58 protein-coding genes and 1 tRNA gene (1 of these 59 running past the window's edge) are annotated in these 56,158 nt (G+C 65.8%); 42 read left to right on the top strand and 17 right to left on the bottom strand.

Annotated elements, in window-relative coordinates; translation table 11 throughout:
• Window positions 1–807: 807 nt before the first annotated feature.
• From NV382_RS04755 to NV382_RS04730, 6 genes are all read right to left on the bottom strand, one after another.
• Window positions 808–2,652 carry a DUF885 domain-containing protein gene (locus NV382_RS04755; RefSeq protein WP_260599378.1) on the bottom strand — a complete coding sequence of 615 codons (1,845 nt, stop codon included), beginning with the start codon at window positions 2,650–2,652 and terminating at the stop codon, window positions 808–810.
• 40 nt (window positions 2,653–2,692) lie between these two features.
• Complete coding sequence (locus tag NV382_RS04750) at window positions 2,693–3,571, bottom strand: acyl-CoA thioesterase (RefSeq protein ID WP_260599377.1); 879 nt, start codon at window positions 3,569–3,571, stop codon at window positions 2,693–2,695.
• A 4-nt stretch (window positions 3,572–3,575) separates the two neighbouring features.
• Window positions 3,576–4,703, bottom strand: a complete 1,128-nt coding sequence (locus NV382_RS04745) for an acyl-CoA dehydrogenase family protein (protein WP_260599376.1) — start codon at window positions 4,701–4,703, stop codon at window positions 3,576–3,578.
• Window positions 4,704–4,846: 143 nt separating this feature from the next.
• Window positions 4,847–6,031: an acyl-CoA dehydrogenase family protein gene (locus NV382_RS04740; RefSeq protein ID WP_260599375.1), complete on the bottom strand. Its 1,185-nt coding sequence runs from the start codon at window positions 6,029–6,031 to the stop codon at window positions 4,847–4,849.
• 127 nt (window positions 6,032–6,158) lie between these two features.
• Window positions 6,159–8,192: a 3-hydroxyacyl-CoA dehydrogenase NAD-binding domain-containing protein gene (locus tag NV382_RS04735; RefSeq protein WP_260599374.1), complete on the bottom strand. Its 2,034-nt coding sequence runs from the start codon at window positions 8,190–8,192 to the stop codon at window positions 6,159–6,161.
• A 129-nt stretch (window positions 8,193–8,321) separates the two neighbouring features.
• Entirely contained in the window at window positions 8,322–9,545 is a 1,224-nt protein-coding gene (locus NV382_RS04730; protein WP_260599373.1) for a serine hydrolase domain-containing protein, read from the bottom strand.
• Between the two features lie 129 nt (window positions 9,546–9,674).
• On the opposite strand from NV382_RS04730, the gene NV382_RS04725 reads away from it, so the two are divergent.
• Window positions 9,675–11,426: a class I adenylate-forming enzyme family protein gene (locus tag NV382_RS04725; RefSeq protein WP_260599372.1), complete on the top strand. Its 1,752-nt coding sequence runs from the start codon at window positions 9,675–9,677 to the stop codon at window positions 11,424–11,426.
• A gap of 2 nt (window positions 11,427–11,428) precedes the next feature.
• Here the strand turns inward: NV382_RS04725 and NV382_RS04720 are convergent, their stop codons facing one another.
• Entirely contained in the window at window positions 11,429–12,145 is a 717-nt protein-coding gene (locus NV382_RS04720; protein WP_260599371.1) for an SIMPL domain-containing protein, read from the bottom strand.
• A 133-nt stretch (window positions 12,146–12,278) separates the two neighbouring features.
• Between NV382_RS04720 and NV382_RS04715 the strand changes: the two genes are divergently transcribed.
• Window positions 12,279–12,860 carry a hypothetical protein gene (locus NV382_RS04715; RefSeq protein WP_260599370.1) on the top strand — a complete coding sequence of 194 codons (582 nt, stop codon included), beginning with the start codon at window positions 12,279–12,281 and terminating at the stop codon, window positions 12,858–12,860.
• A gap of 476 nt (window positions 12,861–13,336) precedes the next feature.
• On the opposite strand, the gene NV382_RS04710 is transcribed toward NV382_RS04715, so the two are convergent.
• Entirely contained in the window at window positions 13,337–14,824 is a 1,488-nt protein-coding gene (locus NV382_RS04710) for an FGGY family carbohydrate kinase (protein ID WP_260599369.1), read from the bottom strand.
• Window positions 14,825–14,903: 79 nt separating this feature from the next.
• Here NV382_RS04710 and NV382_RS04705 point away from each other — a divergent pair, with 79 nt between their 5' ends.
• Together NV382_RS04705 and NV382_RS04700 are read left to right on the top strand one after the other, a co-directional pair.
• Entirely contained in the window at window positions 14,904–16,175 is a 1,272-nt protein-coding gene (locus NV382_RS04705) for an AI-2E family transporter (RefSeq protein ID WP_260599368.1), read from the top strand.
• A 66-nt stretch (window positions 16,176–16,241) separates the two neighbouring features.
• Window positions 16,242–16,318, top strand: a tRNA-Asp gene (locus tag NV382_RS04700).
• A gap of 352 nt (window positions 16,319–16,670) precedes the next feature.
• On the opposite strand, the gene NV382_RS04695 is transcribed toward NV382_RS04700, so the two are convergent.
• The 4 genes from NV382_RS04695 to NV382_RS04680 form a co-directional block, all read right to left on the bottom strand.
• Window positions 16,671–16,895, bottom strand: coding sequence for a DUF2842 domain-containing protein (locus NV382_RS04695; RefSeq protein ID WP_260599367.1), 225 nt, complete (start codon window positions 16,893–16,895; stop codon window positions 16,671–16,673).
• Window positions 16,892–17,434, bottom strand: coding sequence for a 5-formyltetrahydrofolate cyclo-ligase (locus NV382_RS04690; RefSeq protein ID WP_260599366.1), 543 nt, complete (start codon window positions 17,432–17,434; stop codon window positions 16,892–16,894). The genes NV382_RS04695 and NV382_RS04690 overlap by 4 nt, the downstream gene beginning before the upstream one ends.
• A 198-nt stretch (window positions 17,435–17,632) precedes the next feature.
• A complete protein-coding gene (locus NV382_RS04685; protein ID WP_260599365.1) occupies window positions 17,633–17,932 on the bottom strand; it encodes a cell division protein ZapA in 300 nt (99 codons plus the stop codon).
• Window positions 17,933–17,944: 12 nt separating this feature from the next.
• Complete coding sequence (locus tag NV382_RS04680) at window positions 17,945–18,124, bottom strand: hypothetical protein (RefSeq protein WP_260599364.1); 180 nt, start codon at window positions 18,122–18,124, stop codon at window positions 17,945–17,947.
• A 166-nt stretch (window positions 18,125–18,290) separates the two neighbouring features.
• Here NV382_RS04680 and gap point away from each other — a divergent pair, with 166 nt between their 5' ends.
• Genes gap through NV382_RS04630 form a run of 10 tightly spaced genes read left to right on the top strand, consistent with a single transcriptional unit; the run spans window position 18,291 to window position 24,202 of the window.
• Complete coding sequence (gene gap / locus NV382_RS04675) at window positions 18,291–19,301, top strand: type I glyceraldehyde-3-phosphate dehydrogenase (RefSeq protein WP_260599363.1); 1,011 nt, start codon at window positions 18,291–18,293, stop codon at window positions 19,299–19,301.
• A gap of 17 nt (window positions 19,302–19,318) precedes the next feature.
• A complete protein-coding gene (locus tag NV382_RS04670; RefSeq protein ID WP_260599362.1) occupies window positions 19,319–19,804 on the top strand; it encodes an MOSC domain-containing protein in 486 nt (161 codons plus the stop codon).
• Entirely contained in the window at window positions 19,801–20,997 is a 1,197-nt protein-coding gene (locus NV382_RS04665) for a phosphoglycerate kinase (protein WP_260599361.1), read from the top strand. The genes NV382_RS04670 and NV382_RS04665 overlap by 4 nt, the downstream gene beginning before the upstream one ends.
• Before the next feature lie 44 nt (window positions 20,998–21,041).
• Window positions 21,042–21,308 (top strand): type II toxin-antitoxin system RelB family antitoxin, encoded by a 267-nt coding sequence (gene relB, locus NV382_RS04660; RefSeq protein ID WP_260599360.1) that lies wholly within the window; start codon window positions 21,042–21,044, stop codon window positions 21,306–21,308.
• Window positions 21,305–21,631, top strand: coding sequence for a type II toxin-antitoxin system PemK/MazF family toxin (locus NV382_RS04655; protein ID WP_260599359.1), 327 nt, complete (start codon window positions 21,305–21,307; stop codon window positions 21,629–21,631). Before relB (NV382_RS04660) ends, NV382_RS04655 begins: the two co-directional genes overlap by 4 nt.
• 22 nt (window positions 21,632–21,653) lie before the next feature.
• Entirely contained in the window at window positions 21,654–22,562 is a 909-nt protein-coding gene (locus tag NV382_RS04650) for a class I fructose-bisphosphate aldolase (protein WP_260599358.1), read from the top strand.
• A 9-nt stretch (window positions 22,563–22,571) separates the two neighbouring features.
• On the top strand, window positions 22,572–23,054 hold the full coding sequence (locus tag NV382_RS04645) for a hypothetical protein (RefSeq protein ID WP_260599357.1): 483 nt from the start codon (window positions 22,572–22,574) through the stop codon (window positions 23,052–23,054).
• Window positions 23,044–23,724 carry a thiamine phosphate synthase gene (thiE, locus tag NV382_RS04640; RefSeq protein ID WP_260599356.1) on the top strand — a complete coding sequence of 227 codons (681 nt, stop codon included), beginning with the start codon at window positions 23,044–23,046 and terminating at the stop codon, window positions 23,722–23,724. Before NV382_RS04645 ends, thiE begins: the two co-directional genes overlap by 11 nt.
• A 33-nt stretch (window positions 23,725–23,757) precedes the next feature.
• A complete protein-coding gene (gene relB / locus NV382_RS04635; RefSeq protein ID WP_260599355.1) occupies window positions 23,758–23,952 on the top strand; it encodes a type II toxin-antitoxin system RelB family antitoxin in 195 nt (64 codons plus the stop codon).
• Window positions 23,930–24,202, top strand: coding sequence for a type II toxin-antitoxin system RelE/ParE family toxin (locus NV382_RS04630; protein ID WP_260599354.1), 273 nt, complete (start codon window positions 23,930–23,932; stop codon window positions 24,200–24,202). Before relB (NV382_RS04635) ends, NV382_RS04630 begins: the two co-directional genes overlap by 23 nt.
• A 4-nt stretch (window positions 24,203–24,206) precedes the next feature.
• On the opposite strand, the gene NV382_RS04625 is transcribed toward NV382_RS04630, so the two are convergent.
• Window positions 24,207–24,800, bottom strand: coding sequence for a peptidoglycan L,D-endopeptidase MepK (locus NV382_RS04625; RefSeq protein WP_260599353.1), 594 nt, complete (start codon window positions 24,798–24,800; stop codon window positions 24,207–24,209).
• Between the two features lie 79 nt (window positions 24,801–24,879).
• Here NV382_RS04625 and NV382_RS04620 point away from each other — a divergent pair, with 79 nt between their 5' ends.
• From NV382_RS04620 to NV382_RS04505, 24 genes are all read left to right on the top strand, one after another.
• Window positions 24,880–25,836 carry a L,D-transpeptidase family protein gene (locus tag NV382_RS04620; RefSeq protein WP_418066787.1) on the top strand — a complete coding sequence of 319 codons (957 nt, stop codon included), beginning with the start codon at window positions 24,880–24,882 and terminating at the stop codon, window positions 25,834–25,836.
• 4 nt (window positions 25,837–25,840) lie between these two features.
• Window positions 25,841–26,434: a M23 family metallopeptidase gene (locus NV382_RS04615; RefSeq protein ID WP_260599352.1), complete on the top strand. Its 594-nt coding sequence runs from the start codon at window positions 25,841–25,843 to the stop codon at window positions 26,432–26,434.
• A 36-nt stretch (window positions 26,435–26,470) separates the two neighbouring features.
• Window positions 26,471–27,034: an elongation factor P gene (gene efp, locus NV382_RS04610; RefSeq protein WP_260599351.1), complete on the top strand. Its 564-nt coding sequence runs from the start codon at window positions 26,471–26,473 to the stop codon at window positions 27,032–27,034.
• Window positions 27,035–27,163: 129 nt separating this feature from the next.
• Window positions 27,164–27,976, top strand: a complete 813-nt coding sequence (locus NV382_RS04605; RefSeq protein ID WP_260599350.1) for an inositol monophosphatase family protein — start codon at window positions 27,164–27,166, stop codon at window positions 27,974–27,976.
• Between the two features lie 199 nt (window positions 27,977–28,175).
• Window positions 28,176–28,550: an NADH-quinone oxidoreductase subunit A gene (gene ndhC / locus NV382_RS04600; protein WP_260599349.1), complete on the top strand. Its 375-nt coding sequence runs from the start codon at window positions 28,176–28,178 to the stop codon at window positions 28,548–28,550.
• Between the two features lie 5 nt (window positions 28,551–28,555).
• Window positions 28,556–29,131 (top strand): NuoB/complex I 20 kDa subunit family protein, encoded by a 576-nt coding sequence (locus NV382_RS04595; RefSeq protein WP_260599348.1) that lies wholly within the window; start codon window positions 28,556–28,558, stop codon window positions 29,129–29,131.
• A complete protein-coding gene (locus tag NV382_RS04590) occupies window positions 29,128–29,973 on the top strand; it encodes an NADH-quinone oxidoreductase subunit C (RefSeq protein WP_260599347.1) in 846 nt (281 codons plus the stop codon). The genes NV382_RS04595 and NV382_RS04590 overlap by 4 nt, the downstream gene beginning before the upstream one ends.
• A gap of 29 nt (window positions 29,974–30,002) precedes the next feature.
• Window positions 30,003–31,205 (top strand): NADH-quinone oxidoreductase subunit D, encoded by a 1,203-nt coding sequence (locus NV382_RS04585; RefSeq protein ID WP_260600308.1) that lies wholly within the window; start codon window positions 30,003–30,005, stop codon window positions 31,203–31,205.
• The gene (locus NV382_RS04580) at window positions 31,205–31,873 is read left to right on the top strand and encodes a complex I 24 kDa subunit family protein (protein WP_260599346.1); all 669 of its coding nucleotides are present in this window, start codon (window positions 31,205–31,207) and stop codon (window positions 31,871–31,873) included. The genes NV382_RS04585 and NV382_RS04580 overlap by 1 nt, the downstream gene beginning before the upstream one ends.
• A complete protein-coding gene (locus tag NV382_RS04575; RefSeq protein WP_260599345.1) occupies window positions 31,870–32,019 on the top strand; it encodes a hypothetical protein in 150 nt (49 codons plus the stop codon). Before NV382_RS04580 ends, NV382_RS04575 begins: the two co-directional genes overlap by 4 nt.
• On the top strand, window positions 32,020–33,324 hold the full coding sequence (gene nuoF, locus NV382_RS04570) for an NADH-quinone oxidoreductase subunit NuoF (protein WP_260599344.1): 1,305 nt from the start codon (window positions 32,020–32,022) through the stop codon (window positions 33,322–33,324).
• A complete protein-coding gene (locus tag NV382_RS04565) occupies window positions 33,321–33,551 on the top strand; it encodes a pre-mRNA-splicing factor SPF27 family protein (protein ID WP_260599343.1) in 231 nt (76 codons plus the stop codon). Before nuoF ends, NV382_RS04565 begins: the two co-directional genes overlap by 4 nt.
• Window position 33,552: 1 nt before the next feature.
• Window positions 33,553–35,556: an NADH-quinone oxidoreductase subunit NuoG gene (gene nuoG, locus NV382_RS04560; protein ID WP_260599342.1), complete on the top strand. Its 2,004-nt coding sequence runs from the start codon at window positions 33,553–33,555 to the stop codon at window positions 35,554–35,556.
• Window positions 35,553–36,734: an NADH-quinone oxidoreductase subunit NuoH gene (nuoH, locus tag NV382_RS04555; RefSeq protein ID WP_260599341.1), complete on the top strand. Its 1,182-nt coding sequence runs from the start codon at window positions 35,553–35,555 to the stop codon at window positions 36,732–36,734. Before nuoG ends, nuoH begins: the two co-directional genes overlap by 4 nt.
• The gene (nuoI, locus tag NV382_RS04550) at window positions 36,731–37,216 is read left to right on the top strand and encodes an NADH-quinone oxidoreductase subunit NuoI (protein ID WP_260599340.1); all 486 of its coding nucleotides are present in this window, start codon (window positions 36,731–36,733) and stop codon (window positions 37,214–37,216) included. Before nuoH ends, nuoI begins: the two co-directional genes overlap by 4 nt.
• Window positions 37,217–37,249: 33 nt before the next feature.
• Entirely contained in the window at window positions 37,250–37,861 is a 612-nt protein-coding gene (locus NV382_RS04545) for an NADH-quinone oxidoreductase subunit J (RefSeq protein WP_260599339.1), read from the top strand.
• Window positions 37,858–38,163: an NADH-quinone oxidoreductase subunit NuoK gene (gene nuoK / locus NV382_RS04540; RefSeq protein ID WP_260599338.1), complete on the top strand. Its 306-nt coding sequence runs from the start codon at window positions 37,858–37,860 to the stop codon at window positions 38,161–38,163. The genes NV382_RS04545 and nuoK overlap by 4 nt, the downstream gene beginning before the upstream one ends.
• 4 nt (window positions 38,164–38,167) lie before the next feature.
• Window positions 38,168–40,282 carry an NADH-quinone oxidoreductase subunit L gene (gene nuoL, locus NV382_RS04535; RefSeq protein ID WP_260599337.1) on the top strand — a complete coding sequence of 705 codons (2,115 nt, stop codon included), beginning with the start codon at window positions 38,168–38,170 and terminating at the stop codon, window positions 40,280–40,282.
• An 11-nt stretch (window positions 40,283–40,293) separates the two neighbouring features.
• Complete coding sequence (locus NV382_RS04530) at window positions 40,294–41,820, top strand: NADH-quinone oxidoreductase subunit M (protein WP_260600307.1); 1,527 nt, start codon at window positions 40,294–40,296, stop codon at window positions 41,818–41,820.
• Window positions 41,817–43,262, top strand: coding sequence for an NADH-quinone oxidoreductase subunit NuoN (gene nuoN / locus NV382_RS04525; protein WP_260599336.1), 1,446 nt, complete (start codon window positions 41,817–41,819; stop codon window positions 43,260–43,262). The genes NV382_RS04530 and nuoN overlap by 4 nt, the downstream gene beginning before the upstream one ends.
• Before the next feature lie 47 nt (window positions 43,263–43,309).
• Entirely contained in the window at window positions 43,310–44,071 is a 762-nt protein-coding gene (locus NV382_RS04520) for a biotin--[acetyl-CoA-carboxylase] ligase (RefSeq protein WP_260599335.1), read from the top strand.
• A gap of 153 nt (window positions 44,072–44,224) precedes the next feature.
• On the top strand, window positions 44,225–45,013 hold the full coding sequence (locus NV382_RS04515; protein WP_260599334.1) for a type III pantothenate kinase: 789 nt from the start codon (window positions 44,225–44,227) through the stop codon (window positions 45,011–45,013).
• Between the two features lie 203 nt (window positions 45,014–45,216).
• The gene (locus NV382_RS04510) at window positions 45,217–46,797 is read left to right on the top strand and encodes a ribonuclease J (protein ID WP_260600306.1); all 1,581 of its coding nucleotides are present in this window, start codon (window positions 45,217–45,219) and stop codon (window positions 46,795–46,797) included.
• Window positions 46,798–46,806: 9 nt separating this feature from the next.
• Entirely contained in the window at window positions 46,807–47,076 is a 270-nt protein-coding gene (locus tag NV382_RS04505) for a DUF1467 family protein (protein ID WP_260600305.1), read from the top strand.
• A 156-nt stretch (window positions 47,077–47,232) separates the two neighbouring features.
• On the opposite strand, the gene NV382_RS04500 is transcribed toward NV382_RS04505, so the two are convergent.
• Window positions 47,233–49,461 carry a hypothetical protein gene (locus NV382_RS04500; protein ID WP_260599333.1) on the bottom strand — a complete coding sequence of 743 codons (2,229 nt, stop codon included), beginning with the start codon at window positions 49,459–49,461 and terminating at the stop codon, window positions 47,233–47,235.
• 402 nt (window positions 49,462–49,863) lie between these two features.
• Here NV382_RS04500 and NV382_RS04495 point away from each other — a divergent pair, with 402 nt between their 5' ends.
• The 4 genes from NV382_RS04495 to NV382_RS04480 all read left to right on the top strand — a co-directional run bounded on the left by NV382_RS04495 (window position 49,864) and on the right by NV382_RS04480 (window position 53,926).
• Window positions 49,864–50,157 carry an Hpt domain-containing protein gene (locus NV382_RS04495; RefSeq protein WP_260599332.1) on the top strand — a complete coding sequence of 98 codons (294 nt, stop codon included), beginning with the start codon at window positions 49,864–49,866 and terminating at the stop codon, window positions 50,155–50,157.
• A 66-nt stretch (window positions 50,158–50,223) separates the two neighbouring features.
• Complete coding sequence (locus NV382_RS04490; protein WP_260599331.1) at window positions 50,224–51,417, top strand: hypothetical protein; 1,194 nt, start codon at window positions 50,224–50,226, stop codon at window positions 51,415–51,417.
• Between the two features lie 35 nt (window positions 51,418–51,452).
• A complete protein-coding gene (locus NV382_RS04485) occupies window positions 51,453–52,562 on the top strand; it encodes a DUF2336 domain-containing protein (RefSeq protein ID WP_260599330.1) in 1,110 nt (369 codons plus the stop codon).
• On the top strand, window positions 52,559–53,926 hold the full coding sequence (locus NV382_RS04480; protein ID WP_260599329.1) for a PAS domain-containing sensor histidine kinase: 1,368 nt from the start codon (window positions 52,559–52,561) through the stop codon (window positions 53,924–53,926). Before NV382_RS04485 ends, NV382_RS04480 begins: the two co-directional genes overlap by 4 nt.
• 151 nt (window positions 53,927–54,077) lie before the next feature.
• On the opposite strand, the gene NV382_RS04475 is transcribed toward NV382_RS04480, so the two are convergent.
• From NV382_RS04475 to NV382_RS04465, 3 genes are all read right to left on the bottom strand, one after another.
• A complete protein-coding gene (locus tag NV382_RS04475) occupies window positions 54,078–55,565 on the bottom strand; it encodes a glycoside hydrolase 5 family protein (protein WP_260599328.1) in 1,488 nt (495 codons plus the stop codon).
• Window positions 55,566–55,642: 77 nt separating this feature from the next.
• Window positions 55,643–55,840 (bottom strand): hypothetical protein, encoded by a 198-nt coding sequence (locus tag NV382_RS04470; RefSeq protein ID WP_260599327.1) that lies wholly within the window; start codon window positions 55,838–55,840, stop codon window positions 55,643–55,645.
• A protein-coding gene (locus NV382_RS04465; protein WP_260599326.1) for a citrate synthase crosses the window boundary here: on the bottom strand, window positions 55,840–56,158 show its 3' end. 965 nt of this gene lie beyond the right edge of the window; the window shows 319 of its 1,284 coding nt (coding positions 966–1,284); its start codon lies off the right edge, out of view — the gene reads right to left on this strand; its stop codon occupies window positions 55,840–55,842. The genes NV382_RS04470 and NV382_RS04465 overlap by 1 nt, the downstream gene beginning before the upstream one ends.

Below are 56,158 nucleotides of genomic sequence, written 5' to 3'. Positions count from 1 at the left end.
AGCGGAGGGCCATGAGCGCCGCGAGGCCGGGCATCTCTAAGAGAACAAGCGTGAAAAGTTGTCGCCAGCGTGACGAGGCGCGGCTAGCCGACTCCCACCGATACAGCCTGTCTAGTATGTTTGGCCTCAGCGACACGCTCCGAATGTCTGCTATTTGGGAACGATTGTCAAAAGCCGCCGGGCCGCTAACCACCACTTTCGGCCGTTCAGGCCGGGGAGCCGTCCAACGTCCGCAAACGCCCGATCATGGCCATTCGAGGCAAGTCGCATGCTTCCTGATTGCGGACGTTCACGGAGCAGCGCATTCTGAAGGGATGGAACATGCATTGCTTGCGGGGTCCGCGACCCGCTTCTGCGCCATCTTGGCCGTCGCCTTGTCCCTGATGACGGGCGGGCTTGGGGGTTGTTCGGCCGGTTCGTCTAATGAGGCGTTGCAGCAGCGCTCCTGCGCAGCCCGCTTTTGCGCAGAAGTTCGATTTGACGCCGGGGGAGGTGCAGCTACCTCAACGTACTCCAGCGTCTACGTTTCGACCAAGGACGGGGCTGATCGCCGCGTCATCTTATCGGGCGATAATATGGATCATCTGGCGCTTCGCTGGTACGGCGAACGCACCCTCCAAATCCGATACTCCGGAGGCACTATCGGCTCGTTCACAAACACGTGGAGCGCCTCGCGGACTTCGGGAAACGTTGGGGGTGACGTAGAAGCAGTGCTGTTAAAAGTGAAGGGCAGCTAGTCGCTATTAGCTGCCCGAAAGCGTACGGTCCGCTGACCACCACTTCTAGCCGGCCCCGGGCCGCGTGGCGCTAGTACGGCTTCCACCGCCCGATCCACGCATCGACGATCCGCGCCAGCACGCTGAGCGGCACGCCGCCTGTGCCGACGACGAGATCGTTGAACGCCTTCACATCGAAGCGGGGGCCGAGCTCGGCGCGGGCCTTGGCGCGGAGGCGGTTGATTTCGTTGTGGCCGGTCTTGTAGCCGAGCGCCTGGCCCGGCCAGGCGCAATAGCGGTTGAGTTCGCTCTGGCATTGCGAGAGCGTGTAGCCGGTCGCTTCGCCGAACCAGCGCGTCGCCTGTGCCATGGTCCAGCGCTTGTGATGGAGTCCGGTGTCGGCGACGAGGCGACTGGCGCGGAAGTTCATCGATTGCAGGTAACCGATGCGGCCGATCGGATCGCGCTCGTAGAAGCCGACCTCGTCACCAATCTGTTCGGCGTACAGGCCCCAGCCTTCGCTATATGCGTTGAACGCGAGCAGGGTGCGGATCAGAGGAAGATCATAGGTATATTCACCCTGCCAAACATGGCCGGGAATGCCTTCGTGGAAGGTCAGCGTGGGTAGGGCGAAACGCGGCCAGATGCCGGTGTCCTTAAGGTTGATGTAATAGGCGCCGGGCGTCTTGCCGTCGATCGATCCGGCCGAGGCATAGCCGTTGGGCATGCCGTTCTCGATCGAGGGCGGCACGCGCTTGACGTCCAGGCGACCGGGCACGAGCTTGTTGAACGCGCGGGGCATGCGCGGGCGGATGTCGGCGACGACCTTGTTGAGGTAGGCGAGCAGTTCGGCCCGACCCTGGTCGGTGTTGGCGTAGAGCATGTCTGGGCGCTTGCCGAGTTCGATTAGGCGCTGGCCCACCGTGCCCTTGGTCAGGCCCTGAGCCTTTAGCAATACGTCCATCTCGGCGGTGAGCGCGGCGACCTGTTCGAGGCCGGATTGGTGGATCTCCTCGGGCGTGCGCTTGGTGGTGGTGCCGGCCTCGACCAGCCAAGCATAGGCTCGTTCGGCGCCGGGGAGCTTCCACATGCCGGGCGTATCGCCGGCTTTTGGCTTGAGCGCCTCGAAAGTTGCGGCCTGGCGGGCGAGCGCCGGGGCGATCTTTTGGCTGGCGATCTGGGCGGCTTGATCGGACCAGGCGCCCGCGACCCCTGCCTTCTTCGTCTTGGCGGTGAACGTGGTGACGAGGTTCCACTCGGGGACCGGTTGCGCGGCGGCGGCGGCGAGTTGCGCGGCGGTGATGTCGATCAGGAAGCGCGGCAGGATGAATCCGGCGGCGGCGTCGGCCTGAATGCGAGCGGTCTCGGCGTCGAGCTGCACGGGGTAGGACTCGAGGCGGGCAAGATAGGCGTCGGCGTCGGCGCGGTTGGCTACGCTGTGCTTGCTCTCGAGCATGTCGGGGATTTCGGCGAACGCGCCGGTGCCCTGGCTGACGATGTACGGCGTGCTGCGGTACGAGGCGTTCTGGTTGAGGATCGCGACATCGCCGTGCGGGAGCGCGGCGAAGCCATCATGCGCGAGATCGTAGGCGGCTTGCGTGACATCGACGTCGATGGCGATCTGCGGGGATAGAGCCGAGCGATCGATGTTGCGGAGCTGGGTGCGGCGCACTTCGATGCGGGCGAGGCGAGTCCGATCGGCGGTGAGACTGTGATCGGTGAGCGTTGCCTTGAGTGCGGCCCGTGCGTTCGTGTCCAGGCCGAGCTGTGTGGCGCCTTCGGGGAAATCGACGAGCAGTTCCTCGGCGATGCCGGATAGCGTGTCGCTGGCAGCCGCGTCTCCGGGGGCGGACCTGGACTTCTGCGCGATGGCGGGGAGGGTGGTGGCAAGACCGGCGATACCGGCCTGGGCGAGGAGCGTGCGGCGATTCAGCATAAGCGCCAAGGTGGCACAAAATGCGCGCGGCGGAACAGGATTATTCGCGCAATCGCATCAGCCCTTCCTGAGCGACGCTGGCGACCAGACGGCCGTCTTGGGCGAAGATCTGGCCGCGGTTGAAGCTGCGCGCGTGGCCGGCCCAGGGGCTGTCGCAGGCATAGAGCAGCCATTGATCGGCGCGGAACGGTTCGTGCAGCCACAGCGCGTGATCGAGGCTGGCGGTCTGAAGGTTGGGGGTCAGCCAGTTGATGCCGTGTGGCAGCGTGCCGGTGCCGAGCAGCGACATGTCGGAGGCATAAGCCAGGATCGCGCGGTGGAGGGCGGGATCGTCGCCGATGGCCGAGCAGATGCGGAACCAGCTTTGCTGGCGGGGGGCGCTCTTGACCGGATCCAGCCAGGAGCGGGGGGAGACGGGGCGGATCTCGATCGGGCGGGGCTTGAGAAAGGAGCGGCGGAAGCGTTCGGGGACGCGATTGGCCATCTCGGCGCGCAGTTCTGTGTCGGACTGTAGGCTCTCGGGACCGGGCACATCCGGCATCGTGTCCTGATGGTGCAGACCGTCTTCCGGCGTCTGCAGCGAGCAGGTCAGGGTGAGGATCGGCTGGCCCTTTTGCATCGCGATGACGCGGCGGGTGGCGAAGCTCTTGCCCTCGAAATCGCGCACCACGCGGTAGAGGATGGTGAAATCCTCGTTGCCCGGGCGCATGAAATTGGCGTGGAGCGAGTGGGCGATCTTGTGCGCGTCGGTGGAGCGCTGCGCGGCCTGCAGCGCCTGGGCGATGACCTGGCCGCCGAACACGCGGCCGAAGCCATCGCGGCCGCGCTTGCCGCGATAGAGATCGGTGTCGAGTTCCTCGATGTCGAGGAGGTCGCAGAGATCGGCCGCGAGGGATGCGGGGCTTGGCAGTTCGGTCATCGCCTTAATAGCCGGCGGCGCGGGCGAGCTTGTCGGCATGGAAATTGGCGTCGCCGAACATCTCGGCGAGGACGCGGGCGCGCTTCATGTAGAAGCCGATATCGTATTCGTCGGTCATGCCGATGCCGCCGTGCATCTGGATGCCTTCCTGGACGGCGAGCGTGGTGGCGAGGGTGGTCATCGCCTTGGCGACGGAGACGGCGTCGTCGGCTTTTTCGGATCCCGAATCGAGGAGTTGTGCGGCCTTGATGACGGCGGCGCGGGCGACTTCCATTTCGCTGTAGAGGTGGGCGGCGCGGTGTTGCAGCGCCTGGAAGCTGCCGATGGTCTGGCCGAACTGTTTGCGTTCCTTGAGATAGCCGATCGTCATGTCCATCGCGCCGGCGCCGACGCCGAGCGACTCTGCGGCGGCGCCGGTGCGGGCGGCGCGGAGCAGGCGGTTCAAGGGGTCGTGGCCGGCGTCGATCTCGCCGATGACGGCGTCGGCATCGAGGTGTAAGTTCTCGAAGGTCGCGCTTGTGGCTATGCTGGAATCGGCGAGGCGTTGGCTATCCTGTTGTATTCCGGGCATTGTTGGATCGACCGCGAAAAGGGTGATACCGTCCTGTTCGTGCGCGGCGCCGGCGGTGCGCGCGGCGACGATGATCAGGTCGGCGATGTGGCCGTGCTGCACGAACCGTTTCCTGCCGTTGAGCTTGAAGCCGTTGCCCGAGCGTTCGGCCTTGAGCGCGACATGCTCGCGGTGCTTGGGGCCTTCGTCGATGGCGAGCGCGGCGATGGTGGTGCCGGAGAGGATGCCCGGGAAATGGCGGGCGGCGTGGGGGCTGCCCTTCAAGGCCTCGACCGCGGCGACGGCGGTGGTGAGGAAGGGCGAGGGGGAGAGGTTGCGGCCGATTTCCTCGAGCACGATGCCGGCCTCGACATGGCCGAGGCCCAGGCCGCCGTCCTGTTCGCTCATCAGGATGCCGGTGAAGCCCATGTCGGCGAAGCTCTTCCAGAGATCGCGGGAGAGGCCGTCGGGGTTGTCGTCGTCGCGGAGCTTGCGGAGGTGGGCGACGGGGGCGTGTTCGGCGATGAAGTCGCGCGCGGTGTCGCGGAGCATTTGCTGTTCGTCGTTGAGGTAGAGGGGCATTTCTTTTCCTTTCTCCCTCTCCCCGCTTGCGGGGAGAGGGTAGGGGAGAGGGGCAGTCACGGGCGGCGTCGCTGCCGCACTGCCCCTCTCCCGACTTCGGCTTCGCCTCGTCTGCCCTCTCCCCGCAAGCGGGGAGAGGGCGTTTAGGCGCTCGGCAGTTCCAGAATCCGCTTGGCGATGATGTTGAGCTGCACTTCGCTCGTGCCGCCTTCGATCGAGTTGGCCTTGGTGCGCAACCAGGCGCGGGGGGTGGCGCCGCCGGAGGAGGCGTCGCTTTCCCATTCGAGCGCGTCGCTGCCGCCGGCGGCCATCATCAGTTCGTAGCGGCTCTTGTTGAGCTCGGTGCCGTAATATTTCATCATGCTCGGCTGGGCGGGGTGGGCGCGGCCGGCTTTCAGTTCGTCGATGAAGCGCTCGCTCATCATGCCGAATGCCTTGCTGCGGACTTCGAACATGGCGATGCTTGCACGGAGCAGCGGATCGGCCAGGCGGCCGTCATGATCGAGGCCGATTGTGGCGATCGCGCCGTCGATCAGCGGGTTGCCGCCGGTCGAGGCGAGACCCATGCCGGAGATCATCTCGCGTTCGTGGCCGAGCAGGTATTTGGCCACGTCCCAACCCTTATTCTCTTCGTGGACAAGGTTTTCCTTGGGCACCTTCACATTGTCCATGAAGGTTTCGCAGAAGGGGGAATAGCCGCTGATCAGCAGGATTGGCTTGGTCGAGACGCCTTCGCTAGCCATGTCGAACAGGACGAAGCTGATCCCGCCCTGCTTGCTGGTCTTGTCGGTGCGGACGAGGCAGAAGATCCAGTCGGCTTTGTCGGCATAGCTGGTCCACACCTTCTGGCCGTTGACGAGATAATGGTCGCCTTTGTCTTCCGCCGAAGTGGCGAGTGCGGCAAGATCGGAGCCGGCGTTGGGCTCGCTATAGCCCTGGCACCAGCGGTTTTCGCCCTTCGCGATCTTCGTCAGGTGGTCGAGTTTCTGCTCCTCGGTGCCGTATTTAAGCAAGGCTGGGCCGAGCATCGAGATGCCGAAGGAGTTCAGCGGATTACGGGCGCGGATCGCGGCCATTTCCTCGCGCAGGATCTTGGTTTCGGCGGGGGAGAGGCCGCCGCCGCCATAGGCCTTCGGCCAGTCGGGGACGGTCCAGCCTTTGGCGGCCATCGCGTCCATCCAGGACTTTTGCGCGGGCGTGAGGTTGGACTGGTCGCGGCCGCCCCAAACGGCGTCCTTTTCGGAGCGGATGGGTTCGCGCATCTCGAGCGGGCAGTTGGCGGCGAGCCAGGCGCGGGTTTCGGTACGGAATTGGTCTAGGTCTGTCATGCTAGTCTCTCCACCGTTCGCCCTGAGCTTGTCGAAGGGCGTGTTTCGGGCGTCTGCGCTTGGGGCATGTGCTTCGACAGGCTCAGCACGAACGGGGGGAGGGTGGCCACCACTCCCCCATTCTGTGTCACCGGTTAAACCTGCCGCCGCTCTCGGCCTTGCTCTTGAGCAACTCGGCGACCTTGAAGCCGTGTTTCTCCAGCCCGCTGACGATCTTCGCCAGTCCCTCGGTATCCGCCCAGAACATCGGGCCGCCGCGATAGACCGGCCAGCCATAGCCGTAGATCCACACCACATCGATGTCGCTGGCACGCTGCGCCATCTTCTCTTCCAGGATCAGCGCGCCTTCGTTGACCATGGTGTAGAGCGTCTTCTCGATGATTTCCTGATCCGAAATCTCGCGCTTCTGCAGGTTCGATTTCGAGCGGAAGTCCTCGATGATTTCCGCCACGCGGGGGGAGGGCGTGGGGTTTCGCTTCTCGTCGTAATCGTAGAAGCCTTTGCTCGTCTTCTGGCCCCAGCGGCCTTCGGCGGCGAGCGCGTCGCGAATGTTTTCGATGCGCGTGGGATCGCGGTGCCAGCCGATATCGACGCCGGCGAGATCGCTCATCTGGAACGGGCCCATCGGCATGCCGAATTCGACATGGACGCGGTCGATCTGTTCGGGGGTGGCGCCTTCCATCAATAGCTTCATCGCCTCGATTTGGCGGGGCTTGAGCATGCGGTTGCCGATGAAGCCGTCGCAGACGCCGGCGACAACCGCGACCTTCCTGATCTTCTTCGATAGCGCCATGACGGTGGCGAGCACGTCGTCCGCCGTCTTCGCGCCGCGCACGACTTCGAGCAGCTTCATGACGTTGGCGGGGGAGAAGAAGTGCATGCCGAGCACGTCGCCCGGACGGCTGGTGGCGGCGGCGATCTCGTCGACGTTGAGATAGGAGGTGTTGGAGGCGAGGATCGCGCCGGGCTTGGCGATGGCGTCGAGCCGGGCGAAGATCTCCTTCTTGACGCTCATTTCCTCATAGACCGCCTCGATGATCAGATCGCAGTCGGCCAGCGCAGCGAAATCGAGCGTGGGGTTGAGCGCGGCCATCGCCTGCTCGACCTGCTCTGGCTTGAGCCGGCCCTTGGCGGCGCTCGCCTCGTAATTCTTGCGGATGACGCCGGTGCCGCGGTCGAGCGCTTCTTGCGCCATTTCGACGATCGTCACGGGAATACCGGCGGAGAGGAAATTCATGCTGATCCCGCCGCCCATCGTGCCGGCGCCGATCACGCCGACCTTGGCGATCGGCCGGAGCGCGATATCGGCGGCGATGCCGTCGATCTTGGCGGCCTGGCGTTCGGCAAAGAAGATGTGGCGCTGCGCGGCGGATTGCACGCCCATCATCAGCTTCATGAATTCCTGCCGCTCGAAGGCGATGCCTTCGTCGAAGCTGGAGCCGTCGCTGGCTTTTTCGATGCAGGCGATGTTGGCGGCGGGGGCGTCGAAGCCGCGGAACTTGCGGGCGTTTTCCTTCTTGAACGCGGCGACGGCTTCGGGATCGGCTTGGGCGGTCTTTTCGCTGGCGCGGGGGAGCGGCTGGATGGCGGCGATCTCGCGGGCGAAGGCGAGGGCGTCTTCGACCAGACTGTCCTCGCCGGCGAGACGATCGATCAGGCCGGCGTCGAGCGCCTTCTTGGCCGAGATCGGATCGCCCTTGGCGGTGAGTTCGAGCGCGAGCGGCACGCCGGCGATACGCGGCAGACGCTGCGTGCCGCCGGCGCCGGGGAGCAGGCCGAGCTTGACCTCGGGCGTGCCGATCTTGGCCGAGGGCACGGCGATGCGGTAATGGCAGCCGAGCGTGACCTCGCAGCCGCCGCCCAAGGCCGTGCCGTGGATCGCGGCGACCACCGGCTTGGTCGAGGCCTCGATCTGGTCGACGACGGCGGGTAGGCCGGGTTCGACGAAGGGCTTGCCGAATTCGGTGATGTCGGCGCCGGCGAAGAAGGTGCGGCCGTCGCAGCGGATGACCATCGCATTGACCTGCGGGTCGGCGAGGCCCTGCTTGATGCCGGCCTCCAGGCCCTGGCGGACGGCGGCACCGAGCGCGTTGACGGGCGGGTTGTCGCTGATGATGACGAGGATATCGTCGTGGAGTTCGGTGCGGATCGGGCTGTTCATTTCTCTCTCCTGTCGTTCGTCATCCCCGCGAAGGCGGGGCCCCATAATCTCTGCCGTCGAGTTCACGCCGGATCGTCAGTGACTATGGATTCCCGCCTTGGCGGGAATGACGGGTGGCGCTTTGAGGCATCAGGTCAGCGCGCTGTAGATCAACGTCTTCAGCTCGCGGCGGATCGGGTAGGTGCTGCTGGGCGACATCTGCGTCATGAACACCATGGACAGGCGCTCGACCGGATCGACGAAGAAGGCGGTCGAGAACATGCCGCCCCAATAATATTCGCCGACGCTGCCCGGGATCATCGAGCGGGCGACATCGATATTGACCGCGAAACCCAGGCCGAAGCCGGTGCCGGCATTGGCAGTTTCGCTGAACAGCGACTTGGACATGGTCGAAAGGTCCGCGCCGCCGGGCAAATGGCTCATCGTCATCAGGTCGATCGTCTTGCGGCCGACCAGGCGTTCGCCGTCCAGCGTGCCGCCGTTCAGCAGCATCTGCAAGAAGCGGTGGTAATCGAGCGCGGTGGAGACGAGGCCGCCGCCGCCCGAGACGAGCTTGGGCATCCTGGCCCAGGCGCTCTCCGCGCCGCGATCGTACATCACCCGGCCTTGTTTCGGGACCAGGGTATAGCAGTCGGTCAGGCGGTCGATCTTGTCGGCGGGCACCTGGAAGAAGGTGTCGGGCATGCCGAGCGGGGCGAAGATGCGCTCGGCGAAGAAGCGGTCGAGCGGCATGCCCGAGACGCGCTGTACGACGGCGCCGAGCACGTCGGTGGAGACGGAATAATTCCACGCGCTGCCGGGGGAGAATTCGAGCGGAAGCTGGGCAAGCGCGGCGACGAAGCCGTCGAGATCATGGCCGCCATGCCAATTCTCGATCGTGCCCGCACGGTAAGCGGCATCGACGTTCGAGCGGTGCTGGAAGCCATAAGTGAGGCCGGAGGTGTGGCGCAGCAGATCGACCATGCGCATCGGCTCGGTAGTGGGGAGGGTGGCGAACGGCACCTCGCCGCCGCCGCCGTTGAACACGCCGACATGCTTGAATTCGGGCAGTACGTGATGGACCGGTGTGTCGACCGCGACCAGGCCCTGTTCGACCAGCATCATGAACGCGATCGAGGTGATCGGCTTGGTCATGCTGGCGATGCGGAACAGGCTGGTCTCGTCGACCGGCTTGGCGCTGTCCTCGCGCGCCGGGCCCTGATGCGCGAAATGGACGATCTCGCCGTCTTTGGCGAGCAGGATCTGCGTGTTGGCGAGCTTGCCGGATTCGATGTAGCGCTCCTTCAGCAGCGTATCGATCCGCGTCAGCCGCGACGCATCCAGGCCATGATCCTCCGGCTTCGCGATCTTCATGGTCGGCCCATACCCCGGTTTCGAAACATGCCGCCTCCTATTGCCTTGAGCGGCGCGCGAATCAACTCTAAACGGGTCTAAACCGGCAGATAAGCCAAACCCGATGTTCAGTTTTGTGGAGAGCATGCCTTGTCCAGCGACCCCCTGATCGCGCTCGATCCGTCCTGGCCGGCGGTCACGCTGGCGCAGGCGGAGGCGCTGCTGACCGCGCCGGGGGCGAAGTTCGAGATGGCGACGATCGACATTAGGGGCGTGCCGACGCGGGTGTGGAAGAACGCGCCGCCGAGCCTGGCCTGGCTGGCGCAGGCGGCGCGGGCGCATGGCGAGCGGGTGTTCACGATCTACGAGGACGAGCGGGTGACGTTCGAGGCGCAGTATCGCGCGGTGGCGATGCTGGCGGGCAAGCTGCAGGACATGGGGGTGGCGAAGGGCGACCGCGTGGCGCTGGCCATGCGCAATTTGCCGGAATGGCCGGTGATCTTCTTCGCCGCGGCCAGTATCGGCGCGATCGTCGTGCCGCTCAACGCCTGGTGGACGGCAGGCGAGCTGGAATATGGCGTGGAGGATTCGGGCGCGCGCGTGCTGTTCGTGGATGACGAGCGGCACCAGCGGTTCGTGGCGGCGGGGCCAGCGCTGCCGGCGGTGGAGCGGATCGTGGTGGCGCGCGCCTCGGGTGCGCTGGAGGGGCGGGAGTCGCGGCTGGAGGATCTGATCGGTACGCCGCACGATTATGCTGGGCTGGCGGAGGTGGCGTTTCCTGAAGTGGGGATCGCGCCCGACGACGACGCGACGATCTTCTATACGTCGGGCACGACGGGCCATCCCAAGGGGGCGCTCGGCACGCATCGCAATTTGATGACCAACATCCTGTCGGGCGGCTATGCCGGCGCGCGATCGTTCCTCAGGCGCGGCGAGGCGGTGCCGGAGCCGACGCCGCGCACGACGCTGACGGTGATCCCGCTCTTCCATGTCACGGCGTGCAGTGCCGGGCTGATGGGCGCGGTGGCGACGGGATCGACCTGCATCTTCATGCGGCGCTGGGACGTGGTGCGCGCGATGGAGATCATCGAGACGGAGAAGGTCAGCGTGACGGGCGGCGTGCCGACGATCGCGTGGCAGTTGCTGGAGCATCCCGAGCGGCACCATTACGATCTCTCGTCGCTGGAGGCGATTGCCTATGGCGGCGCGCCGTCGGCGCCCGAGCTGGTGCGGCGCATCTACGAGGAGTTCGGCGCGCTGCCCGGCAATGGCTGGGGCATGACCGAGACGATGGCGACGGTGACCAGCCATTCGAGCGAGGATTATCTCAACCGCCCGACGAGCGCCGGGCCGCCGGTGGCAGTGGCCGACGTGAAGATCATGGACGACGACGGCGTAGGCGAGATGCCGGTGGGCGAGGTCGGCGAGTTGTGGGCGCGCGGACCGATGATTGTGAAGGGCTATTGGAACAAGCCCGAGGCGACGGCCGAGACGTTCGTCGGTGGCTGGGTGCGCACGGGCGACCTGGCGCGGGTGGATGCGGAGGGGTTCGTCTATATCGTCGACCGGGCGAAGGACATGATCATCCGCGGCGGCGAGAACATCTATTCGAGCGAGGTGGAGAACGTGCTGTACGCGCATCCGGCGGTGACCGACTGCGCGCTGATCGGGCTGCCGCACCGCGTACTGGGCGAGGAGCCGGCGGCGGTGGTGCATCTGGCGCCGGGGTGCGAGGCGAGCGAGGCGGAGCTGCAGGCGTGGGTGAAGGCGCGCCTTGCCGCGTTCAAGACGCCGGTGGCGGTGCGCTTCGTGCACGAGACGCTGCCGAGGAACGCCAATGGCAAGATCCTGAAGAAGGATCTGAAGGCGCTGTTCGAGGATCGCGCGAGCGTGGCGGCCTAAAGCTAGCGGGGGCCGAGCACCGCGTCGATGCTGACCGCGGCGATGGTCGTGTCGGTGCCGGCCAGCACCGGGGGCGGGGCGGGGGCGGCCTGGCGCGGGGCTTCATAGGCCATGTCGGCGACCGGCGACGGGGCGGAGGTACTGCCGTCGCGGATCGACAGGATACGCACGACCTTGAGGTTGGCCGCGGCGGCGAGCGCGTCGGCGCGGGCGCGGGCCGCTTTGTAGGCGGCGGCATAAGCGGCGCCGTTGACCACCGAATCGTCGCTGACACGCAGATCGGGGCCGGAGAGGACGTTGGCACCCGCCTGTGTGGTGGCGGCGATCGCTGCGCCAGCCTTGTCGACGACGCGCATCCGCACCTCGACGACGTTGTTGGCTTCGAACTTGCGCTTGTTCGGGCCCCAATCGAGCCGCGCGACGGTCAATTGCTTGGTCTGGATATCCTCCTTCGCGACGCCGAGCGCGGTGAGTGCGGCGATCACCGCATTCATGCGGGCGTTGTTCGCTTGCGTCGCCGCGGCGGCATCGACGCCGATCGAGGACACGCCGGCGGAAAACCGCGCCTCGTCGGGATGCGCCTCGGCGCGGCCGGTGGCGCTGACCTGCAGCAAGGTCTCGTCGCGGTCGAGATCGTGCGGCCCGTGCTTGCCCGGGCTACAGGCGGCGAGCGACAAAATGAGCGGGAAGGCGAGACCGGGAAGCAGGACGAGGCGCATGGCATGCCTTTCGTGTCGGACGGCGTCTGCATTGTACGTCAGTGGTCGGACGATGCAACGCGGCCGCCGATCCGATGGCGCTGGCGCCGGCCGAGCAACTTGGCCACAAGATGTGGGGTGGGTCAGGGGGGACGTGATCGTGCGATATGGATGGCTGCTTGCCGCAGCACTGGCCGTCAGCAGCTGCGGCGACGAGCCGGGAGCGCTGCCGACCACGCGGCCCGACTGGACAGGTGCGGCGATCGGCGGCATTGCGCCGCTCATGTCGCCACGCGAGGTTGCCGTGGCGCTGCAGCGGCGTGGCTATCGCCAAGTGCCGTGTGCGCCGACGGAGAGGCTGATGGTCGATCCGCTCAACCGCGGCGGCGGGATGCCGTGCTACGAGTCGCCCGCAACCGCGATGCGCATCAGCCTGTACTTTCTCGAGCTGCACGAAGGACGGCGGCTGGCGGTGGCCAATTTCCGGCACCGTGGCAATATGAGCGACCCGGCCGCTCGCTCCGTCGCGAACCGCTTTTATGCGCAGCGGCTGCGGCGGCGGTTCGGGCCGCCGGCGCATGTCACGAAGAACCCGTCGTTCAGCATCGTCTATTGGTATCGGCCGGGCGGGCAGCCGTCGCTGCCGGATGTGATCAGCACGACCATCGATGCCTATTCGGAGCCGAACGTCAGCCTGACCAGCATGTGGGCCTATGCGCAGGTGCGGGGGAGGTGATGGGGGGGCTGGGGTGATGCGGGCGTGTGGCGCGGCGTTGTCGGGTGCGCTGGACGAGCCGTCACCGGGGACGCGTTCGGTGATTGTACCGTTGGACATGGTCCCGACGTCATCCCCGCGCAGGCGGGGATCCATACCGGCTTGCTTCGCGGCTGAAGTCTTGACGCCCGAGTCTATGGATCCCCGCCTGCGCGGGGATGACGATCTATGTTCGCAAGGGTCAGTCGCCGGCGTGTTCCGGGGTCCACCAAGCGGCTTGCGACGGGATGGCGGCTTGAAGGTTGAGCGTGAGGCACGGTGGACCCCGGAACAAAGTCCGGGGTGACGGTGAGGATGTTGGTGCTGTATCGCTCGTCGCAGGGCGCGCTTGCTGGGCGGTGCTTCGATACACGCCCTCGATACGCCCTGCGGGCTACTCGGTCGTTACTCGGCACGAACGGGGGGAAGGTCGGGCAGGTGTAATCGGTCGCCCCGCGTCAGCCCTGCGCTAGTGTCACCACGCTGTTTACCGCCTTCGCCCAGCCGTCGAGGCGTGCGTGACGGGTGTCTTTGCTCATGGTGGGATCGAACGTCTCGACGTCGCCGCGCATGACGCTGGCGGCGGCGAGGTCCTTGAACAGGCCGCAGCCGACGCCTGCCAGCATCGCCGCGCCGAGCGCGGTGGTTTCGGCGAATTGCGGGCGTTCGACGGGGATGCCGAGCATGTCGGCCATGTCCTGCGCCATCCAGTCGTTGGCGACCATGCCGCCATCGATGCGGACGCAATTCCAGTCGACTCCGTCGGCCGCGAACGCGCTCTTCAGATCGTGGGCCTGGTGCGCCATTGCTTCCAGCGCGGCGCGGACGATGTGCGCCTTGGTGGTGGAGAAGCTGAGGCCCGAAATGCTGCCGCGCGCGTCCGGCTCCCACCAGGGCGCGCCCAGGCCCGATAGTGCGGGCACGAGATAGGTGCCGCCATTGTCCGGCACGCTGCGCGCGAGCGTGTCGGTCTCGGCGGCGTCGCCGATCAGGCCGAGCGTGTCGCGGATCCATTTGATCAGGCTGCCGGCGACGAACACCGATCCTTCGAGCGCGTAAGCGCGGCGGCCGCCCAGCTGCCAGGCGATGGTCGAGAGCAAGCGATTGTGCGACGCGGGCGGCGTCGCGCCGGCCTGGGTCAGCACGAACGCGCCGGTGCCGAACGTCGCCTTGGTATCGCCGATCTTGAGGCAGGACTGGCCGATCGTGGCGGCCTGCTGGTCACCGGCGATGCCGCAGATCGGGATGGGCGCGCCGAACAGGGTGGTTTCGCCGAAGCGGCCGGCGCAATCGACGATCTCGGGCAATGCCGCGCGCGGCGCGCCGAACAGGTCGATCAGGCCGTCGTCCCAATGGCCGCTGCCGATCGCCATGAGCGCGGTGCGGCTGGCGTTGGTGGCATCGGTGATGTGCAGGCCGCTCTGCCCTTCGCCGGCGGTGAGCTTCCAGATCAGCCACGATTCGATCGTGCCGATGGCGAGCCGGTCGCCGGCGTCGCGCAGTTGCGGCCAATGTTCCATCGCCCAGCCGATCTTCGAGCCGGAGAAATAGGGATCGAGCAGCAGGCCGGTCTTGGCCTGCACCATCGGCTCATGGCCCTGTTCCTTCAGCGCGCGGCAGGTGGCGGCGGTGCGGCGATCCTGCCAGACGATCGCCGGGGCGAGCGGCTCGCCGGTGTGGCGATCCCAGAACACGATCGTCTCGCGCTGGTTGGTGATGCCGATCGCGGCGATGCGCTCCGCGCCGCCGGCTCGCTCGATCACCGCATGGGTGACGGCGAGCGTCTTGCGCCAGATCTCGGCCGCGTCATGTTCCACCCGGCCCGGCTCGGGATAATGCTGGGCCAGTTCCTCCGCCTGGCTATGCAGGCAGGCGCCATCGGGCCGGAAGAGCATGGCCCGGGTCGAAGTGGTGCCTTCGTCGATCACCAGAATGAGGTCGCGCATGGCCCCACGCTAGCCGGGATTACAAGCGCTGGGAATGGCGCTACGGTGCTGCCTGAGTAGGCGTGCGAGGATCGATCGGATGGTGGTGAGCAACGAGAATGCCGAGCCGGTGGTCCCGGGAACGCCGGCCGCGGCATCGGGGGTATTCGGGCTGCCGTTATCCTCGGGCGAGGGGGCGGCAGGCGATGTGCCGAGCGGCAATATTCCGGAGGACCCGCGTGTTGCGCTTCGGCGCGATCGACTGCTCGCCGGGCTGACGCTGATCGCGGGACTGGGGCTGGTGCTTGCCACGCCGTTCGCGCTGAAGGCCGGGGCGGAATTCTTCCTGCCGACCACCACCGCCTTGGTGATCGCCGTCGCGCTGATCCCGCTGCTCGAATGGCTCGAGCGCCGCCGCGTGCCGTCTGCACTGGCGGCGTTGACCTGCGTACTGCTGTTCCTGATCGTGGCGAATATCGCGCTGGCCGCGATCGTCGTGCCGGCGACCGAATTCTTCCGCCTGCTGCCGACGCGCATCGACCGCATCCAGACCAACCTCGCGCCGTTGCTCGATCTCTATTCGAGCCTCGAGAAATACGCCAACCGCACGCTGCGCCAGATCGCCTCGACCCCGATCCGCCAGGCGCCGACCGCCGGCGTCGCGCCGCCGAGCTCGATCCTGGAGCTGGCCGCGACTTCGGCGCCTGGGGTGATCATCCAGATTTTCTTCGGCATCCTGACCGCCTTCTTCTTCCTCTCCGGCTGGACGCGGATGCGGAAGCGCACGATCACCAGCCGGCAGAGCTTCGGCGGGGCGATGGCGACGGCGCGGGTGATCCAGGATGTGGTGGACGACGTGTCCTCGTATCTCGGCACGATCACCGCGATCAACATTGCGCTCGGCCTGTGCATTGCCGGGGCGCTGTATGCTTTGGGCATGCCTTTTCCGCTGATGTGGGGCGGGATCGTTGCCCTGCTCAACTACGTGCCGTATTTCGGGCCGGTGGTGGCGGCGTTGCTGCTGGCGATCGGCGGGCTGATGACCTTTTCCGACGTGTGGGTGGCGCTGGCCCCGCCGGCGATCATGTATGGCCTGCATCTGGTGGAGGCCAATGTGGTCACGCCGCTGATTGTCGGGCACCGCCTGACCATCAACCCGATCATGATCCTCATCTCGATCAGCTTCTGGGGCTGGGTATGGGGCACGACGGGCGCGTTGCTGGCCGTGCCGCTGCTGATCATCATCCAGACCGTGATCGGTGCCGCGGGCAAGCCGGACATTGCCGGCTTCCTGTTCGAACACGGCACGCTGACCCAGGAGCGCAAGGGTCGCGGCGACGATACCGACCCCCGCGCGGACACGGCGAGCTGATTTGTCTTAAATCGCCGTTGACAGGTCGGCGGCCCGCGCATAGTGAGCCGCCTCCACGCTTTACAAGCGGGTGTAGCTCAGTTGGTTAGAGCGCCGGCCTGTCACGCCGGAGGTCGCGGGTTCGAGCCCCGTCACTCGCGCCACTCCCTGATTTGGGAGAGGTTTTCGAACGTGGTTTCCCACACATACTGCCGTCGTCCCGGGCTTGGTCCGGGATCCAGTTTGTGGCGTTTGATGACCGTTATTTGCAGGTGCTGCGTTGGCGGCACGTTGGATCCCGGACCAAGTCCGGGATGACGGTGGCTTGGAGGGTGATTACCTCACCCACAGCCGTTCATGCTGAGTAGAGACCGACTAGGCTGAAGGCCGTATCGAGGGCTCAGCGGTGGAGCGTGCGGTGCCTGTCCTTCGATACGCCCTCTCGATACGCCCTGCGGGCTACCCGATGGCTACTCAGGACGAACGGGGTTTGTGATGCTGCCCCACGTCATCGCGCTAGGGCGCGGGGGCGTGCCAGGTGCCGGTTTCCATCCATTGCAGCATGCGGCGCATCGGCAGGATCCAGAGCCAGACGATGCCGGTGACCAGATAGAAGGCCAGTTGCAGCAGCCAGTGCCAGGCGCCGACGGTGTTCGACAGGCTGGCAATGGCGATCACCCACAGGGCGATCATGGTCAGGATGGCGAGCATCCCGACGGGTTTGCGCCAGCTGGGGGTCACGGCGTGATCCAATCTCGTTCGGTGACGATGGCGTGGAGCGGTACGTCCCACGGGTCGGCGGGCAGCGATTCGACCTGTTGCACGCTCCAGGCTACGCCGACACGCCACGCGTCCGGGAAAGCTTCGAACGCGCGGTCGTAATGGCCGGCGCCCTGGCCCAGGCGGTTGAGCGCTGAGTCGAAGGCGACGAGCGGGGTCAAGATGATGTCGGGCCGGCGTTCGTCGGCGGTGTGCGCGGGCTGATGCAGGCCGAACGGGCCGGCGATCAACGCCGCCTCGGTATCCCAGGCGAGGAAGCGCAAGGGCGTGGCGCGATCGACGATATGCGGCAGGACGATCTCGCAGCCTGCCTCCACCGCGGCGCGGGCGAGCGGGGAGGGGTCAGCCTCGCCGCCCATCGGCACGTAGGAGGCGACGGTCAGGCCGTGGTCGAGTCGATCGAGAAAGGGCTGGGGGACGAGGACCGAAGGATGCGCATCCAGCACGAAGGCATCGCGCGCGGCGCGCAGGCGGGCGCGGAGCGTCTGCTTGTCCATCATCGGGCCAGATGGGGTGGCGGGACCACCATGGCCGTAGCCTGAATATCCTCTGACGCCAAAAGCATCAGGTGGGGATCATGTACGACAGACCAGGATCTGCGCAGGGACAACCCCCTAGGAAGAAGAATCGCCTCAGGGATAATCGGTAAGGCTCGTACCGGGCAGTGCCCGCCGTCACTGCATATAGCGCGCGCGAGATTACTTCTCAAGACGCTCGGCCAAGGATTCCAGACGTTCGGCCAGCGCGACCAGCGCGTCGGGATCGATCGCGTCGCTCGCCGGCTGGGGCGGGTGGCGCTCCGCCTCGTCCAGCGCATCGGCCAGCATCAGCGCGACGAACAGCATCGTGCGCTCGCCGCCCTGGCCGCCGGCCGCGCGATTGGCCGCGGCCCAGCGCTGATCGAGCAGCATGCCGACATGCTGCAGCTGATCTTCGCCGCCCGGACGGCAGGCGACGACATGGCGGCGATCGCCGATCGTGAGCGTGACCTCTGCCATGCTAGCGCGCCGTCACTCGGGCGTGCCGCGGGTGATGACGTCGTCGAGCGCGGCGACGGCCTCGGCCATGCGGGTGCGCAGCGCCGCGTGACGCTGGGTCAGCGCGGCTTTCTCCTGCGCGTGGCGCGCGCTTGCCGCCTCAATGCGGGAAACGGCGGCGTGGATGCGATCGAGCGGGGAGCCATCGGCCATGCGCGCTGGATAGCATGCTTGATGCCTGCGACAACAGCGATTCACGGGAACCGTGCTCGAGCGTCGGCGGGTGGTTGACGCACGCAGCCACCCACCGCAAAGACCGCGGGACTTTTTGCTGGCCGTCGCCGCTTCGGCACGGGCATCCGACGAGGGAGATATTTCGATGACGATCAAGGTTGCGATCAACGGGTTCGGGCGCATCGGCCGCCTCGTCGCGCGGGCCGTGCTGGAACGTGGCGATACCGGGCTGGAGCTGATGACGATCAACGACCTGGCGGACGCCAAGTCCAACGCCTGGCTGTTCTCGCGCGATTCGGTGCATGGCAAGTATCCGGGTGTGGTGTCGGCCGAGGGCAACGACCTGGTCGTCGACGGCAAGCGCATCCGCGTGACCGCCGAGCGCGATCCGGCGAACCTGCCGCATGCCGAGCAGGGTATCGACGTGGTGCTGGAATGCACCGGCTTCTTCACCGACCGCGCCAGCGCGCAGAAGCATCTCGATGCCGGCGCCAAGAAGGTGCTGATCTCGGCACCGGGTAAGGGCGTCGACCTGACCGTGGTGTACGGCGTCAACCACGACAAGCTTGAGGCCGGGCACAACATCGTCTCCAATGCCTCGTGCACGACCAACTGCCTGGCGCCGGTCGCCAAGGTGCTGAACGATGCGATCGGCATCGAGCGCGGGCTGATGACGACGGTGCATGCCTATACCAACGACCAGAAGATCCTCGACCAGATCCACCCCGATCTGCGTCGCGCGCGTGCCGCGGCGATGAGCATGATCCCGACCACGACCGGCGCGGCGCGCGCGGTGGGCGAGGTGCTGCCCGAACTGAAGGGCCGGCTGGATGGCTCCGCGATCCGCGTGCCGGTGCCCGATGGCAGCCTGATCGACCTGACCTTCACGCCCAAGCGCGACACGACGCGCGAGGAGGTCAACGCGATCCTGAAGGCGGCATCGGAAAGCGGACCGTTGGTCGGCGTGCTGGATTATTCGGACGAGCCGCTGGTCTCGATCGACATCGTTCATACCCCGGCATCCTCCACGGTGGACAGCCTGGAGACCGCGGTAATCGACGGCAAGTTGGTCCGCGTCGTCAGCTGGTACGACAATGAATGGGGCTTCTCGAACCGCATGATCGATACCGCGGTGGCGATGGGCAAGTTCATCTGATGCACGGACCCGCCGGGATGCCTGAGTCCGATCCGTCGGCTGCGGCAGGCGTCGGCATCCTGGCGGGGATCGCGCGCCATGCCCAGCCGGGCGCGGCGATGGAGACGGTGGAGCGTGCCGCGGTGACGCCCGAGGGCGGGATCGAAGGTGACTATCGTGGCGGCTCCAAGGGCAAGCCGCACCGGCGTCAGGTGACGTTGATGGAGCATGGCGACTGGGCAGCGGCGCTGGCCGAGGTCGGTGCCGCCGTGCCGTGGCAGGAGCGGCGCGCCAATCTGCTGATCGACGGGCTGGACCTGCCGCAGGACCGGGGCGTCCGCTTGCGGATCGGCGCGCAGGTCGTGCTGGAGATCACGCGCGAAACCGATCCGTGCAGCCGGATGGACAAGCTGGCGCCGGGATTGTGCGCCGCGCTGACGCCGGACTGGCGTGGCGGCGTGTGCACGATGGTAATTACAGGCGGCGCGATCGCCATTGGCGATGCAATCAGGATCGAAACATGACCGATAGAACGTTCAAAACGCTCGATGATATGGGCGAGGTACGCGGCAAGCGCGTGCTGGTGCGCGAGGATCTGAACGTGCCGATGGCCGACGGCGGGGTGACCGACGACACGCGGCTGCGCGCGACGCTGGCGACGGTCGGCGAGCTGGCCGATCGCGGGGCGATCGTGCTGATCCTAGCGCATTTCGGGCGCCCCAAGGGAATGCGCGACCCCAATATGTCGCTGGCATTGGTGACGCGGCCCTATGAGGCGGTGCTCGGCCGGCCGGTGCGCTTCGTCGACTGGGACGGCGCAGGCGAAGCGGCGGCGATGATGCAGCCGGGCGATGTCGCGATCCTGGAGAATACGCGTTTCTTCGGCGGAGAAGAGAAGAACGATCCGCAACTGACGGCAAAGATTGCCGAACTTGGCGATTTCTACGTCAACGATGCGTTTTCCGCCGCGCACCGCGCGCATGTCTCGACCGAGGGTCTGGCGCATGTGCTGCCGGCCTTTGCCGGGCGGGCGATGGAAGCCGAATTGGACGCGCTCGACAAGGCGCTGGGCAATCCCGAGCATCCGGTGGCCGCCGTGGTCGGCGGCGCCAAGGTGTCGTCCAAGCTGGACGTGCTTAAGCATCTCGTCACCAAGGTCGATCACCTGATCATCGGTGGCGGGATGGCCAACACTTTCCTGGCGGCGCGCGGCGTGAACGTCGGCAAGTCGCTGTGCGAGCATGACCTGACCGGCACCGCGGACGAGATCTTCGAGGCGGCGGATCGGGCCAATTGCACGATCCACCTGCCATATGACGTGGTGGTGTCGAAGGAGTTCGCGCCCAACCCGCCGAGCCTGCGGACGTGCAACGTGCACGAAGTGGCGCCGGACGAGATGATCCTCGACGTCGGGCCGGCGGCGGTGGAGGCGCTGGCGGATGTGCTGAAAAATTGCCGCACCCTGGTGTGGAACGGGCCACTGGGGGCCTTCGAGACTCCGCCGTTCGACACTGCGACGGTGGCGCTGGCGAAGACGGCGACGGCGCTGACGCAGGATGGGTCGCTGGTTTCGGTTGCAGGGGGCGGCGACACTGTGGCCGCGCTCAACCAGGCCGGCGTGGGTGACGACTTCACCTTCGTGTCGACTGCGGGTGGGGCGTTCCTGGAATGGATGGAAGGCAAGGATTTGCCCGGCGTGGCGGCGTTGACGCGCTAGGCCACCCGGCCTATGTTTAACGTGTTAAACAAATAGGTGCGGCTGTGCTCGGTGTCAGGCTCGATGACGATCTCGAACGGCGGTTGACGGCGGTTGCCCGCGGTCAGGGCCGGTCGAAGAGCGATATCGCGCGCGATGCCGTCCGCCGCTATGTCGAGCAGCACGATCAAGCCTTTCTGGCAGAGGCGCGGCGCCAATCGTTGCGGGCGGCGGCGCGGGGCCAAAGCGACCAGGATCGCGCCTGGGAAGCTTTGGCCGCCGCGGACGATGACCTGAGCGACCTGGCCGAGCCCGGCCAAGCTGCCGAATGAAACGGGGCGATATCGTGTCCACGATCGGCAAAGGCGACTTCTCGAAGAAACCGCGGCCGAGACTGATCGTGCAGGCCGATGCCTTCAATGCGCATCATCCCGCTTTTACCGTCTGCCCGATCACCAGCGAGATCAGCGGCGACAGTCTGTATCGCATTCCGGTATCCGCCACCGACCAGACTAACTTGCTGGACGATAGCGAGATCGAGATCGACCTTGTCCAGGCCATCCGGCGCGAACGCGTCGGCGGGCTGATCGGCAAGGCTTCCGATGACACCATGATCCTGGTCGACCAGGCGCTGCGGCGCTGGTTGGCCCTTTAAACCACTGATGAAGGAAAATTCCATGACGCCGATCGTCCAGGCCATTCTCGACAAATACGAATCCGACAATGTCGCGACCAAGGCCAATCTTGGCCGTATCCTGATGCAGGGCAAGCTTGGCGGCACCGGCAAGCTGGTGATCCTGCCGGTCGACCAGGGCTTCGAACATGGCCCGGCGCGCAGCTTCGCGGTCAATCCGCCGGCCTATGATCCGCATTACCATTATCAGCTGGCGATCGACGCCGGCCTCAGCGCGTTTGCCGCGCCGCTCGGCATGATCGAGGCGGGCGCCGGAACGTTCGCCGGGCAGATCCCGACGATCCTCAAGGTCAACAGCTCCAACAGCTGGGCGCAGGGCGCCAACCAGGCGGTGACCGGATCGGTCGAGGATGCGGTGCGGCTGGGCTGCGCGGCGATTGGCTTCACCATCTATCCGGGGTCGGACGATCTGTTCGAGATGATCGGGCAGATCCGCGAAATGTCGGCGGAAGCAAAGTCGGTCGGCATCGCGACCGTGATCTGGTCCTATCCGCGCGGCGGCATGCTGCCCAAGTCGGGCGAGCTGGCGCTGGATGTGGGGGCCTATGCCGCGCACATGGCGGCGCTGCTGGGCGCGCACATCATCAAGGTGAAGCTGCCGACGGATCATATCGAGCAGAAGGATGCCAAGCCGATGTACGAGGGCACCGACTGGTCGAAGCAGTCGGACCGGGTGAGGCATGTCGTGCAGGCAAGCTTTGCCGGGCGGCGGATCGTGGTGTTTTCGGGTGGTGCGTCCAAGGGCGCCGATGCGATCTTCCAGGACGCACGCGACATTCGCGATGGCGGCGGCAACGGCTCGATCATCGGCCGCAACACCTTCCAGCGCCCGCGCGACGAGGCGCTGGCGATGCTCGAGAAGATCATCGCGATCTATAAGAACGAAGAATAAGCGCCTCTCATGCAGTTCGCCTATCATCGCAGCCTCGGCCCGATGATCGGCGTGCTGCTGGGGCTGGCGATCGTCGAGATGCTGGTGGTGCATCTTGTTGTGGTCGCGTTGCTCGGTTGGTGGGCCGCGATGGTGATCGGGGCGATCGATCAGGCGGCGGTCGTATCGCTGCTCTGGCTGCTGCGCTCGTTTAAGCGCCTGCCAGTAACGATCGCGGATGGCGTGCTGACGCTGCAGGCCGGCTACCTGCAATCGATCGCGGTGCCGGTCGACCAGATTGCCGGCCTGCGCCCGACCTGGGACGCGGCGGCGATCAAGGATCGGGCGATGCTCAACCTTGCGCTCGTGGCCTGGCCGAGCGTGGTGATCGACCTCAAGGCGCCGATCGCGCTACGCCGCGGGCGGCAGGTGCAGGCGGTGGCGCACAAGCTCGACGATCCGGCGGCTTTCCACGCGGCGATCGCGGCGCTATCGCGCGGGGATGGACATTGACCCGCTCGGCCCGCTCGACCCCAATTTCGCCGCCCAGTTCACGCGCGACATCAGACGGCCGGCGTGCCAGCTGTACCTCGTCTCGCCGCTCGATGTGGGCGGGGCGTTTCCCGATCGGTTGAAGCGCGCGCTCGAGGCCGGGCCGGTGGCGGCGTTCCAGTTTCGCCTGAAGGGCATGGATCAGCATGTCGCGGCGGCCTTGGCCGAGCCGTTGCAGCAGATCTGCGCCGACGCCGATGTGGCGTTCATCGTCAACGACAGCATTGCACTGGCCAAGCGGCTGGGGGCGGACGGCGTGCATCTCGGCCAGGATGACGGCGATCCGCGCGAGGCGCGCGACGTGCTGGGGCCCAAGGCGCAGATCGGCGTGACGTGCCATGACAGCCGGCATCTGGCGATGGAAGCGGGCGAGGCAGGGGCCGATTATGTCGCGTTCGGCGCCTTTCATCCGACCACCACCAAGGCCGTCAGCCACGTTGCCGAGCCGGTGTTGCTCAGCTGGTGGTCGACCGTGTTCGAAATACCGTGCGTGGCGATCGGCGGGATCACGCCGGCCAACGCCGCACCGCTGGTGGCGGCGGGAGCGGACTTCCTGGCGGTGTCGAGCGCCGTCTGGGGTGGCGACGAGGCGGCGGCGGTGCGGGCGTTCGGCGAGGTGCTGGCGCGCTAGAAAGCCCGGCGTCGATCTGGTATGCGATGGCGCATGGCAAAGCTGTCGCCGATCGAATCCAAATTTGGCTCCACCGAAGAGGCGGAGGCGTATGACGTCTGGTTTCGGGCCAAGGTGCAGCGTGCGCTGGACAGCAAGGAGCCAGGTATACCGCACGACGAGGTCATGGCCGAGATGCGAGCATTGATAGAAAGTCATCGGCGCAATGCGGCTGATCTGGCTACCTGAGGCCAAGGCCGATCTTCGCGAGATCATCAACTTTATTGCCGCACGTAATCAGGTCGCCGCGCATAAGCTGCTTCTTCTGATCGAGACCAAGGCGGAGCAGCTAGCCTTGTACCCGTACATCCACAGGTTGGGCCGGATAGCGAGCACCCGAGAGGCCGTCGTCCACCCGAACTACATACTTATCTACCGAGTAAAATCGGATGAGATCGACATATTGTCCGGGATGCACGCGCGGCAGAACTACCCTTGATCGATCACCACTGGCGCACGCGGCCGGTGTCGACATGGACGAAGCCGTCGCGCGGATAATAGCCGACGCCGCCGCCGCCGAGCGCGAGTGCCGCACCGCGCAGCTTGTCCAGCGTGACGCCCGGTACGACGATATCGGTGGCCTTGCCGAGCATATGCTGGCTGGTCGAGGCGACACCGGTGTTGGCGCCACCGCGAGCGCGCAGCGCGGCATTGGTGTGCGGCGAGCGATAGCCCGAGATCAGCTCGATCTTGTTGCAGCCGCCAAGGTCGAGCTTTTCACGCAAGCGGACGAGCAGGCCGAGCAGCTGGCGGTCCATCTGCGTCACCTCGCCGGTGCGCCAATCGCGCAAACCATGGTTGAGCTCGGCGAGGCCTTGAGGCACGAACCGCCCGTTGCGCGCGAACACGGCATCGACCGTTTCGTTGTTGTGCACGTTGCGGATCGCGAGGCGCCATTCACCCGTCGCGGCCATCGCCGGGAACGGCATCATCGCCGCCATCCCGCCGAGCGCGGCGCCGCCGATCAGAGAGCGGCGCGAAAGTTCGGGTGATCGTGACGGCTGGGAAACAAGCCGCTCTTCCGTCGTTGTCTGCATAGTTTGTATTTAGGAGTTTGAATTGGTGAGGAAAACCGCTCTCGGCGCAGCCTGTCTGGCGATTGCCTCGCTTTGTCCGATCTCTGCGCAGGCGGAGGGAACGAAGGCGGTTTCGGCCGTTGTCGATCGTACCACATTGCATTTGCAGGTGATTCTCGATCATCTCGGCTTCTCGCCGGGGGTGCTGGACGGGAAAGCCGGCAAGTCGCTGACCGCAGCGCTCAAGGGTTTTCAGGAGACCCGTGGACTGCCGACGACGGGCAAGGCGGACAAGGCAACGTTGCGTGCTTTGTATCCCTACCGTGCGCTGCGGCCGACGCGTTTGCTGACGTTGACGGCGGAGTCGCTGGCGGGGCCTTACGTCAATCCCTTGCCTAAGGACCCTGCCGAACAGGCCAAGCTGCTGGCCCTGGCCTATCGCAACGCGATGGAGAAGCTGGCCGAGTCGTTTCACACCACGCCTGACGTGCTGATCGCGTTGAACAGCCCGAGCACGCGGCTGGCGCCCGGCGCCAAGGTCGTCTTCCCCAACGCCTTGCCGACCTCGCGCGAGTATGACGCCAAGTTGCCGGCGGAATGGCGCAAGACGCTGACCGACCTGAATGTCGATGCCACGCAGCCGCAGGGCGCCAAGGTGGTGGTCGACAAGTCCGACGAAGTTTTGCGCGTGCTCGACAAGAACGGGAAGCTGGTGGCGCAGTTCATGGCGACCATGGGCAGCGAGCACGATCCGCTTCCGATCGGCAAGTGGACGATCAAGGGCGCGTCGTACAATCCCCCGTTCCATTACAATCCCGACCTGTTCTGGGATGCCAAGGACGATGCCAAGGCAGCCAAGCTGCCGGCCGGGCCGAACGGGCCGGTCGGCGTGATCTGGCTCGATCTGTCCAAGCCGCATTACGGCATCCACGGTACGCCGTCGCCGGAGACGATCGGCCGCGCGGAGAGCCACGGCTGCATCCGCCTGACCAACTGGGACGCGGCGCGACTGTCGTTGATGGTGAAGCCGGGCACGCCCGCGGTGTTCCAGCAGTAATGTGATGCGTAGGCTGGCGATTCTGGTGACCATCGTCGTGGTGGTGATGCTCGGCTTATGGGCATCGGCGCTGCTGTTCCTGCCGGATGCGGCGCCCCGTGCCGAACGCGCAGCGGCGCCGCACCCTGTGGCCGGCGAGCCACTGCCCCACGGGGTGGTGCTCGCCATGCCGGTGAAGGGCATGCCGCGCGAGACGATCCAGGACAGCTGGGGCGACCCGCGCGACAATGGCCTCAGGCCACATCATGGCACGGACATCATGGCTCCCGCAGGCACGCTGGTGCTGGCCGCGGCACCGGGCCGGATCGAAAAATTGTGGAACAGTGCCGCCGGGGGGATCACGGCGTATGTGCGATCGCCGCAGCGCAAGTGGACCTATTATTACGCGCATCTGTCCGGCTATGCGCCTGGCTTGCATGAGGGGCAGGTGGTGAGAACGGGCGATCCGCTGGGCTATGTCGGTGATACCGGCAATGCCGGGGCAGGGAATTACCACCTGCATTTCGGGCTGACGCGCACGCTGCCCGAGCAGAAATGGTATGAGGGGCGCGATGTCGATCCCTACCCCTACCTTGCCGGAAAGGCCGCATCCCGCTAAGGCGCGCGCTTCGCTCTTTCCAGCTACAGGTTTCCCATGAAGATCAATGCGGTCGAAATTCGTCCCGGCAATATCCTCGAATATGAAGGCGGCATCTGGAAGACCGTCAAGATCCAGCATACCCAGCCGGGCAAGGGCGGGGCCTATATGCAGGTCGAGATGAAGAACCTGATCGACGGGCGGAAGACCAACGTCCGTTTCCGCTCCGCCGAGAGCGTCGAGCGGGTGCGGCTGGATACGGTCGATTTCCAATATCTGTTCCGCGATGGCGATACGCTGACCTTCATGGACAAGCAGAATTACGAGCAGATCACGCTGGATGCCGGCATCCTGGGCGACGCTGCGGCGTTCCTGCAGGACGGCATGGATGTGGTGATGGAATTGTGGGAGGAGCGCCCGATCTCGGTGCAGCTGCCCGACACGATCGAGGCGCTGATCGTCGAGGCCGACGCGGTGGTGAAGGGGCAGACGGCGTCCTCCTCGTTCAAGCCGGCGATCCTGGAGAATGGCGTGCGCGTGATGGTGCCGCCGCATATCGGCGCGGGCACGCGGATCGTGGTCGATGTCTACGAGCAGACGTATGTAAAGCGGGCGGATTGATTTCCGCTCCTCTCCCGCTTGCGGGAGGGGTGGGGAGGGCTCGCGCTCTCTCCATAATATTGCCCGAGCTTTGGCCGGGAGCCCACCCCCGACCCCTCCCGCAAGCGGGAGGGGGGAAGAAGAAGAGTTATGGTTTCGCATTCCGGTTTGATGACGGTCATGGACCGCGCCGCGCGCAAGGCGGGGCCGCGGTTGCGGCGTGATTTCAACGAGGTGCAGCAGTTGCAGGTCAGCCGCAAAGGTCCGGCCGACTTCGTGTCGATGGCCGATCAGCGCGCCGAACAGACCCTGTTCGAGGAACTGAGCCACGGCCGCCCCGATTGGGGCTTCCTGATGGAAGAGCGCGGCGAAGTGGCGGGTGACCCGAGCAAGCCGCGCTTCATCGTCGATCCGCTGGATGGCACGTCGAACTTCCTGCACGGCATTCCCCATTTCGCGATCTCGATCGCGGTCGAGGAGACGCTCGCCAACGGCAAGCGCGAGGTGACCGCGGGGTTGGTGTACCAGCCGCTGACCGATGAAAGCTTCTGGGCGGAAAAGGGCAAGGGCGCCTGGGTGCAGTCGGAGCGGCTGCGCGTGTCTGCGCGGCGCGACATGGCCGATGCGCTGATCGCGACGGGCATTCCGTTCCTCGGTCATGGTGATTTCGGGCAATGGAGCCGGATTTTCGGGGCCGTGGCGCCGGAAGTGGCGGGGATCAGGCGCTTCGGTGCGGCGGCGCTCGATCTTGCCTGGGTGGCGGCCGGTCGCTTCGACGGCTTCTGGGAATCGGACCTGAAGCCGTGGGACGTGGCCGCGGGCATGTTGCTGGTCAAGGAAGCCGGCGGGTTCGTCAGCGACTATCGCGGCGGCGACCAGATGATCGCGCGCAAGGAAGTGCTGGCGGCGAACGACGTGCTGCAATCCAAGATGCACAAGCTGATTGCTGGGGCGCTGCGCTGAGCGACCGGCGGCATGGCAAAGCCCAGCCGTCGGTTGTTGCTCCGCTACGCTGGCCGGGTTTGCTACGCGAAATGGGGTTAGCCGCCGGCTGATCCGCACGGCATGCCGTTGCGAGTCATTCTCAAGGGCTCAAAGCCTTGCCCGTTCAAGGGCATGGGCCTAAAGCCGCGCCATCCCTCTTCGCACATGCGAGAAACCCTTGGTCGACCTGTCGCAATACCTCCCAATCCTGCTGTTCCTGGGCGTGGCCCTGGTGCTGTCGAGCGCGTTCGTGTTCCTGCCGATGCTCGTCGCGCGGCTGACCGGCGCGCATAAGCCGACGGCGGAAAAGCTCACTGAATATGAATGCGGCTTCCCGGCGTTCGAAGACAGCCGCAGCCAGTTCGACGTACGATTTTATCTTGTCGCCATCCTGTTCATCGTCTTCGATCTGGAAGCAGCATTCCTATATCCATGGGCAGTGAGCGTGTTCACGCTCGGCTGGACGGCATGGTTCTCGATGATGATCTTCATCGCCGAACTGGCGCTCGGCCTCGTCTATGCCTGGAAGAAGGGAGCGCTGGAATGGGAATGACCCCGATGAGCACTGGTCATTTGGGCGGTCATGCAGGCCCGGTCGAACTTGATCGCGCCGCGAGCGCCAGTTCGATCGTGCAGCCCGACCAGGCATTCTTCAGCGACCTGAACGGTGAACTGGGCGACAAGGGCTTCCTCGTCACCTCGACCGAAGAGCTGTTCCAATGGGCGCGTACCGGCTCGCTGTGGTGGATGACGTTCGGGCTGGCATGCTGCGCGGTCGAGATGATCCACGTCAACATGCCGCGCTACGATCTTGAGCGCTTCGGCGCTGCGCCGCGCGCGTCGCCGCGCCAGTCGGACGTGATGATCGTCGCCGGCACGCTGTGCAACAAGATGGCCCCGGCGTTGCGCAAGGTCTATGACCAGATGTCGGAGCCCAAATACGTGATCTCGATGGGCAGTTGCGCCAACGGCGGCGGCTATTACCATTACAGCTACAGCGTCGTGCGCGGTTGCGACCGTGTGGTGCCGGTCGACATCTACGTGCCGGGCTGCCCGCCAACTGCCGAGGCGTTGCTGTATGGCATCATGCAGTTGCAGCGGAAGATCCGTCGCGTCGGGACGATCGAACGGTGAGGGCGCCGGCACCGGCCTATGCCGCGAACGACGGCGTTATCGAGGCGGCCGAGCAGGTGCTCGGCGCAAGCGTGTTGTCCAGCCTGGAAGCCGTGAACGAGGTGTCCTTCACGGTCGATCGCGAGACGCTGGTCGAGACCTTGACCCTGCTGCGCGATACACCCGGACTCGAATATCAGCAGCTGATGGAAATCGCCGGAGTCGATTATCCCGAGCGGGCCGATCGCTTCGAAGTGGTGTATTGCCTGTTGTCGCTGACGCGCAATCATCGCATCCGCGTGCACGTGCAGACCGACGAGGAAAAGCCGGTGCCGTCGGTGACGGGGATCTGGCCGGTCGCCGGCTGGCTGGAGCGCGAAGTGTACGACATGTACGGCGTGCTGTTCTCGGGCAATCCCGACCTGCGCCGGATCCTGACCGACTATGGCTTCCGTGGGCATCCGCAGCGTAAGGACTTCCCGCTCTCCGGGTTTGTCGAGGTGCGGTACTCGGAAGAGGCCAAGCGCGTGGTATACGAACCGGTGAAGCTGGCGCAGGATTTCCGTACGTTCGACTTCCAGTCGCCCTGGGAAGGCGCCGAATATGTGTTGCCGGGTGACGAAAAGGCGGCCTTGCCCGAGGCCAAGGGTGCGCCGACACCCTTGAAGGCGGACGACATCGTCAAGGCGGACGCGGCGCAGAGCGCGGTCGCGCCGGCGCGGGCGCCGAGCGAGCCTTATGGCAAGACGGCCGAGGGGCGCGCCGAGACCGGCTCGGGCGACAAGGATGCCGGCAACAAGGCAGAAGACAAGCCTGCCGATCCCGACGTCAATCCGACGCCGGGCAAGGGACAAAACCAGTGAGCGATCATCTCGACGCGGTGGAGCGCCGCATGGATGCTGCCGACCCCAGTGTGGGCGACGTGGAGATCCAGAACTATACGATCAATTTCGGGCCGCAGCATCCGGCCGCGCACGGCGTGCTTCGCCTGGTGATGGAACTCGACGGCGAGTTGGTCGAGCGCGTCGACCCGCATGTCGGCCTGCTCCACCGCGGCACCGAGAAGCTGATCGAGTACAAGACGTACCTGCAGGCGTTGCCCTATTTCGACCGGCTCGATTACTGCTCGCCGATGTGCATGGAGCATACCTATGTGCTCGCAGTCGAGAAATTGCTCGACCTGGAAGTGCCGATCCGCGCGCAGTATCTGCGGGTGTTCTTCGCTGAATTGACTCGCATCATGAATCACATGCTGAACCTTGGGTCGCATGTGATGGATGTCGGCGCGATGACGCCGAACCTGTGGCTCTTCGAGCTGCGCGAAGACACGATGGGATTCTACGAGCGGGCATCGGGCGCGCGCATGCATGCGGCCTATTTCCGGCCGGGTGGCGTGCATCAGGACGTACCGCTGAAGCTGCTCACCGATATCGGCGATTGGCTCGACACGCGGCTGCCACGCCTGTTCGAGGATGCGATCAGCCTGGTGGCCGACAATCGCATCTTCAAGCAGCGCAACGTGGATATCGGCACGGTCAGCCGTGACGATGCGATCAAATGGGGCTTTTCGGGGCCGATGATTCGCGGCTCGGGCATTGCCTGGGATCTGCGCAAGTCGCAGCCGTACGACGTATATGCCAAGATGAACTTCGACGTGCCGGTCGGCACGAGCGGCGATTGCTATGATCGTTTCATGGTGCGCGTGGAGGAGGTCCGCCAGTCGGCGCGGATCATGAAGCAGTGCCTGAACGAGATGCCCGACGGGCCGATCTCCAGCCTGGATCGCAAGGTCGTGCCGCCCAAGCGTGGCGAGATGAAGCGATCGATGGAAGCGCTGATCCATCACTTCAAGCTGTACACCGAGGGCTTCCACGTGCCGGCGGGCGATGTCTATGTCGCGACCGAAAGCCCCAAGGGCGAGTTCGGCGTGTATTTGGTCGCTGACGGCAGCAACAAGCCGTACCGCTGCAAGATCCGGCCGACCGCGTTCAGCCATTTGCAGGCGATGGACTTCATGGCCAAGGGGCACATGCTGGCGGATACGACGGCGATCCTGGGCGCGATGGATATCGTTTTTGGTGAATGTGACCGATAATGGCTGAAGCACCTCAGATCCCCGACGAAGCCGAGACGCGCGCGCGCTGGGGCGCGTTTGCGTGGACGGAAGAGAACCAGAAGAAGGCGAACGAGATTCTCGGTCGCTATCCCAAGGGGCGCGAGCAATCCGCATCGTTGCCGCTGCTCGATCTGGCGCAGCGCCAGGTCGGTGCCGAGACGCAGACTCAAGGGTGGTTGCCGGTGCCGGTGATCGAATTCGTCGCGCGCACGATTGGCGTGCCCTATATGCGCGTGTACGAGGTGGTCAGCTTCTACACGATGTTCAACATGGCGCCGGTGGGACGGTATCACGTGCAGGTGTGCGGCACGACGCCGTGCATGCTGGCAGGCAGCGACGACGTGTTGGCGGCGTGCAAGAACAAGGGTCTGATCAAGGGCAAGACCACGCCCGACGGGCTGTTCACGCTGAGCGAGGTCGAGTGCCTCGGCACCTGCGCCAACGCGCCGATGGTGCAGATCAACGACGACAATTACGAAGACCTGGATTACGATCGGACCACGGCCGTGCTGGAGGCGCTGGCCGCCGGGCAGCCGGCAAAGCCGGGATCGACGATCGGCCGCAAGTCGAGCGAGCCGGCCGGTGGGCCTGTTGCGCTGAAGGCGATGGTCGATGAGAACCACGATTACCGGGGTGAGTGGGCATGAGTGCTCTGATCGCACTGATCATCGCGATCGTCGTCGTCGTGCTGGCGGTCAAGCTGGCTCTTGGCGTGCTGGGCATCGTTATCGGGCTGGCATTGGCTGTCGGCGCGTATTTCCTCGCTGAAAAGCTGATCGGACAGGGCAAGTAGATGCTCGCTGACAAGGATCGTATCTTCACCAACGTCTACGGGTTCCAGCCCTGGAACCTGCAGGCTGCCATGGCGCGTGGCGATTGGGACAACACCAAGGCGCTGATGGTGCTGGGGCAAGACGGCATCATCGACAAGGTGAAGGCGTCGGGCCTGCGCGGGCGCGGCGGCGCCGGCTTCCCGACCGGCATGAAGTGGAGCTTCATGCCCAAGGAGCCCAAGGCCGACCGTCCGAACTTCCTGGTGATCAATGCCGATGAATCCGAGCCGGGTTCGTGCAAGGATCGCGAGATCATCCGCCACGATCCGCACAAGCTGATCGAGGGCGCGCTGATCGCCGGGTTCGCGATGCGCGCGCGCGCCGCGTACATCTACATCCGCGGCGAATATATCCGCGAGGCCGAGACGTTGTTCGCGGCCGTAGCCGAGGCGTATGACGCCGGGCTGATCGGCAAGAATGCCTGCGGATCGGGCTATGATTTCGACGTGTTCGTCCATCGCGGCGCCGGCGCCTATATTTGCGGCGAAGAGACCGCGATGCTCGAGAGCCTCGAGGGCAAGAAGGGCCAGCCGCGGCTGAAGCCGCCATTCCCTGCCGGTGCCGGGCTGTATGGCTGCCCGACGACGGTGAACAACGTGGAGTCGATCGCGGTCGTGCCGACGATCCTGCGCCGGTCGCCGGAATGGTTTGCAAGCTTCGGGCGCGAGAAGAACGAAGGCACCAAGCTGTTCCAGATCAGCGGCCATGTGAACACGCCGTGCGTTGTGGAAGAGGCGATGAGCATCACCTTCCGCGAACTGATCGAAGTGCATTGCGGCGGTATTCGCGGCGGTTGGGACAATCTGCTGGCGGTGATCCCGGGCGGGTCTTCGGTGCCGCTGGTGCCGGCGGCCGAGATCATGGACGTGCCGATGGATTTCGATGGCCTCAAGGCCGTCGGGTCGGGGCTCGGCACCGCGGCGGTGATCGTGATGGACAAATCGACCGACATCGTGCGCGCGATCAGCCGGATCAGCTATTTCTACAAGCATGAGAGCTGCGGCCAGTGCACGCCGTGCCGCGAAGGCACCGGGTGGATGTGGCGCGTGATGGAGCGGATGCGCACGGGCGATGCCGACGTGTCGGAAATCGACATGCTGCAGCAGGTAACCAAGCAGGTCGAAGGCCATTCGATCTGCGCGCTGGGTGATGCCGCGGCGTGGCCGATCCAGGGGCTGATCAAGCATTTCCGCCCCGAGATGGAGCGGCGGATCATCGAGAAGAACGGTGGTGGGCTCAGCCCGATGATGGAGGCGGCGGAGTGACGGACGAACGCGCCGACATCATGCTGGAAATCCTGAAGAATATTCAGGCGGACGTTGCTGCGATCAAGAAAGAGCAGACATCGCAGGGAATCCGTTTGCTTGCACTTGAGGATCATATTCGTGGATTGATCGGTACGATCTACGGTATCCAGTCAGACGTTGCCGACCTCAAGATGCGCGTCGATCGGATCGAAAAGCGCCTCGGCCTAGCCGATACGGAACACTGATATGCCAAAAGTCAAAGTAGACGGCGTCGAGGTCGAAGTCCCGCAGGGCGCCACGGTGCTGCAGGCGTGCGAGATTGCCGGCAAGGAAATCCCGCGTTTCTGCTATCATGAGCGCCTCAGCATCGCGGGCAATTGCCGCATGTGCCTGGTCGAGGTGAAGCCCGGACCGCCAAAGCCGCAGGCGTCGTGCGCGCTGCCGGCGGCGGACAATCAGGAGATTTTCACCAACACGCCGATGGTGAAGAATGCCCGCGAGGGCATCATGGAATTCCTGCTGATCAACCATCCGCTGGATTGCCCGATCTGCGATCAGGGTGGCGAGTGCGACCTGCAGGATCAATCGCTCGCTTATGGCCGTGGCCAGTCGCGCTACGACGAGAACAAGCGTGCGGTGACCGAGAAATATATGGGGCCGATCGTCAAGACGGTTATGACGCGGTGCATTCAATGCACGCGCTGCATCCGTTTTGCCGAGGAAGTCGCCGGCGTCGAGGAAATCGGCGCGATCGGGCGCGGCGAGGACATGCAGATCACGTCCTACCTGGAAGGCGCGGTATCGAGCGAGCTGTCGGGCAACGTGGTCGATCTGTGCCCGGTGGGCGCGCTGACCAGCAAGCCGTATTCGTTCGAGGCACGGCCGTGGGAGCTGAAGAAGACGCTGTCGATCGACGTGATGGACGCGGTCGGCACCAACATCCGGCTCGACAGCCGTGGGCGCCAGGTGCTGCGCGCGCTCCCGGTGATCAACGAGGACGTCAACGAGGAATGGGCGTCCGACAAGACGCGGCATGCCGTCGACGGCCTGGTGCGCGGCCGGCTCGATCGCCCCTATGTGCGCGTGGACGGCAAGCTGCAGCCGGTGAGCTGGGACGAGGCGTTCCGCGCGATCGCTGCCGTCGATGCGGGCGATAGCGTTGCCGCGGTGCATGGCGACCTGGTCGACTGCGAGACGCTGTTCGCGGCCAAGGCGCTGCTGGCGTCGATGGGCTCGACGCTGATCGAGGGCCGGCAGACGGGCATGGACTATGATGCCTCGTCGCTGGCGGCAGTGAATTTCAACACGACCATCGCCGGCACCGAAGACGCTGACGTGATCCTGCTGGTCGGCACCAACCTGCGCTGGGAAGCGCCGCTGGTGAACACGCGGATCCGCAAGGCGATCAAGAAGGGGGCCAAGGTCTTCGCGATCGGGCCGGAGACGGACCTGACCTACAAGGTCGAGTGGCTGGGCGAGGAATTGTCGCTGTTGGGCGATCTGCCGCAGGCGGTGACGGACGCCTTTGGCGGCGCGAGCAAGCCGATGATGATCGTTGGCGGCGCGGCGCTGAAGGGCGGCCATGGCGCTGCGCTGGCGCTGGCCGGCACGCTGAACCTGGTACGTGACGGCTGGAACGGCTTCAATGTCGTGCACATGGCGGCCGCCCGGAACGGCGGTCTGATGCTCGGCTGGCACCAGAAGGGCGGCATTGCCGATCTGGTCGCGGCCAAGCCCAAGCTCGCGCTCTTCCTGGGCGCGGACGAAGTGGACTTCAGCAAGTTCGCGGAAAGCTTCAAGGTCTATATCGGCCATCATGGCGATGCCGGCGCGCGTGCCGCGGACGTCATCCTGCCCGGCGCCAGCTATGTCGAGAAATCGGGTACCTGGGTGAATCTGGAAGGGCGCGTGCAGCGAGGCGAGCGCGCGGTGTTCCCGCCGGGCGACGCGCGCGAGGATTGGACGATCCTGCGCGCGCTGTCCGCGGTGATCGGCAAGACGCTGTCGTTCGACACGATCGAGGAATTGCGCGCGGCGATGGCGGCGGACACGCCGGACCTGGCGACGCTGGGGCTTAAGACGTTCGCCTGGAACCCGCCGGCGCTGGAGGCGACGCCCTCGGGCCGGATCGAGGGGTATCCGATCGCCGATTTCTACCTGACCAATGCGATCTGCCGGGCGAGCCCGACGATGCAGCGCTGCTCGGCCGAACTCGTGCATGGCAACGACTATGCGGAGGCGGCGGAATGACCGCGTTTTTCCAGAACTCTGCCGGCATGTCGTTCGAATGGGCGTGGTTCACGGCCACGATCATCGGCATCCTCGTCATCGCGCTGCCGCTGATGCTGGCCGTCGCCATGATCATCTATGCCGATCGCAAGATCTGGGCGGCGATGGCGCTGCGCCGCGGACCAAACGTGGTGGGGCCGTTCGGCCTGCTGCAGTCGTTCGCCGACGGCCTGAAGGTGTTCCTGCAGGAAACCATCGTGCCGACCGCGGCGAACAAGGGCCTGTTCCTGATCGCGCCGATCATCACCTTCACGGTCGCGCTGATCGTGTGGGCGGTGGTGCCGTTCCAGCTGGGCGTGGTGCTGGCCGACATCAATGTCGGGCTGCTCTACGTGCTCGCGGCGTCGTCGCTCGGGGTATACGGGATCATCCTGGCGGGCTGGTCGTCCAACTCCAAATATCCGTTCTTCTCGGCGATCCGTGCCGCGGCGCAAATGGTCAGCTACGAAGTCGCGATCGGCTTCATCCTGATCTCGATCGTGATGTGGTCGGGCAGCTTCAACCTGTCGAACATCGTGATGGCGCAGAAGGGGCTGTACGGCTTCATCAACGGCTTCGCCTTCAACCCCCTGCTGTTCCCGATGGCGGTGATGTTCTTCATCTCGTCGCTGGCCGAGACGCAGCGCGCGCCGTTCGATCTGACCGAGGCGGAGAGCGAACTCGTCGCCGGGTATCAGACCGAATATTCGTCGATGAGCTTCGCCCTCTACTGGCTCGGCGAATATGCCAACGTGCTGCTGATGTGCACGCTGAACGCGACCTTGTTCTGGGGCGGGTACCTGCCGCCGTTCGACTGGGCGCCGCTGTACTGGGTACCGGGCATCATCTGGCTGTTCGCCAAGATCCTGTTCTTCTTCTTCCTGTTCAGCTGGGTGAAGGCGACCGTGCCGCGCTATCGCTATGACCAGCTGATGCGGCTGGGCTGGAAGGTGTTCCTGCCGCTGTCGCTGTTCTGGGTGTTCCTGGTGTCGGGCTTCCTGATGCTGACGCGCGTGGGCACCGATTGCGATGCGCCGGACCGCGTGTATCTGAAGCAATACGGCACGCAGAGCGGCTTCTACCAGGCGCAGCGTCCGCGTTACCCGACCGACGGCGTGTGCCGTGACAAGGTCGTCACCCCATCGGAGAAGCGCCCGTGAGCGTCGCTCAATATATCAAGGCTTTCACCCTGTGGGAGTTCCTCAAGGCGCATGCGCTGACCTTGCGGTATTTCTTCAAGGCCAAGGCGACGATCAATTATCCGTTCGAGAAGAACCCGCTGTCGCCGCGCTTCCGCGGCGAGCATGTGCTGCGGCGCTATCCCAACGGTGAAGAGCGGTGCATCGCGTGCAAGCTGTGCGAGGCGGTGTGCCCGGCGCTGGCGATCACGATCGAGGCCGAGCCGCGCGACGACGGCAGCCGCCGCACGACGCGCTACGATATCGACATGACCAAGTGCATCTATTGCGGGCTGTGTCAGGAAGCGTGCCCGGTCGACGCGATCGTCGAGGGGCCGAACCTGGAATTCGCGACCGAGACGCGCGAGGAACTGATCTACGACAAGGCGAAGTTGCTGGATAACGGCGATCGCTGGGAGCGCGCGATCGCCGCGAACCTTGCCGCCGATGCACCGTACCGTTAAGCGCGCGACATCTTTTAGGGGCATCCTGATTCCGTGATCCAAGCCATAGCCTTTTACCTGTTCGCGATCATGGTGATCGTATCGGGCGCGTTGACGATCACGTCGCGCAACCCGGTGCATGCCGTGCTGTGGCTGATCCTGGCGTTCTTCAACGCCGCCGGCCTGATGGTGCTGGTGGGCGCGGAGTTCATCGCGATGCTGCTCGTCATCGTCTATGTGGGCGCGGTCGCAGTGCTGTTCCTGTTCGTGGTGATGATGCTCAACATCGACTTCGACGAGCTGCGCGCCGGGTTTGCGCGCTATGCCGCGATCGGCGTGCTGCTGGCAGTGGCGCTGGCGGCGGAGATCATGGTGGCGTTCGGCGCGTGGAGCGCCGGCGGCGTGGCACTCGGCCGGCGCGCGGCGCCGATCGATGCGGGAGTGCCGAACATCGAGGCGATCGGGCAATTGCTCTACACGCGTTACCTGTTCGTGTTCGAGGGTGCCGGGCTGGTGCTGCTGGTGGCGATGATCGGCGCGATCGTGCTGACGCATCGCGAGCGCGGCGGCGTGCGGGCGCAGAACATCTCGAAGCAGATCGCACGGCGGCCGCAGGACGCGACGCGCAACACGCAGCCCACAGTTGGGCAGGGGATCGAATTGTGATTGGCCTCACGCACTATTTGGTCGTGGCGGCCGTGCTCTTTGCGCTCGGCGTGATGGGCATCATCGCCAACCGTAAGAATCTGATCGTGCTGCTGATGTCGATCGAGTTGATCCTGCTGGCGGTGAACCTGAACTTCGTCGCCTTTTCCAGCTACCTGGGTGATCTGGTGGGGCAGGTGTTCGCGATGTTCGTGTTGACCGTGGCGGCCGGCGAGGCGGCGATCGGCCTGGCCATCCTGGTGATCTATTTCCGCGGGCGCGGGACGATTTCGGTCGACGACGTCAACCGGATGAAGGGGTGATTTGGTGATCCTCCTTATCGTATTCCTGCCGCTGCTCGCGGCCATCGTTGCCGGGTTTGGCAATCGCACGATCGGCAACGGTCCGGCGAAGATCGTGACCACCGCGGCACTGTTCGTGTCGGCAGCACTCAGCTGGCCGGTGTTCTTCAGCTATCTCGGCGGCAGCGCCGCACCCGTCGTGGTGCCGGTGCTGCACTTCATCCATTCCGGCGCGATGGACGTGTCCTGGGCGTTGCGGGTGGATTCGCTGACCGCGGTGATGCTGGTCGTGATCACGTCCGTCTCGGCGCTCGTCCACCTGTATAGCTGGGGCTATATGGCCGAGGACGACAGCCAGCCGCGCTTCTTCGCCTATCTGTCGCTGTTCACCTTTGCGATGCTGATGCTGGTGACGGCCAACAATTTGGTGCAGATGTTCTTCGGCTGGGAAGGCGTGGGCCTTGCCTCGTACCTGCTGATCGGATTCTGGTTCCGCAAGCCATCTGCCAACGCCGCCGCGATCAAGGCGTTCGTCGTCAACCGCGTCGGCGATCTCGGCTTCATGCTCGGTATCTTCGGCACGTTCTTGGTGTTCGGCACGGTCTCCATTCCGGAGATCTTGGCCGCGGCGCCGGGCATGGCGGGTTCGACGATCGGCTTCCTCGGCTACCGGCTCGATACGATGACGGTGTTGTGCCTGCTGCTGTTCGTCGGCGCAATGGGCAAGTCGGCGCAGCTCGGCCTGCACACCTGGCTGCCCGACGCCATGGAAGGCCCGACCCCGGTGTCGGCGCTGATCCATGCCGCGACGATGGTGACGGCGGGCGTGTTCATGGTGTGCCGCCTGTCGCCGATGTTCGAGACGTCGCCGGTGGCGCTCGGCGTAGTGACGACGATCGGTGCGGCGACGTGCCTGTTCGCCGCGACGGTCGGCCTGGTGCAGACCGACATCAAGCGCGTGATCGCCTATTCGACCTGCTCGCAGCTCGGCTACATGTTCTTCGCGGCCGGCATCGGCGCGTATGGCGCGGCGATGTTCCACCTGTTCACGCACGCCTTCTTCAAGGCGTTGCTGTTCCTCGGCGCTGGTTCGGTGATCCATGCGATGCATCACGAGCAGGACATGCGATATTATGGCGGCCTGCGTAAAAGCATCCCGATCACCTTCTGGGCGATGATGATGGGCACGCTGGCAATTACCGGTGTCGGCCTGCCCGGCGTGTTCGGCAATCCGCTGGCGATCGGCTTTGCCGGCTTCCATTCCAAGGACGGCATTATCGAGGCGGCCTGGGCCGCCGGCCAGCCGGGCGTGTGGTTCGTCGGCGTGCTCGTCGCATTGCTGACCAGCTTCTATTCGTGGCGCCTGATGTTCCTGACCTTCTACGGCGCACCGCGCTGGGCGCAGTCGGAGCATATCCAGCACGCGATCCATGATGCGCATGGGGCTAACGCGCATGGCCACGATACCCAGGGTCACGACGTGCATCATCACGACAGCGACGATCAGGCGATCGAGGACACCACCGCGCATCCGCACACGCACGATGCCGACGCACATGATCTGCCGGAAGGGACGGGGGGCTATCACCCGCACGAGAGCCCGTTGCCGATGCTGATCCCGTTGATCCTGCTGTCGATCGGCGCGATCGCCGCCGGCTTCGCGTTCCACGGCTTCTTCATCGAGCCCGAGGCGGGTGAGCGTTTCTGGAAGGGGTCGATCGCGTTCCGCGAGCATTTGATGCACGAAATGCATGGCGTGCCGACGATCATCAAGCTGTCGGCGACGATCGCGATGCTGCTTGGCCTGTTCACCGCCTGGACCGCCTATATCCGCGATCCGAAAATGCCCGCCGCCGTGGCTGGCCACTTCCGGGTGCTGTACGATTTCCTGCTGCACAAATGGTATTTCGACGAATTGTACGACCTGCTGTTCGTGCGTCCTGCCTTTGCGATCGGGCGGCTGTTCTGGCACCGGGGCGACGAGAAGACGATCGACCGGTTCGGGCCCAACGGCTCGGCCTGGCTGGTGCAGCAGGGCACGCGCGTCACCGCGCGGGTCCAGACGGGATACCTCTATAGTTATGCGTTCGTGATGCTGATCGGCCTGACCGCCGCGATTACCTGGGCGATTTCCCAATGACTGGTGGGATTGTGAGCGGCTTCCCGATCCTGAGCGTCATGCTGGCGATACCGGCGCTGGCGGCGATTGCGTGCCTGTTCGTGAATGCGAGCACCGCGCGGTGGATCGCGCTTGCCGCGACATTGGTCGACTTCGTGCTCGGCATCGGGCTGTGGGCGCAATACGACATTGGCGGCGCGCAGTGGCAGTTCGTCGAGAATGGCGGCTCGCTTGGCGTGTTCGACTGGAAGCTCGGTATCGACGGCATGGCGCTGATGCTGATCATGCTGAGCGTGTTTCTGATGCCGATCTGCATCGGGGCGAGCTGGAGCGCGATCACCAAGCGGGTGCCCGAATATATGGCGGCGTTCCTGGTCACCGAGACGCTGATGATCGGCACGTTCGCGGCGCAGGACCTGTTCCTGTTCTACATCTTCTTCGAGGCCGGCCTGATCCCGATGTACCTGATCATCGGCATCTGGGGCGGCGCGAACCGGATCTACGCGTCGTACAAATTCTTCCTCTACACATTGCTCGGATCGGTGCTGATGCTGGTCGCGATGCTGTGGATGACGAATGCCGCAGGCACCAGCGACATCCCGACACTGATGCGCACCGACTTCCCGGCCCATGCGCAGACCTGGTTGTGGCTGGCCTTCTTCGCCTCCTTTGCGGTCAAGATGCCGATGTGGCCGGTGCATACCTGGCTGCCCGATGCGCACGTGCAGGCGCCGACGGCGGGCTCGGTGATCCTGGCGGGCGTGCTGCTGAAGCTCGGCGGCTACGGCTTCCTGCGTTTCTCGCTGCCGATGTTCCCGGAAGCGTCCGGGCAGCTGACCTGGCTGATCTTCGGGCTTTCGGCGATTGCGGTGATCTACACCTCGCTGGTGGCGCTGGTGCAGTCCGACATGAAGAAGCTGATCGCCTATTCCTCGGTCGCGCACATGGCGATCGTGACGATCGGCCTGTTCGCCTTCAACCAGCAGGGCATCGAAGGCGCGATGATGATGATGCTGAGCCATGGCCTGGTGTCGGGCGCGTTGTTCCTGTGCGTCGGCGTGATCTACGATCGGCTGCACACGCGCGAGATCGACCGTTACGGCGGGCTGGCGATCAACATGCCGCGCTACGCCTTGTTCTTCCTGCTGTTCACCATGGCATCGATCGGGCTGCCGGGGACCAGCGGGTTCGTCGCCGAGTTCCTCGCGCTGATGGGCACGTATCAGGTATCGACCTGGACGGCGCTGCTCTGCACCACGAGCATCATCCTGGGCGCGGCGTACATGCTGTATCTGTACCGGCGCGTGGTGTTCGGCGAGCTGACTAAGGACGACGTGCGCGGGATGACCGATCTGTCCGGCCGCGAACTCGCGCTGCTGGCACCGATCGCCGCGGTCGTGTTGTGGATGGGCGTCTATCCCGAGAGCTTCATGGCGCCGATGCGCCGCGACGTGACCATGTTGGTCGCCCGCGTCGATCGCGCCGCACCGCCAAGCGATTCCACTCCGACCAAGGGTAAGGCTCCGGCACCCGCCGCGCATACCGGGGGCCACGAATGACCATTTCCGCCAATCTGTTGATGACGCTGCCCGAGATCGTTCTCTCGCTCGGCGCGCTGGCGTTGATGCTGGTATCCGCCTGGGGCGGGCAGGCGGTGACGCGTGCCGTGTCATGGGCGAGCGTCGCGGTGCTGGCCGGTGCTGCCATCGCGCTGATCGGCCCGGCTGGTAACGGGGGCGAAGCGTTCGACGGGCTGTACCGTGCCGATGGCTTCGGCACCTTCTGCAAGCTGCTGATCTATGGTGCATGCGCGGTCGGGGTCCTGATGGCGCCGCGCTTCTTCGCGCGGACCGCGGGCGATGATCTGCGCCCCGAATATCCGGTGCTGATCCTGTTGTCGGCGGCGGGCATGGGGATGATGGCGTCCGCCACCGACCTGCTGCCGCTGTATGTCGGGCTCGAGCTGCAGAGCCTCGCGGCCTATGTGCTGGCGAGCTTCATGCGGCGCGATGCACGCTCGGCCGAGGCGGGCCTTAAATATTTCGTGCTTGGCGCGCTGGCGAGCGGCATCCTGCTCTACGGTATTTCGCTCGTTTATGGTTTCAGCGGCACGACGGTGTTCGATGGTATCGCCACCGCGTATGGCGCCGGCCATTCGCTCGGGCTCACCTTCGGGCTGGTGTTCGTGTTCGCCGGCATCGCGTTCAAGATCGCCGCAGTGCCGTTCCACATGTGGACCCCGGACGTGTACGAAGGCGCGCCGACGCCGGTGACGGCCTTGTTCGCCAGCGCGCAGAAGGTGGCGGCGATGGCCATCGCGGTGCGCGTTGCGATCGTGGCAATGGGCCCGGCTACCGATCAGTGGCGCCAAATCGTGATCTTCTCGGCGCTGGCATCGATCATCCTGGGGGCGGTCGCCGCGATCGGGCAGGGCAACATCAAGCGACTGCTGGCCTATTCGTCGATCAACAATGTCGGTTTCGTGCTGATCGGCCTGGCCGCCGGTACGCAGGCCGGTGTCGCCGCGGTATTGTTCTACCTCACCGTCTACGTCGTGATGACGCTGGGCAGCTTCCTGGTGGTGTTGCAGATGCGCGATGCCGATGGGCAGCCGGTCGAGACGATCGCCAGCCTGTCCGGCCTGTCGCAGACGCGGCCGATGCTGGCACTGGCGCTGGCGATCTTCATGTTCTCGCTCGCCGGCATCCCGCCGCTGCTCGGCTTCAATGCCAAGCTGGCGGTGTTCCAGGCAGCAGTGCAGGCAGGGCTCTATCCGCTGGCAATCGCGGGCTTCGTCGCCTCGGTGATCGGTGCCTATTATTATCTGCGCGTCGTGAAGGTGATGTATTTCGACGATCCGGCACCAGAGTTCGCGAAGAACGACAGCCCGGTCGAGGGCGGGCTGATCGCCGCCGCGGCGGTGTTCGTATCGCCGATCGGCTGGGTGCTGCTCGCGCCGCTCGGCGTGCTGACGCTGAACGCCGCACGGTCGCTGTTCTGAGTCAGGCGATCCGTACCGTCGCGGAGACGGGCTCGACCAACGCCGACATGCTGGAGCTTGCGCGAAGCGGTGCGGCCGAGGGGCTGTGGCTGCGCGCCGAGCGGCAGGTGAGCGGACGCGGCCGGCAGGGCCGGGCGTGGGTGTCGCCGGTGGGCAATCTGTCGGCGAGCACGCTGGTGCGGCTGCGGGGGACCGATCCGGCGGCGGCGACGCTGGCGCTGGTTGCGGCCGTGGCGCTGGAGGAGGTAGTGTCGGTCTACCTGTTCCCCGGCGAAGGCCGGGGCCCAGGTGTGGAACGTACATTGGCTGGACGCAGCGCTTTGTCATCGCCGACATCTCGACTGGACCCCGGCCTTCGCCGGGGAAGTGCCGCGGCGGCAATGCTCAAATGGCCTAACGATCTGCTGATCGACGGGGCCAAGGTATCGGGGATCCTGCTCGAGCGCGCGGATGATGCGGTGGTGATCGGCATCGGCGTCAATCTCGCGCATCACCCGGACGATCTCGACCGGCCGACCACCAGCCTCGCGGCGCATGGCGCGTCGCCCGAGCCGGCGGACTTCCTCGACACGCTGGCGGCCGCCTTTGCGCACTGGCTGTCGCGCTGGCGCAGTGAAGGGCTGGCGCCGATGCGCGCGCGCTGGCTGGAGCGGGCGCATCCGCCGGGAACCGCGCTCAGCGCGTCATTGCCGGACGGCAGTGCGGTGGAAGGCCTGTTTGAAGGGCTGGATGCCGACGGGGCGCTGATCCTGCGCTTGGCGGATGGCGACCGCCGTGTCATTCACGCCGGCGATGTATTCCTGATATGACTCCCTTCTCCGTTCTTTTCGAGCGTAGTCGAGCAACCGGCCCGGAGTGCCAAGCCAGCGTGTCTCGACGTCAGCACGTGCTGACGTTTATCCCGAGCGGCTGCCTTGGCAGGCAGTCGAGGGGCTCGACACGAACGGAGAGGATCTAGTGCCATGTTGCTCGCCATCGATGCCGGCAATACCAATGTCGTGTTCGCGCTGGTCGATACCGGCGTCGGCGGCGGTGCGATCAAGGCGCGCTGGCGGATCGCCACCGATCCGCGTCGCACGGCGGACGAATACGCGGTTTGGCTGAGCCAGTTGCTCAGTCTCGAAGGCTATGACCGCACGGCCGTGACCGGCGTGATCATCGCCACCGTGGTGCCGCGCGCGCTGCACAATCTGCAGACGCTGGCGCGGAAATATTTCGGCGGCGAGCCGCTGATCGCCGGCGAGCCGCCGGTCGAATGGGGCATGGCGCTGGACGTCGATGAGCCCAAGTCGGTCGGCGCGGATCGTGCAGTGACGATGATCGCGGCGCACAAGCTGCACGCCGGCGACCTGATCGTGATCGATTTCGGCACTGCAACGACGTTCGACCTGGTCGATTATTCCGGCGCCTATAAAGGCGGGATCATCGCGCCGGGGATCAACCTCTCGCTCGATGCGCTGGTCACCGCCGCCGCCAAGCTGCCGCGGATCGCGATCGAAGCACCGACCAGCACCAGCGTGATCGGGCGCGATACGGTCAGCCAGATGCATATCGGCATCTATTGGGGCTATGTCGCGATGATCGAGGGGCTGGTCGCGCGCATGAAGATAGAGGTCGGGCGGCCGGTGAAAGTGATCGCGACCGGCGGCCTGGCCACCCTGTTCGAGAAGCAAACGCGCGTTTTCGACGTGATCGAAGGCGATCTGACCATTCAGGGGCTGGCGATGTTGTGGGATCGCGCCCATATATAGCGTTCAAGAGTTTCGAGTGCGCGCCCGCCGATCCTTCGGCCGTGGCGCCCCGCTCTTCCTCAACGAGATCATTCGCGCCTGACGGCGCACCCTTATGCCGCCCGCCCGATAGGCTCGCGGCCGACTTACGAAGAAAGACCTACGTGACCAAACCAAAGAACGAACTGCTCTATGTAGCCCTTGGCGGCTCCGGCGAGATCGGCATGAACGTCAACCTGTACGGCTGTAACGGCAAGTGGGTGATGGTCGATTGCGGCGTGACCTTCGCCGATCCGCAATATCCCGGCATCGACCTGATCCTGCCGGACCTCAGCTTCATCGAGGAACGGCTCGGCGATCTCGTCGGCATCGTGCTGACGCATGGCCATGAGGATCATATCGGCGCGCTGCCGTACCTCGCCGAGGATCTCGGCGTGCCGCTCTATGCCACGCCGTTCACGGCCGGCCTGATCCGCGGCAAGCTGGAGGAAGAAGGCAATGCCGCGCGCGTCAAGCTGAAGACGATTCCCGTCGGCGAGGGCTTCGACCTCGGGCCGTTCCACTTCACCTTCGTGCCGATGGCGCATTCGATCCCCGAGCCCAACGCGCTGCTGATCGACACGCCGTACGGCCGGATCTTCCACACCGGTGACTGGAAGCTGGATGCCGCCCCGGTGATCGGCAATCCCGCGACCCCCGAGCAGCTCTCGGCGATCGGCGATGCGGGCGTGCTCGCCTTGGTGTGCGATTCGACCAACGTCTTCAACATGGAGGCATCGGGTTCCGAGAGCGACGTGCGCATCGGGCTGATGGACACGATCAGCAAGGCCAAGGGCCGTGTGATGGTCACGTCGTTCGCGTCGAACGCGTCGCGCCTGCATACGCTGGGCGAAGTGGCGCGCGAGACCGGGCGCCAGCTGTGTGTCGCCGGGCGTTCGCTCGACCGGATCATCAAGGTTGCGCGCGCAACGGGCTATCTTAAGGACTTCCCCGAGCTGATCGCGCCCGAGGCGGCGATGCGGCTGCCGGCGAACAAGCTGCTGGTCATCGCGACCGGCGGGCAGGGCGAGGAACGCGCCGCGCTCGGCCGCGTCGCGGCGGGGTCGCACCCGATCTCGCTAGAGACCGGCGACATGGTGGTCTTCTCGTCCAAGCAGATCCCGGGCAACGAGGTTGCGATCGGGCTGATCCAGAACAAGCTGGCGGCCAAGGGCGTGCTGATGGTCACAGATCGCCAGGCGCATGTCCACGTCTCGGGCCATCCGGGCCGACCGGAGCTGGCGCAGATGTATCGCTGGATGCGGCCTGACGTGCTGATCCCGGTGCATGGCGAGATGCGGCATCTGATGGAGCAGGCACGCTTCGGCCTGTCCGAAGGCATTCCGCGCGCGCTGGTGCAGACCAATGGCGATATCGTGCGACTGGCGCCGGGCGATCCGGTGAAGATCGGCCACGCCCAGCATGGCCGTCTGGTGCTTGACGGCGATGTGATCCTGCCCGGTGATGGCGGGACGATCAACGAGCGCCGCAAGCTGGCGGTCAACGGCCAGATCTCGGTCGCCGTGGCGATCGACAAGGGCGGGCGCATGCTCGGCCAGCCGCAGGTGCGGTTGCAGGGCGTGCCGGTCGAGGAAGATCGCGATCCGTTCATTGCGGAAGTGACCGACTCGCTGGTGCAGGCGACCCGGCAGGGCGGCCGCGACCGTGCCAAGCTGCGCGAGGCGCTGCGTCTTTCCGTGCGCAAGGTGGCGACACGCTGGACCGGCAAGAAGCCGATCGTCGACGTGCTGCTGATCGAGGCCTGACGCTCCATGATGAAATGGACCTCGGCACTGGCGATCTACATCCTGTTCTGGTCGTTTTCGGTGTTCCTGGTCCTGCCGTTCGGCGTCCGCACCTCCGACGAGGCGGGCGCCGAACGTGTGCCGGGGCAGGCGGATAGCGCCCCGCACGAATTCAACGCGGGGCGCATCGCGCTGCGCGTGACGATCGTCGCGACGGTCCTGTTCGTGCTGTTCCAGCTGAATTATTATTATGGCTGGATCACGCCGCAAATCGTCGATCGGATCCTGCCGGCGGTTTAGCATGGGGATATCTTGGGCGCCCCATCACCGTTCGTGCTGAGCTTGTCGAAGCACGTGATACAAGCGCGGACGCCCGTAACACGCCCTTCGACGAGCTCAGGACGAACGGTCGATTGGTGATGGCGCGCCCACGCTATTGCTCCAGGCTGGAAAGCCTCAGGTCCGCAGCCGCTCGATCGCCTGGGCCAGTGCGACATACAGCTTGCCCATGTCGGACGACAGCAGCGTCACGCCAAGCGGGGAGCCGTCGCGTTGCGCCAGGATCGCGCGGAGCATGGCTTCGAAATCGTGGATGTAGCGGTTGACCTGCTCGCGGAACGCCGTGTCCTCGTCGTACAGGCGAACGATCTCGCGGGCGTCGCCGGCATCCAGCAGCCGCACGGCGCGGCGGGTGAAGACGCCGCGATCGCCCTTCAGATAGGCGGCCCAGGCACTGTCGGTGACGTCGGCGGAGAAGGCCTTGCTGATGTCGATCGATGCCGAGTTGAGCGACTCGATCAGCAGCGAGACGCGGCGGGCGAAATTGTCCTGATCGTCCTTTTCGCGCTCGACCCGGGCATCCTCGATGCGGCTTTCGACGATCGCCGTGGCATCGGCGATCGCCTGCATCTGGTGCGTCAGGCGATCCGATGCACGGCCCGCAGCCGTGGCGGCGGCGTCGGCCGCTTCGCCGATCGCGGCGATCTGCCGCTGCAGCGCCGTGCCCGAGGCGCGTTGCAGCGCGGCGGTCGAGGCTTGTTCGAGCGCCGCCGCTGCCTCGGGAATGACGCTGGCCAGTGTCTCGCGCGCGCGGTCGGCGGCAGTGCTCGCCGTGTCGCGCACGCGCAACAGCGCCTCGACCAGGCGCGGCGCGGCTTCCTCGGCGAAGCGGTGCGTGCGATCGATCGTCTCGTCGACCATGTGACCGAGCTCATCCGCCTTGACGCGGCCGTCGTTCAGCGTCTGCAGCAGCGTGCCGGAGAGCTTGTCGAGCGTCGCGCGCTGCCCGGAAATGACCTGCGCGATCGCCTCGATCGCGTCGTGCGTGCTTTCGGCCGCAGTGACGAGTGCCAGCAATTCGGGCTTGGCGTCGGCCACGACGCGGCGGCTGCCGAGCATGCGATCATCGAGCCGCGCGAGCGCGTCCGGCAAGGTTTCGTCGATCTCGCGCGCGGCCGCATCCAGCGCGAGGAGCAGGTGTTCGGTGGTGTCGATCGCGCCGCGCGCCATGACGTCGCCGGTTTTCAACGCCTCGGTCATCGCATTGGCCGAACCCCCCAGCGCGCTGATCGAGGCGGCGAGATCCTGCGTGCGGTCGACACCTTGCGCATGCAGCGCATCGAGCCGACCCGCGACGTGCGTGATCCCGCTGTCCAGTTCGTGGATGATCGTGTCGCTGGCGCTGCGCTGGTCGCCCAGGCGATCGGCAATGCGGTCGATCAGCGCATCGATCGCGGCGACACGGGCGGCAAGCGCCTCGGCACTGTCGCGCGCCGTGTGGTCCAAAGCGGCCTGGTTGGTGGCGAGCATCGCCAGCATGGCATCGCCCTGTTGGGCGATCCCCTGCCGCGCTGCATCGACCGCCCTGGTGGCGCGACCGAGCACGCCGTCTACCGTGTCCGACATCTCGCTGGTGATCAGTTCGAGCCGCTCACCGGCATGCTCGCCCGTCTCTTTCATGCGCACGATATGCGCCGCCAGGCGCGATGCTGCCCCGTTGGCCAGCGCATCGGCATCGCGCCCGCGATCGGCCAGCGCGCCGACCTGTACGCCGAGCGCCCCGGCGTGGCTGGCCGCTGCCGCCGCGATGTCGCCCAGCGACCGTGCCAGCGTATCGGCGTCATGCTGCGCGCGCGGCAAGGCGGCCATCAGCGTGTCGAGTTGCGCGTGTGTCCGCTCCGCGGCATCGGCCAATGTGCGGGCATGGGCGTCGGCGGCGGCGACTTCGCCCATCATGCCGGTGCCGATCGTCGCCAGCTTGGCCGCCGCGCTGTCGCCCATGGCGATGAGCGTGTCGGTTTGTTCGGCGAGCTTGGCGCGGTTGGCATCGATGGCATGCGACAGCACCGCGACGGTGCGTTCCAGCGCCAGGGCGTGGCCGCGCATCGCCTGGGACGTCTCGCCGAAGCGACGGGCCTCGGCCCGGCTGCTCCGCAGCAACAGCAGCAGCACGATGCCGATCAGCGCCGGGGGCACGCACAAGGCAGCGACGAAGCTGGTGACCTCCAGCGGCGTCAGTCCCGTCAGGTCCGGCCAGGCCAGCGCCACCATGCCGATAATCCACGCGGCCGAGAGCAGACCGCCCAATGCCGGCATCAGCCATTCGCGCCGAACGCGCAGCTCCTCATATTCGGCTTCATAGACCGGTTCGTAGGACCGGTGACCAAGGGCAACGTCTTCTAGCAACCGTTCATCCCTCGCCGCTGCGCCATGAGCGGGCCTGATAGCGATGATGCGCGAACCCCCGTTCATCGGCGCGGTTTATCATGAAACCACGGTTAGGGAAACGAATAGGTCTGGGCGCCACCACCAGACGCAGGGCCGCCACTCCGACATGTTCGGCAACTATCCCTTTCAGACATGGTTGGTCATCCCCGCGAAGGCGGGGATCCATAGTGGCGGTCTTAGCGACTGAATGCAGACGTTTGAGTATATGGATCCCCGCCTGCGCGGGGATGACGTATGGTGCAGGTTCGCGCCGTACGATCACCGAACTGGTCCGGGGTGACGGGCCGGTTCGGCGCGGGCGTCGCGCCCAAGAGATCGCCCGTTGAAACCTTGTTAAGGATCGCGTCGTACGATCCCACGATGGCTTATGATCCCGGTGCAATCGATGCGACGCTGGCAGCGGCAGTGGGAGATGAGCCTGCGCTGATCGCTGAGTTGCGCGGCGCGTTCCTCGATAGTGCGCGGCGTGGGCTCGATGGGCTCGAAAATGCCAAGGATGCCGAGGCATGGCAAGCGGCTGCATTCCGGCTGAAAGGCCTGGCGGCGAGCTTTGGCGCAGTACGGCTGATGACGCTGGCGACCGAAGCGGCGGCGATGCCGGTGCAGGACATGCTGGTGATGCGCAAATTGCGCCGTGCCGTGGAGCGACTCTGAGCCGTCTCGACCACTAGGCGGGCGCGGCCTTTGCCATCGCCCGCACGACCGCCTAACAGCCGTTACATGTTGGCTGGGCTCATATTCGCGATCGAGGATGCCGATGATCGGCCGGGCACGCTGGCAGCGACCCTGCCGTTCGGCGGGCTGACGCTGATCGAGTTCCAGGCGCGCCTGCTGATCGCGGGCGGCGTGAGCCAGATCATCGTCGTCGTGGCACGGCTTACCCCCGAATTGCTGGGCGCGATCGCTCGCATCGGCCGCCGCGGCGCCTCCGTCGACGTCGTGCGCACCGCGCGCGAAGCGTCGGAGAAGCTACACCCGCTTGCCCGCGTGCTGGTCGTAGCGGACGGGCTGGTGACGACGGGCGACGTGATCCAGCTAATGACGCAGGATGGTGGCGATGCGTTGCTCACCGTCTCCGATCGCGATGCTGCCCATGGCTTCGAACGCGTCGGTGCCGATACCGCCTGGGCCGGGCTCGCGCGGCTGGATGCCAAGCGCATCGCCGAGGTCGCGGTGATGCCACGCGACTATGATTTCCAGTCGACGCTGCTGCGGGTCGCGGCGCAGGCGCATGCCGAGCATGTGCCTTTGTCGTTCGCCGCCGCCGCAGGGCATGGCATCGAGCGTGATTCGCGCGCGCTGGCGACGCGCGGCAATGCGCTGCTCGCGGCTCTGGTGTCGCGTCCGCGGCCCTGGGCGGATCGCTTCGTACTGGCGCCGCTGGCGCGGCTGGCGCTGCCGCCATTGATGGCGCGCGCGGTGCCGAGCTGGGCGCTTGCCGCGGCGGGGATCGTCACCGGAGCGCTGGCGCTGGCCGGCGTGATGTTCGAGATCGCCTGGGTCGGTGTCGCGCTCGCCATCGTCGCGGCATTGCTGTTCACCATTGGTGGTGCGCTCGCGTGGTTGCGCGACGAGGAGCGGCTGGCGCGGTTCCAGAATGCCGCCATCCCGGCGCTGGCGGCGGCATGTGCGCTGCTGGTGGGGCATGTCACGAGCGTTCAGGACGCGACGGCCACCGGCTGGACGCTCGGCATCGCGCTGGTCGTTGCCGCAGCGCTGGCGGAACGCGCATCGAGCGGACCGCGCAGCCGGGGCCGGCCGAAGCGCTGGTGGTGGGGCAGCGCGACGGCCTATCTGCTGGTCATCCTGCCGCTCGCCATCCTTGGCCTGCCGCTGATCGCCCTCGCTGCGGCGGGCAGCTATGCCGCGGTGACGCTGGCCGCGGTGATCGAGGGCTTTCGCCAAGAGCCTTAGGAGCGCATTAATGACACTCCGCGTAGGTAGTCCGGATGGCGATCAACGTTCGCGATTTTGATGATGGGGCGCAGCATGGCGCCGCCCGGCTGCTCGATCGCGCAGCGGCGGTGGACACGCGTGCTGAGCTGCGCCTGGCGGCGGGGATAAGCGACTTCTTCCTGGCGGACGAGGCGCGGCTGGACGATCGCATGCGCGCGGGCATCGGGCAGGTTCTGGCCGGCCTCGTTTCGGGCGTGGAAGCTGCGCTGACGCAGCGGGCGGCGAGGTTATTGTCGGCACGCGACCTGGCGGCGACCGCCGCACGATTGGTGGCGCCCGGCACGCCGGTGCTCGATCGCCTGCTTGCCGCCCGGCTGCTGCGCGATCCCGAATTGATGCGCGAGCTGATCGCGCGGGTTCGGCAGGATGCGATCGGCGATGCCTTGCCGGCCGCAGCACCGCTGCAGCCCGATACGCCCAGTCTGCTGGCGCGGCTGGCCAATCATCCCGACACCGTCGTGGCGGACGCGGCGAGCGCCTTGTTTGCCGCAGAAGGACGTCGCCGCGGGCTGATCGAGGGTGCTGCGCAGACCGATCTGCCAGCCGAGCTGCACCACCGATTGTTGTGGTGGGTGGCCGCGGCGCTGCGCGAGCGGGCAACGCAGGACGACAATCCGGCCGAGCTCGATCGCGCCCTTGCCGAGGCGGCGCTGCGCAGCCTGGCCGCGCATGACGAAGGCGATCGGCTGGAAGCGGCGGCGATGCGGCTGGCGGTGGCCTATGAAGCGGCACCGGGAGAGCTGCCCGATCTGCTCGGCGAGGCATTGGGCGACCGGCGGCTGGCTTTGTTCACGGCGTTGCTGGCTCAGGCGGCGGGGCTGGATTACGATCAGGCGCGCGACATGGTGGGCGATGTCGGGGCAGGGCATTTGTGGCTCGTGCTGCGCGCGCTCGATTGCCCGCGCGCGGCGATCGCCCGCATCGGGCTGGATTTGTGCGAGGCCGATCCGCGCGGCGATCTGGAGCGTTTCGCGGACATGCTGGACGATATCATGGACATTACGCCGATCGAGGCGCGTGCGGCACTGGCGCCGTTGAAGCTGCCCCAGGCCTATCGCGCCGCGATTGCCGCGCTCGCGCCGCAAGGGGGGCGGGGCGCATGAACGTGCTGGACCCCAGCCTGCCGCCGGTGCGCGGCCGGATCGATCCCCATGGGCGGCTGGTGGAGGCGGATCAGCGGCTGAGCGATCTCAATGCCCGTGGTGGCGGGGCGATCGGCCAGCCGATCGCCGTGCCGGAAATCGCCGCGCTGGCGCGGCTTGCCGGGCGGCTGGGCATCCTCGTCTCGCGTGCCGTGGTCGCCGGCGACGGTGATGCGGATCTTGACCTGTGGGTGAGAGCCGATCCCGATCACGCCGGCGTGCGGCTGGAAATCACCGGCTGGCGGCTGCGCTCGCCATGGCGTGCCAGTACGCCGGACAACGACCGTGACGTCGATTTCGTGCGCAGCGGGGCGGACTGGCTGTGGGAATCGGACGCGGCGCTGCGGCTGACGTTCCTGTCGGCAACCGCCGGCGCACGGCACGGCTTCGATGCGGGCGACATGCTCGGCCGGCCGCTGACCAGATTGTTCTCGCTGGCGGAGGATCACGAGGGCGCGTTCCCGATGCTGGGGGGCCTCGCCATGCGACAGCATTTCGACGACCAGCGTGCGACGATCCGCGCCACCGGACAGCCGGTGCGGCTGGCGGCCGCCCCGCGCACCGACCGCATGGGCGTGTTTGCCGGCTTTATCGGCGCGGTGCATGTGATCGACATGCCGGCAGCAACGCCTGCCGCGCCGGACGAGGTGCTGCCCGATGCGTTCGCGATGCGGCTGGACGCGGCTTTGCGCTCCCCGCTCGGGCGGATCATCGCCAATGCCGACAGCATCAACGCGCAGTCCGAAGGGCCATTGCGGCAGGACTATGCCGATTACGCTGCCGATATCGCCAATGCCGGGCGCCATCTGATGGGATTGGTCGACGATCTGGTCGACCTGCAGGCGATCGAGCGCGCCGATTTTGCCGTGACGATCGAGCCGATCGACCTAGCCGACGTATCGCGCCGTGCGGCGGGCTTGCTCAGCGTCCGCGCGGGCGAGGCCCGCGTCCGGATCGACAAGCCGCCGATCGACGAGACATTGCCGGCCAGTGGCGAATTCCGGCGCGCCTTGCAGGTGCTCGTCAACCTGATCGGCAATGCCGTGCGATACTCGCCGCCCGATGGCATGGTGTGGATCAGGACCGAGCGCGAGGGCGACGTCGCCGCCGTGATCATTGCCGACCAGGGCAAGGGTATCGCGCTGGAGGATCAGGCGCGGATCTTCGAGAAGTTCGAGCGGGTGGATCCGCGGGAGCCCGGCGGCAGCGGGCTGGGCCTGTACATCGCCCGGCGGCTGGCGCGGGCGATGGGCGGCGATATCACCGTCGACAGCGCGCCGGGGCAGGGGGCGCGGTTCGTGTTCACCTTGCCGGTTCGCGGGTAATTGCTTTCGCAGCAGGAAGGGTTCGTTGCTGTTCCCCGGCGGAGGCCGGGGTCCAGTGGAGGCGTAGATCAAAACTGGCGTGACGCACGATCATTCTCGCCGTCGCTACTGGACCCCGGCCTTCGCCGGGGAACTGCCATAGCTCTATAAACTAACCTTCGAGCTTGCGGATGACGATCGCCAGGTCGCCTACGATGCCCAAGTCGCGGATCGTCAGCCGCCGGTCTGCTGCCGTGGTCTCGACACTTCGGACGACCTCGCCCGACACGGTATCAAGCAGCAGGCACTGGTATCGCCCATCGCTCAGCTCCGGCACCGTCAAGGTGACGTCCAGGGCCGCCGCCTCCCGATCGAGCATGCCACCTCGCGCCGTGACATCGGTGCGCAAGAGCCAGACCAGCGCCTGCATGTCGTCGCCGCAGCCGAAACATGCCACCCGCTCGTCGGAAACCATGATCTCGGCGTTGAGATTGCGGCGGCGGAAGCGCGTCCAGTCGATCAGCGGCATCGCCTTGGACAGCGCCAGTTGCGCGCGACGCATGCCGTGCGTCAGGACGTGCGGGTGGCGGTTGGGCCAGCGCATGCCTCCGCCAGCACCGCCGCTGGCGAGATGCGCCCATTGGATGTGGCGGAAATATTCGTCGTCGAACGGCTCGGCCAGCGTGTGCTTGCGATCCTTGAAGCGGTGGATCGGGCCGTGTTCCGAATCGAACACCGGACGGAGATCGTGCGCATCGGTCACCGCCGCGCGCATCAGCCGCCCGACCGCGAGTGCCGGCGCGACAGTGTTCCTGGGATCGTCGATCGTCTTGGATTCGTAGAGGTGCGTGTTGGCGAAATCGAGCGCGGGGTGGCGGAAGATCGGCTCGACCAAGGTCGGATGCTTGATCAGTTCGGGCCCGAACACCGATACGGTTTGCAGGTGGGCGCGGCCATGCCGTTCGACCTCGAACGCGCGCAGCCAGCCGCCTACATCGGAGATGAACGGCGTGAAGCAGGCGGGATTGTCCCCGCCATGCGCCGGATGCATCTCGTTCCACAAATCCCACGCGAACAGCGCCGGGCTGCCGCCCCAGCGGTCACTGGCAAAGGCCAGCCGCGCCTTGATCGCCGCGCGCGTATCGGGACAGGTGAGCAACTGCCGCCGGCTGGCGGCGGGCCCGCCATTGCGATGGTTATAGGGATGATCGCGCCACCGTATCCACATGAAGAAGGTGTCGTATGGGGTGAGCAGGACGTGCAGCCCGACCTTCTCCAGCAACGCGAACAGATCGTCCCACAGGCGGACCATGTTGGGCGGGAAGGTGCCGGCCGGCCGCTCGATATAGCGATGCTCGTGGTGGCAATATTCGAGCATCAGCCGCAGGCAGGTGACGCCGTGCGCCTTCAGCCAGAGCAGATGTTGTTCGACCCCGGCAAGATCGCGCCTGCGGAACAGTCCGGCGAGCTCGGGCCAGGTGATCGCATCGTTCTGGCCGATCGGCGTCCAGGGCTGGCCGTCTTCGGTGAAGAAATAGGGGATGCCGGCGCGCGTGTCGATCCAGCCGAGCGGCGGTGCCGGCGGGTGGTCCGACACCGCGTACGTGTCCGACACGACCTGATCGACCGGCCCGTCCGTAAGTACCGAATCGTCGCGCATCGTCGTAATCCGTCAAGTCTGTCGGCTTGGGGTCGCCTATGGGCGACCCGCCGCGATCACGATCGGTGGTCGGCGGCTCAGCGCCGCCTGGACCACCAGATGGCGACGAGGCCGAGCACGGCAAGCAGCGCGCCGCGCACGGCCCATTCACCCTGCGCGAGCATGAAGCTGGACGCCGGCCACATGATGAGGCCCATGCCCTGACCGATCCACAGCAGACCGATCAGCAACGCGAGCACGCCGACGATCAACACCAGCACTCGCGTGGCGCGCATCAACGCTGGCCGACCGGCGCATAATCGCGCTGGGTGGGGCCGGTATACAGCTGGCGTGGGCGACCGATCTTCTGCTCCGGATCGGCGATCATCTCGTTCCACTGTGCGACCCAGCCGACGGTGCGGGCGAGCGCAAACAGGGCGGTGAACATCGTCGTCGGGAAACCGATCGCCGACAGGATGACGCCCGAGTAGAAGTCGACGTTCGGGAACAGCTTCTTCTCGATGAAGTACGGATCGCTCAGCGCCATCTCCTCGAGCTTCAGCGCGACGTCGAACACCGGATCGGTGACGCCGAGTTCGCCCAGCACTTCGCGC

This window comes from Sphingomonas endolithica (genome assembly GCF_025231525.1).
GTDB classification, from domain to species: Bacteria; Pseudomonadota; Alphaproteobacteria; order Sphingomonadales; family Sphingomonadaceae; genus Sphingomonas; species Sphingomonas endolithica.
This window is presented reverse-complemented; position numbering and strand designations above follow the sequence as displayed.

Bases quoted from the DNA above. Each gene is read 5' to 3' on its own strand.
- NV382_RS04705 (WP_260599368.1), top strand. From the start codon at position 14,904: ATGGTGGTGAGCAACGAGAATGCCGAGCCGGTGGTCCCGGGAACGCCG.
- nuoH (WP_260599341.1), top strand. From the start codon at position 35,553: ATGACCGCGTTTTTCCAGAACTCTGCCGGCATGTCGTTCGAATGGGCG.
- NV382_RS04710 (WP_260599369.1), bottom strand. From the start codon at position 14,824: ATGCGCGACCTCATTCTGGTGATCGACGAAGGCACCACTTCGACCCGG.
- NV382_RS04615 (WP_260599352.1), top strand. From the start codon at position 25,841: ATGCGTAGGCTGGCGATTCTGGTGACCATCGTCGTGGTGGTGATGCTC.
- NV382_RS04755 (WP_260599378.1), bottom strand. From the start codon at position 2,652: ATGCTGAATCGCCGCACGCTCCTCGCCCAGGCCGGTATCGCCGGTCTT.
- NV382_RS04720 (WP_260599371.1), bottom strand. From the start codon at position 12,145: ATGCGCCTCGTCCTGCTTCCCGGTCTCGCCTTCCCGCTCATTTTGTCG.
- efp (WP_260599351.1), top strand. From the start codon at position 26,471: ATGAAGATCAATGCGGTCGAAATTCGTCCCGGCAATATCCTCGAATAT.
- nuoN (WP_260599336.1), top strand. From the start codon at position 41,817: ATGACCATTTCCGCCAATCTGTTGATGACGCTGCCCGAGATCGTTCTC.
- NV382_RS04645 (WP_260599357.1), top strand. From the start codon at position 22,572: ATGCAGTTCGCCTATCATCGCAGCCTCGGCCCGATGATCGGCGTGCTG.
- NV382_RS04580 (WP_260599346.1), top strand. From the start codon at position 31,205: ATGGCTGAAGCACCTCAGATCCCCGACGAAGCCGAGACGCGCGCGCGC.
- NV382_RS04510 (WP_260600306.1), top strand. From the start codon at position 45,217: ATGAACGTCAACCTGTACGGCTGTAACGGCAAGTGGGTGATGGTCGAT.
- NV382_RS04485 (WP_260599330.1), top strand. From the start codon at position 51,453: ATGGCGATCAACGTTCGCGATTTTGATGATGGGGCGCAGCATGGCGCC.
- NV382_RS04670 (WP_260599362.1), top strand. From the start codon at position 19,319: ATGCCTGAGTCCGATCCGTCGGCTGCGGCAGGCGTCGGCATCCTGGCG.
- NV382_RS04730 (WP_260599373.1), bottom strand. From the start codon at position 9,545: ATGAAGATCGCGAAGCCGGAGGATCATGGCCTGGATGCGTCGCGGCTG.
- NV382_RS04750 (WP_260599377.1), bottom strand. From the start codon at position 3,571: ATGACCGAACTGCCAAGCCCCGCATCCCTCGCGGCCGATCTCTGCGAC.
- NV382_RS04495 (WP_260599332.1), top strand. From the start codon at position 49,864: ATGGCTTATGATCCCGGTGCAATCGATGCGACGCTGGCAGCGGCAGTG.
- NV382_RS04505 (WP_260600305.1), top strand. From the start codon at position 46,807: ATGAAATGGACCTCGGCACTGGCGATCTACATCCTGTTCTGGTCGTTT.
- NV382_RS04475 (WP_260599328.1), bottom strand. From the start codon at position 55,565: ATGCGCGACGATTCGGTACTTACGGACGGGCCGGTCGATCAGGTCGTG.
- NV382_RS04470 (WP_260599327.1), bottom strand. From the start codon at position 55,840: ATGCGCGCCACGCGAGTGCTGGTGTTGATCGTCGGCGTGCTCGCGTTG.
- NV382_RS04490 (WP_260599331.1), top strand. From the start codon at position 50,224: ATGTTGGCTGGGCTCATATTCGCGATCGAGGATGCCGATGATCGGCCG.
- NV382_RS04515 (WP_260599334.1), top strand. From the start codon at position 44,225: ATGTTGCTCGCCATCGATGCCGGCAATACCAATGTCGTGTTCGCGCTG.
- NV382_RS04745 (WP_260599376.1), bottom strand. From the start codon at position 4,703: ATGCCCCTCTACCTCAACGACGAACAGCAAATGCTCCGCGACACCGCG.
- NV382_RS04630 (WP_260599354.1), top strand. From the start codon at position 23,930: ATGCGGCTGATCTGGCTACCTGAGGCCAAGGCCGATCTTCGCGAGATC.
- NV382_RS04605 (WP_260599350.1), top strand. From the start codon at position 27,164: ATGGTTTCGCATTCCGGTTTGATGACGGTCATGGACCGCGCCGCGCGC.
- NV382_RS04625 (WP_260599353.1), bottom strand. From the start codon at position 24,800: ATGCAGACAACGACGGAAGAGCGGCTTGTTTCCCAGCCGTCACGATCA.
- NV382_RS04480 (WP_260599329.1), top strand. From the start codon at position 52,559: ATGAACGTGCTGGACCCCAGCCTGCCGCCGGTGCGCGGCCGGATCGAT.
- NV382_RS04520 (WP_260599335.1), top strand. From the start codon at position 43,310: ATGCTGGAGCTTGCGCGAAGCGGTGCGGCCGAGGGGCTGTGGCTGCGC.
- NV382_RS04690 (WP_260599366.1), bottom strand. From the start codon at position 17,434: ATGATGGACAAGCAGACGCTCCGCGCCCGCCTGCGCGCCGCGCGCGAT.
- nuoG (WP_260599342.1), top strand. From the start codon at position 33,553: ATGCCAAAAGTCAAAGTAGACGGCGTCGAGGTCGAAGTCCCGCAGGGC.
- NV382_RS04680 (WP_260599364.1), bottom strand. From the start codon at position 18,124: ATGGCCGATGGCTCCCCGCTCGATCGCATCCACGCCGCCGTTTCCCGC.
- NV382_RS04650 (WP_260599358.1), top strand. From the start codon at position 21,654: ATGACGCCGATCGTCCAGGCCATTCTCGACAAATACGAATCCGACAAT.
- NV382_RS04735 (WP_260599374.1), bottom strand. From the start codon at position 8,192: ATGAACAGCCCGATCCGCACCGAACTCCACGACGATATCCTCGTCATC.
- NV382_RS04685 (WP_260599365.1), bottom strand. From the start codon at position 17,932: ATGGCAGAGGTCACGCTCACGATCGGCGATCGCCGCCATGTCGTCGCC.
- relB (WP_260599355.1), top strand. From the start codon at position 23,758: ATGGCAAAGCTGTCGCCGATCGAATCCAAATTTGGCTCCACCGAAGAG.
- NV382_RS04585 (WP_260600308.1), top strand. From the start codon at position 30,003: ATGGATGCTGCCGACCCCAGTGTGGGCGACGTGGAGATCCAGAACTAT.
- nuoF (WP_260599344.1), top strand. From the start codon at position 32,020: ATGCTCGCTGACAAGGATCGTATCTTCACCAACGTCTACGGGTTCCAG.
- NV382_RS04665 (WP_260599361.1), top strand. From the start codon at position 19,801: ATGACCGATAGAACGTTCAAAACGCTCGATGATATGGGCGAGGTACGC.
- NV382_RS04740 (WP_260599375.1), bottom strand. From the start codon at position 6,031: ATGACAGACCTAGACCAATTCCGTACCGAAACCCGCGCCTGGCTCGCC.
- NV382_RS04575 (WP_260599345.1), top strand. From the start codon at position 31,870: ATGAGTGCTCTGATCGCACTGATCATCGCGATCGTCGTCGTCGTGCTG.
- gap (WP_260599363.1), top strand. From the start codon at position 18,291: ATGACGATCAAGGTTGCGATCAACGGGTTCGGGCGCATCGGCCGCCTC.
- NV382_RS04655 (WP_260599359.1), top strand. From the start codon at position 21,305: ATGAAACGGGGCGATATCGTGTCCACGATCGGCAAAGGCGACTTCTCG.
- NV382_RS04595 (WP_260599348.1), top strand. From the start codon at position 28,556: ATGAGCACTGGTCATTTGGGCGGTCATGCAGGCCCGGTCGAACTTGAT.
- thiE (WP_260599356.1), top strand. From the start codon at position 23,044: ATGGACATTGACCCGCTCGGCCCGCTCGACCCCAATTTCGCCGCCCAG.